At 48.4% G+C, this 57671-nt stretch carries 47 protein-coding genes and 2 pseudogenes (1 of these 49 running past the window's edge); 25 read left to right on the top strand and 24 right to left on the bottom strand.

Annotation, left to right across the window (positions count from 1 at the left end; all coding sequences use genetic code 11):
- Both ACJHWR_RS16090 and ACJHWR_RS16085 read left to right on the top strand, forming a co-directional pair.
- Positions 1-847, top strand: partial view of a PTS sugar transporter subunit IIB gene (locus ACJHWR_RS16090; protein WP_000952122.1) — the 3' portion only. Its footprint begins 770 nt before the window's first position; only the last 847 of its 1617 coding nucleotides appear in the window; its start codon lies beyond the left edge, outside the window; the stop codon is at positions 845-847.
- Complete coding sequence (locus tag ACJHWR_RS16085) at positions 847-2169, top strand: 6-phospho-alpha-glucosidase (protein ID WP_000160091.1); 1323 nt, start codon at positions 847-849, stop codon at positions 2167-2169. Before ACJHWR_RS16090 ends, ACJHWR_RS16085 begins: the two co-directional genes overlap by 1 nt.
- On the opposite strand, the gene ACJHWR_RS16080 is transcribed toward ACJHWR_RS16085, so the two are convergent.
- Positions 2166-3059 carry a helix-turn-helix transcriptional regulator gene (locus tag ACJHWR_RS16080; protein ID WP_012311585.1) on the bottom strand — a complete coding sequence of 298 codons (894 nt, stop codon included), beginning with the start codon at positions 3057-3059 and terminating at the stop codon, positions 2166-2168. The two genes, ACJHWR_RS16085 and ACJHWR_RS16080, sit on opposite strands and share 4 nt — an antisense overlap.
- Before the next feature lie 166 nt (positions 3060-3225).
- On the opposite strand from ACJHWR_RS16080, the gene ACJHWR_RS16075 reads away from it, so the two are divergent.
- From ACJHWR_RS16075 to ACJHWR_RS16055, 5 genes are read left to right on the top strand one after another with little or no spacing between them, the layout of a single operon-like run.
- Positions 3226-4941 (top strand): solute:sodium symporter family transporter, encoded by a 1716-nt coding sequence (locus ACJHWR_RS16075; protein ID WP_001087115.1) that lies wholly within the window; start codon positions 3226-3228, stop codon positions 4939-4941.
- A complete protein-coding gene (locus tag ACJHWR_RS16070) occupies positions 4938-6431 on the top strand; it encodes a sulfatase-like hydrolase/transferase (protein WP_000828515.1) in 1494 nt (497 codons plus the stop codon). Before ACJHWR_RS16075 ends, ACJHWR_RS16070 begins: the two co-directional genes overlap by 4 nt.
- 59 nt (positions 6432-6490) lie before the next feature.
- Positions 6491-6838: a YidH family protein gene (locus ACJHWR_RS16065; protein WP_000703959.1), complete on the top strand. Its 348-nt coding sequence runs from the start codon at positions 6491-6493 to the stop codon at positions 6836-6838.
- Positions 6828-7190 carry a DUF202 domain-containing protein gene (locus tag ACJHWR_RS16060; RefSeq protein WP_001113432.1) on the top strand — a complete coding sequence of 121 codons (363 nt, stop codon included), beginning with the start codon at positions 6828-6830 and terminating at the stop codon, positions 7188-7190. The genes ACJHWR_RS16065 and ACJHWR_RS16060 overlap by 11 nt, the downstream gene beginning before the upstream one ends.
- Positions 7187-7684, top strand: a complete 498-nt coding sequence (locus ACJHWR_RS16055; RefSeq protein WP_000148045.1) for a radical SAM protein — start codon at positions 7187-7189, stop codon at positions 7682-7684. Before ACJHWR_RS16060 ends, ACJHWR_RS16055 begins: the two co-directional genes overlap by 4 nt.
- Before the next feature lie 7 nt (positions 7685-7691).
- On the opposite strand, the gene emrD is transcribed toward ACJHWR_RS16055, so the two are convergent.
- Positions 7692-8876, bottom strand: coding sequence for a multidrug efflux MFS transporter EmrD (emrD, locus tag ACJHWR_RS16050; protein ID WP_001306726.1), 1185 nt, complete (start codon positions 8874-8876; stop codon positions 7692-7694).
- 81 nt (positions 8877-8957) lie between these two features.
- Between emrD and ysdE the strand changes: the two genes are divergently transcribed.
- Positions 8958-9032, top strand: coding sequence for a protein YsdE (ysdE, locus tag ACJHWR_RS16045; protein WP_211180519.1), 75 nt, complete (start codon positions 8958-8960; stop codon positions 9030-9032).
- A 123-nt stretch (positions 9033-9155) separates the two neighbouring features.
- Here the strand turns inward: ysdE and tisB are convergent, their stop codons facing one another.
- Complete coding sequence (gene tisB, locus ACJHWR_RS16040) at positions 9156-9245, bottom strand: type I toxin-antitoxin system toxin TisB (protein WP_000060506.1); 90 nt, start codon at positions 9243-9245, stop codon at positions 9156-9158.
- A gap of 564 nt (positions 9246-9809) precedes the next feature.
- Here tisB and ivbL point away from each other — a divergent pair.
- The 9 genes from ivbL (at position 9810) to uhpT (ending at position 20384) form a co-directional block, all read left to right on the top strand.
- Positions 9810-9908 carry an ilvB operon leader peptide IvbL gene (ivbL, locus tag ACJHWR_RS16035; protein WP_001312198.1) on the top strand — a complete coding sequence of 33 codons (99 nt, stop codon included), beginning with the start codon at positions 9810-9812 and terminating at the stop codon, positions 9906-9908.
- Positions 9909-10013: 105 nt separating this feature from the next.
- The gene (gene ilvB / locus ACJHWR_RS16030) at positions 10014-11702 is read left to right on the top strand and encodes an acetolactate synthase large subunit (RefSeq protein ID WP_023142146.1); all 1689 of its coding nucleotides are present in this window, start codon (positions 10014-10016) and stop codon (positions 11700-11702) included.
- A gap of 3 nt (positions 11703-11705) precedes the next feature.
- Positions 11706-11996, top strand: coding sequence for an acetolactate synthase small subunit (gene ilvN / locus ACJHWR_RS16025; RefSeq protein ID WP_001181706.1), 291 nt, complete (start codon positions 11706-11708; stop codon positions 11994-11996).
- Between the two features lie 1075 nt (positions 11997-13071).
- A complete protein-coding gene (locus ACJHWR_RS16020; RefSeq protein WP_094326095.1) occupies positions 13072-13554 on the top strand; it encodes a hypothetical protein in 483 nt (160 codons plus the stop codon).
- A gap of 278 nt (positions 13555-13832) precedes the next feature.
- Positions 13833-15272, top strand: coding sequence for a hypothetical protein (locus ACJHWR_RS16015; RefSeq protein WP_001361939.1), 1440 nt, complete (start codon positions 13833-13835; stop codon positions 15270-15272).
- Between the two features lie 161 nt (positions 15273-15433).
- The gene (gene uhpA / locus ACJHWR_RS16010; protein ID WP_000633668.1) at positions 15434-16024 is read left to right on the top strand and encodes a transcriptional regulator UhpA; all 591 of its coding nucleotides are present in this window, start codon (positions 15434-15436) and stop codon (positions 16022-16024) included.
- Positions 16024-17526, top strand: coding sequence for a signal transduction histidine-protein kinase/phosphatase UhpB (uhpB, locus tag ACJHWR_RS16005; RefSeq protein WP_012311591.1), 1503 nt, complete (start codon positions 16024-16026; stop codon positions 17524-17526). Before uhpA ends, uhpB begins: the two co-directional genes overlap by 1 nt.
- Positions 17527-17535: 9 nt before the next feature.
- On the top strand, positions 17536-18855 hold the full coding sequence (gene uhpC / locus ACJHWR_RS16000; RefSeq protein ID WP_001361973.1) for an MFS transporter family glucose-6-phosphate receptor UhpC: 1320 nt from the start codon (positions 17536-17538) through the stop codon (positions 18853-18855).
- 137 nt (positions 18856-18992) lie between these two features.
- On the top strand, positions 18993-20384 hold the full coding sequence (uhpT, locus tag ACJHWR_RS15995; RefSeq protein WP_000879199.1) for a hexose-6-phosphate:phosphate antiporter: 1392 nt from the start codon (positions 18993-18995) through the stop codon (positions 20382-20384).
- A 46-nt stretch (positions 20385-20430) separates the two neighbouring features.
- On the opposite strand, the gene adeD is transcribed toward uhpT, so the two are convergent.
- The gene (gene adeD, locus ACJHWR_RS15990) at positions 20431-22197 is read right to left on the bottom strand and encodes an adenine deaminase (protein ID WP_001065717.1); all 1767 of its coding nucleotides are present in this window, start codon (positions 22195-22197) and stop codon (positions 20431-20433) included.
- Positions 22198-22371: 174 nt separating this feature from the next.
- Here adeD and adeQ point away from each other — a divergent pair, with 174 nt between their 5' ends.
- A complete protein-coding gene (gene adeQ, locus ACJHWR_RS15985) occupies positions 22372-23706 on the top strand; it encodes an adenine permease AdeQ (RefSeq protein ID WP_001349999.1) in 1335 nt (444 codons plus the stop codon).
- A 52-nt stretch (positions 23707-23758) separates the two neighbouring features.
- Positions 23759-24211, top strand: a complete 453-nt coding sequence (locus ACJHWR_RS15980) for a DUF1198 domain-containing protein (RefSeq protein ID WP_001306732.1) — start codon at positions 23759-23761, stop codon at positions 24209-24211.
- 115 nt (positions 24212-24326) lie between these two features.
- Here ACJHWR_RS15980 and ACJHWR_RS15975 read toward each other — a convergent pair whose 3' ends face one another.
- On the bottom strand, positions 24327-24650 hold the full coding sequence (locus ACJHWR_RS15975; protein WP_000125643.1) for a helix-turn-helix domain-containing protein: 324 nt from the start codon (positions 24648-24650) through the stop codon (positions 24327-24329).
- Positions 24634-24987: a type II toxin-antitoxin system RelE/ParE family toxin gene (locus ACJHWR_RS15970; protein ID WP_012311743.1), complete on the bottom strand. Its 354-nt coding sequence runs from the start codon at positions 24985-24987 to the stop codon at positions 24634-24636. Before ACJHWR_RS15970 ends, ACJHWR_RS15975 begins: the two co-directional genes overlap by 17 nt.
- Before the next feature lie 233 nt (positions 24988-25220).
- On the opposite strand from ACJHWR_RS15970, the gene nepI reads away from it, so the two are divergent.
- Together nepI and ACJHWR_RS15960 are read left to right on the top strand one after the other, a co-directional pair.
- The gene (gene nepI, locus ACJHWR_RS15965; RefSeq protein WP_001288558.1) at positions 25221-26405 is read left to right on the top strand and encodes a purine ribonucleoside efflux pump NepI; all 1185 of its coding nucleotides are present in this window, start codon (positions 25221-25223) and stop codon (positions 26403-26405) included.
- Between the two features lie 202 nt (positions 26406-26607).
- Positions 26608-35409 carry an inverse autotransporter adhesin EaeX/Air gene (locus ACJHWR_RS15960; RefSeq protein ID WP_000907453.1) on the top strand — a complete coding sequence of 2934 codons (8802 nt, stop codon included), beginning with the start codon at positions 26608-26610 and terminating at the stop codon, positions 35407-35409.
- 51 nt (positions 35410-35460) lie between these two features.
- Here the strand turns inward: ACJHWR_RS15960 and eilA are convergent, their stop codons facing one another.
- The 7 genes from eilA to yicS all read right to left on the bottom strand — a co-directional run bounded on the left by eilA (position 35461) and on the right by yicS (position 43039).
- A complete protein-coding gene (gene eilA / locus ACJHWR_RS15955) occupies positions 35461-37158 on the bottom strand; it encodes a HilA family transcriptional regulator EilA (RefSeq protein WP_001176830.1) in 1698 nt (565 codons plus the stop codon).
- A gap of 202 nt (positions 37159-37360) precedes the next feature.
- A complete protein-coding gene (locus tag ACJHWR_RS15950; protein ID WP_000608459.1) occupies positions 37361-38710 on the bottom strand; it encodes an IpaD/SipD/SspD family type III secretion system needle tip protein in 1350 nt (449 codons plus the stop codon).
- Between the two features lie 43 nt (positions 38711-38753).
- Positions 38754-39905: a hypothetical protein gene (locus ACJHWR_RS15945; RefSeq protein WP_000257047.1), complete on the bottom strand. Its 1152-nt coding sequence runs from the start codon at positions 39903-39905 to the stop codon at positions 38754-38756.
- A 12-nt stretch (positions 39906-39917) separates the two neighbouring features.
- Positions 39918-41699 carry a YopB/SseC family type III secretion system translocon subunit gene (locus ACJHWR_RS15940; RefSeq protein ID WP_001275758.1) on the bottom strand — a complete coding sequence of 594 codons (1782 nt, stop codon included), beginning with the start codon at positions 41697-41699 and terminating at the stop codon, positions 39918-39920.
- 55 nt (positions 41700-41754) lie between these two features.
- The gene (locus tag ACJHWR_RS15935; RefSeq protein ID WP_001024523.1) at positions 41755-41937 is read right to left on the bottom strand and encodes a hypothetical protein; all 183 of its coding nucleotides are present in this window, start codon (positions 41935-41937) and stop codon (positions 41755-41757) included.
- Positions 41938-41946: 9 nt separating this feature from the next.
- Positions 41947-42444, bottom strand: coding sequence for a SycD/LcrH family type III secretion system chaperone (locus ACJHWR_RS15930; RefSeq protein ID WP_000443166.1), 498 nt, complete (start codon positions 42442-42444; stop codon positions 41947-41949).
- Positions 42445-42745: 301 nt separating this feature from the next.
- A complete protein-coding gene (yicS, locus tag ACJHWR_RS15925) occupies positions 42746-43039 on the bottom strand; it encodes a protein YicS (protein ID WP_001306625.1) in 294 nt (97 codons plus the stop codon).
- A 208-nt stretch (positions 43040-43247) separates the two neighbouring features.
- On the opposite strand from yicS, the gene nlpA reads away from it, so the two are divergent.
- Positions 43248-44066 carry a lipoprotein NlpA gene (gene nlpA / locus ACJHWR_RS15920; protein ID WP_000779399.1) on the top strand — a complete coding sequence of 273 codons (819 nt, stop codon included), beginning with the start codon at positions 43248-43250 and terminating at the stop codon, positions 44064-44066.
- A gap of 3 nt (positions 44067-44069) precedes the next feature.
- Here nlpA and ACJHWR_RS15915 read toward each other — a convergent pair whose 3' ends face one another.
- The 9 genes and pseudogenes from ACJHWR_RS15915 to ACJHWR_RS15875 form a co-directional block, all read right to left on the bottom strand.
- The gene (locus tag ACJHWR_RS15915; protein ID WP_000535950.1) at positions 44070-44993 is read right to left on the bottom strand and encodes a carboxylate/amino acid/amine transporter; all 924 of its coding nucleotides are present in this window, start codon (positions 44991-44993) and stop codon (positions 44070-44072) included.
- Positions 44994-45103: 110 nt separating this feature from the next.
- Positions 45104-46288 (bottom strand): sugar efflux transporter, encoded by a 1185-nt coding sequence (locus tag ACJHWR_RS15910; RefSeq protein WP_001172866.1) that lies wholly within the window; start codon positions 46286-46288, stop codon positions 45104-45106.
- Between the two features lie 396 nt (positions 46289-46684).
- A pseudogene (gene rhuM, locus ACJHWR_RS15905) lies at positions 46685-46846 on the bottom strand (RhuM family protein); the annotation flags it as partial.
- 556 nt (positions 46847-47402) lie between these two features.
- Entirely contained in the window at positions 47403-49736 is a 2334-nt protein-coding gene (locus ACJHWR_RS15900) for a primase-helicase zinc-binding domain-containing protein (RefSeq protein WP_000783687.1), read from the bottom strand.
- Positions 49737-49750: 14 nt separating this feature from the next.
- The gene (locus tag ACJHWR_RS15895; protein WP_000856729.1) at positions 49751-50071 is read right to left on the bottom strand and encodes a DUF5375 domain-containing protein; all 321 of its coding nucleotides are present in this window, start codon (positions 50069-50071) and stop codon (positions 49751-49753) included.
- 135 nt (positions 50072-50206) lie between these two features.
- On the bottom strand, positions 50207-50662 hold the full coding sequence (locus ACJHWR_RS15890) for a hypothetical protein (RefSeq protein WP_000459327.1): 456 nt from the start codon (positions 50660-50662) through the stop codon (positions 50207-50209).
- Entirely contained in the window at positions 50655-50942 is a 288-nt protein-coding gene (locus tag ACJHWR_RS15885) for a hypothetical protein (RefSeq protein ID WP_001244665.1), read from the bottom strand. Before ACJHWR_RS15885 ends, ACJHWR_RS15890 begins: the two co-directional genes overlap by 8 nt.
- Entirely contained in the window at positions 50935-51525 is a 591-nt protein-coding gene (locus ACJHWR_RS15880; RefSeq protein WP_000980222.1) for a host cell division inhibitor Icd-like protein, read from the bottom strand. The genes ACJHWR_RS15885 and ACJHWR_RS15880 overlap by 8 nt, the downstream gene beginning before the upstream one ends.
- Complete coding sequence (locus tag ACJHWR_RS15875; protein ID WP_001149160.1) at positions 51522-51788, bottom strand: helix-turn-helix transcriptional regulator; 267 nt, start codon at positions 51786-51788, stop codon at positions 51522-51524. The genes ACJHWR_RS15880 and ACJHWR_RS15875 overlap by 4 nt, the downstream gene beginning before the upstream one ends.
- Positions 51789-52340: 552 nt before the next feature.
- Here ACJHWR_RS15875 and ACJHWR_RS15870 point away from each other — a divergent pair.
- Genes ACJHWR_RS15870 through ACJHWR_RS15860 form a run of 3 tightly spaced genes read left to right on the top strand, consistent with a single transcriptional unit; the run spans position 52341 to position 53904 of the window.
- Positions 52341-53075: a glycoprotein 3 gene (locus ACJHWR_RS15870; protein WP_410226706.1), complete on the top strand. Its 735-nt coding sequence runs from the start codon at positions 52341-52343 to the stop codon at positions 53073-53075.
- Positions 53072-53317: an ogr/Delta-like zinc finger family protein gene (locus ACJHWR_RS15865; protein ID WP_000984201.1), complete on the top strand. Its 246-nt coding sequence runs from the start codon at positions 53072-53074 to the stop codon at positions 53315-53317. Before ACJHWR_RS15870 ends, ACJHWR_RS15865 begins: the two co-directional genes overlap by 4 nt.
- 23 nt (positions 53318-53340) lie before the next feature.
- Positions 53341-53904: a phage polarity suppression protein gene (locus ACJHWR_RS15860; protein ID WP_000058233.1), complete on the top strand. Its 564-nt coding sequence runs from the start codon at positions 53341-53343 to the stop codon at positions 53902-53904.
- 201 nt (positions 53905-54105) lie between these two features.
- On the opposite strand, the gene ACJHWR_RS15855 is transcribed toward ACJHWR_RS15860, so the two are convergent.
- On the bottom strand, positions 54106-56826 hold the full coding sequence (locus tag ACJHWR_RS15855; protein ID WP_000365012.1) for an SIR2 family protein: 2721 nt from the start codon (positions 56824-56826) through the stop codon (positions 54106-54108).
- Positions 56827-56838: 12 nt separating this feature from the next.
- Positions 56839-57561, bottom strand: a pseudogene (locus tag ACJHWR_RS15850) (tyrosine-type recombinase/integrase); the annotation flags it as partial.
- Positions 57562-57671 lie beyond the last annotated feature (110 nt).

Genomic DNA, 57671 nt, shown 5'->3' with positions numbered 1-57671 from the left:
TCTGCAAGAGTTCAGTTTGAGCGCCGAGCCGCTGAAATCGTTGTTCCCGGAAGGCGGTTTTGCCCTGCACGGTAACTCAAAAATCTTTGGTGCCGTGGGCATTTCTTTAGCGATGTACTTCACTGCCGCACCGGAAAATCGGGTAAAAGTGGCGGGCTTGCTGATCCCCGCAACCTTAACCGCCATGCTGGTGGGAATTACCGAACCGCTGGAATTTACCTTCCTGTTCATTTCACCGTTGCTGTTTGCGGTACACGCTGTGCTTGCGGCCTCAATGTCGACCGTGATGTACCTCTTTGGTGTGGTGGGCAACATGGGCGGAGGTCTGATTGACCAGGTTTTACCGCAAAACTGGATCCCGATGTTCAGCAACCACGCGGATATGATTTTGACCCAAATCGCCATTGGGTTGTGCTTTAGCCTGCTGTACTTCGTGGTTTTCCGCACCCTGATTCTGCAATTCAACATGTGCACGCCGGGACGTGAAGATGCGGAAGTGAAACTCTACTCAAAAGCCGAATACAAAGCCTCGCGAGGCCAAACCACCGCGGCAGAGCCAAAAAAAGAGCTGGATCAGGCTGCCGGTATCCTGCAAGCCCTGGGCGGGGTCGGCAATATCTCCAGCATCAACAATTGCGCGACGCGTTTACGTATTGCACTGCATGACATGTCACAAACGCTGGATGACGAAGTCTTTAAAAAGCTGGGAGCGCACGGCGTCTTCCGTAGTGGCGATGCCATTCAGGTGATCATTGGTTTGCATGTATCCCAGCTGCGTGAACAGCTCGATAGCTTAATTAATTCTCATCAATCAGCAGAAAATGTTGCCATTACGGAGGCAGTATAATGACCAAATTCTCAGTGGTTGTCGCAGGCGGTGGAAGCACCTTTACGCCAGGCATCGTGTTGATGCTCCTGGCGAATCAGGACCGTTTCCCGCTTCGTGCACTGAAATTTTATGATAACGATGGTGCGCGGCAGGAAGTGATTGCCGAAGCCTGTAAAGTCATCCTTAAAGAAAAAGCGCCGGACATTGCGTTTAGTTACACCAACGATCCTGAAGTGGCATTCAGCGACGTTGATTTTGTCATGGCGCACATCCGCGTCGGCAAATACCCGATGCGCGAACTGGATGAAAAAATCCCGCTGCGCCACGGCGTTGTTGGTCAGGAAACATGCGGACCCGGCGGAATAGCGTACGGCATGCGTTCCATTGGCGGCGTCCTGGAACTGGTGGATTATATGGAAAAATATTCACCAAATGCCTGGATGCTCAACTACTCCAACCCGGCAGCCATTGTCGCAGAAGCCACGCGTCGTCTGCGCCCGAATGCGAAAATCCTCAACATCTGTGACATGCCAATCGGTATTGAAAGCCGGATGGCGCAAATTGTTGGGCTGCAAGATCGCAAACAGATGCGCGTGCGCTACTACGGCCTGAACCACTTTGGCTGGTGGACATCAATTGAAGATTTGCAGGGCAACGACCTGATGCCCCAGCTGCGGCAATATGTCTCTAAGCACGGTTATGTTCCACCGCAGCAAGATACACATACTGAAGCGAGCTGGAACGACACCTATGCAAAAGCGCGGGATGTCCAGGCACTGGACCCGGATACATTGCCGAACACCTATCTGAAATATTATCTCTTCCCGGATTATGTCGTTCAGCATTCCAACCCTGAACATACCCGCGCGAATGAGGTGATGGAGCATCGCGAGAAACAGGTTTTCGATGCTTGCCGCGCCATTACGGCGGCAGGAAATTCAGCAGCGGGCAAGCTGGAAATTGACGAACATGCGTCATACATCGTCGATCTGGCGGCGGCAATTGCCTTCAACACTCAGGAGCGGATGTTGCTGATTGTGCCTAACAACGGGGCAATTCATAACTTTGATGATGAAGCGATGGTCGAGATCCCGTGTCTGGTCGGGCACAACGGACCAGAACCACTGGTGGTCGGCGAGATCCCGCAGTTTCAGAAAGGGTTAATGAGTCAGCAAGTGGCGGTGGAAAAACTGGTCGTGGACGCCTGGGAGCAGCGTTCATATCAGCACCTGTGGCAGGCGATTACGTTGTCGAAAACGGTACCGAGCGCCGCGGTCGCCAAAGCTATTCTGGATGAGTTGCTGGAGGCCAACAAAGCGTACTGGCCAGAGTTACGTTAATTGTGTGGACTGGCATCCGTTGGGTGCTGGTCCGTATTCTTCAGCACAGCTGACGGCGCATAACCAAATTTATTTTTAAAGGCTTTGCTGAAATGAAAGGAGTCGAAGAAGTTGAGCGTATCAGCGACTTCGCCAACCGAGTTTCCTTGTTGTTTTAATAGCGATAGCGCCAGATCCAGACGCGCATCGAGGTAATATTCTTTCGGCGTCTTGCCGGTATAGCGTAAAAACAGACGACGCAACCAGGCTTCGCTACAGGGGATCGTGGCAGCCATATCAGCTACGCTCCAGCGTTGTTGCAGACTGGCATGTAAAGTGGCAATTAAATTTTCAATTTGCCGCCGTTGTGGATCTTTTTTACCGTCTGCGTACATAAGACAAATCCACTGATAAATAATTTTCGTCAGAAAAGCGACTGCCAGATTATTTTTTATTGCTTCTGGTGAAGTTATTAACTCAGCAACTTCGGTGAGTTCCTGATTATAAATTTCGCCATTATAAATAACGCTTTGCTGACCAACGGGAATATCCATCATACTGGTTGGGGTAAATTCCATCCAGTACTGTTCCCATACTAAACCTTCACAGTGATAAGAGTGAATATCCATTGGCTTTAAAAATATAATACAGTTGCCATGCAGTGTTATTTGTTCACCATTCTTTAAAATAATTTTCCCACATCCTTGTACGGTATACACCGCAACCCATGAGTTGGCGATAAGCGGTTTCTTCTTGTCCCGCGGCCAGATCACCCGGTAATGCTCGTCGGCGTAGGTATGCCAGAGCGAGATCAGAGAAATTCCGCTGGAGATCACATTTTCGTTAATCAATAAGGGAATATTGTACGGAGTTTCGTTTTTTACATCCGAACTTTGCAATTTTCCATTCATTTTAATATCCCTCCGGCGAATTATGCTCACAACCTGAACTTAACAGAAAACAATCCGTTCAGGGATACGACGTTTGTATTTTAAGAATCTGACTGCCTGACCCGACGCATTTTACCTCTCCCTATATTCATGCGTCCGGGACATAAACATAAATAAGGGCTATGAGATGAATTCGTTACAAATCTTGAGTTTTGTCGGTTTTACGCTGCTGGTGGCGATCATCACCTGGTGGAAGGTTCGCAAAACAGATACCGGATCGCAACAAGGCTATTTTCTTGCCGGACGTTCACTAAAAGCGCCGGTTATTGCCGCTTCGTTAATGCTAACCAACCTTTCCACGGAACAACTGGTTGGACTTTCCGGGCAGGCCTACAAAAGCGGCATGTCGGTGATGGGCTGGGAAGTCACTTCTGCGGTGACGCTGATCTTCCTCGCGCTAATCTTTTTACCGCGCTATCTGAAGCGTGGCATTGCCACCATCCCCGATTTCCTGGAGGAACGTTATGATAAAACGACGCGTATTATCATCGACTTCTGCTTCCTCATTGCCACCGGTGTCTGCTTTCTGCCGATTGTTCTCTACTCCGGCGCGTTGGCGCTCAACAGCCTGTTTCACGTCGGGGAATCGTTACAAATTTCCCACGGTGCGGCTATCTGGCTATTGGTAATTTTGCTTGGTCTGGCGGGAATTTTGTATGCGGTGATCGGCGGACTGCGCGCAATGGCAGTGGCGGACTCCATCAACGGTATTGGGCTGGTTATTGGCGGGTTGATGGTGCCGATATTTGGCCTGATCGCGATGGGCAAGGGCAGCTTTATGCAGGGCATTGAGCAACTCACCACCGTTCACGCCGAGAAATTAAACTCAGTCGGTGGCCCGACCGATCCCTTGCCGATTGGCGCGGCATTTACCGGTTTGATTCTGGTGAACACCTTTTACTGGTGTACAAATCAGGGCATCGTGCAACGCACGCTGGCGTCAAAAAGCCTGGCGGAAGGGCAAAAGGGGGCGCTGTTAACGGCGGTGCTGAAAATGCTCGACCCGCTGGTACTGGTGCTGCCAGGGTTGATTGCGTTTCATCTGTATCAGGATTTACCTAAAGCCGACATGGCCTACCCGACGCTGGTCAATAACGTTCTGCCAGTGCCACTGGTGGGTTTCTTCGGCGCGGTGTTATTTGGTGCGGTGATCAGTACCTTCAACGGCTTTCTGAATAGCGCCAGTACGTTATTCAGTATGGGTATTTACCGGCGCATCATTAACCAGAATGCCGAGCCGCAGCAGCTGGTCACCGTTGGGCGCAAATTTGGTTTCTTTATCGCCATCGTTTCGGTGCTGGTCGCGCCGTGGATCGCCAACGCGCCGCAGGGGCTGTATAGCTGGATGAAACAGCTCAACGGTATTTACAACGTGCCGCTGGTTACCATCATCATTATGGGCTTTTTCTTCCCGCGCATCCCGGCGCTGGCGGCAAAAGTGGCGATGGGGATTGGCATAATCAGCTACATCACCATCAACTATCTGGTGAAGTTCGACTTCCATTTCCTCTATGTGCTGGCCTGTACGTTCTGCATCAACGTGGTCGTGATGCTGGTGATCGGTTTTATCAAACCGCGCGCCACGCCGTTCACCTTCAAAGATGCGTTTGCGGTGGACATGAAACCGTGGAAAAACGTCAAGATCGCGTCAATTGGCATCCTGTTCGCTATGATTGGCGTCTATGCCGGGCTGGCTGAATTCGGCGGCTACGGTACGCGCTGGTTAGCGATGATCAGTTATTTCATCGCTGCCGTAGTGATTGTCTACCTGATTTTTGACAGCTGGCGGCATCGTCACGACCCAGCCGTAACCTTTACTCCCGACGCGAAGGATAGCCTATGAAACGCCCCAATTTTCTGTTCATCATGACCGATACCCAGGCCACCAATATGGTCGGTTGCTATAGCGGTAAGCCGCTGAATACGCAAAATATTGATAGTCTGGCGGCGGAAAGTATTCGCTTTAATTCCGCCTATACCTGTTCACCGGTTTGTACACCAGCGCGCGCCGGGCTGTTTACCGGTATCTACGCTAACCAGTCCGGCCCGTGGACCAACAACGTCGCGCCGGGCAAAAACATCTCCACTATGGGACGCTACTTTAAGGATGCGGGCTATCACACCTGTTACATCGGCAAATGGCATCTCGACGGTCATGACTATTTCGGCACTGGCGAGTGTCCGCCGGAGTGGGACGCTGATTACTGGTTCGATGGGGCGAACTACCTTAGCGAACTGACGGAAAAAGAGATCAGCCTGTGGCGCAATGGCCTAAACAGCGTTGAGGATTTACAGGCGAACCATATCGACGAAACCTTCACCTGGGCGCATCGCATCAGCAATCGGGCGGTAGATTTTCTGCAACAGCCCGCGCGCGCCGAGGAACCCTTCCTGATGGTGGTTTCGTATGATGAGCCGCATCACCCGTTCACCTGTCCGGTGGAGTATTTAGAGAAATACGCTGATTTTTACTACGAACTTGGCGAGAAATCACAGGATGACCTGGCGAACAAACCGGAACATCACCGCTTATGGGCGCAGGCGATGCCATCGCCAGTCGGTGATGACGGGCTTTATCACCATCCGCTCTATTTTGCCTGCAATGACTTTGTTGATGACCAAATCGGACGGGTCATCAATGCCTTAACGCCAGAGCAACGTGAAAATACGTGGGTCATTTATACCTCCGATCACGGTGAAATGATGGGCGCACATAAGTTGATCAGTAAAGGAGCGGCGATGTATGACGACATCACCCGTATTCCGCTGATCATCCGTTCGCCGCAAGGGGAGCGGCGGCAGGTCGATACGCCAGTCAGTCATATCGATTTACTGCCGACAATGATGGCGCTGGCAGATATTGAAAAACCAGAGATTCTGCCGGGGGAAAATATCCTTGCCGTGAAAGAGCCACGCGGCGTAATGGTGGAATTTAACCGCTACGAGATTGAGCATGACAGCTTTGGCGGTTTTATTCCGGTGCGTTGCTGGGTGACGGATGACTTTAAACTGGTACTCAACCTCTTCACCAGTGATGAACTTTACGATCGCCGTAATGACCTAAATGAAATGCATAATCTGATCGATGATATCCGTTTTGCCGACGTTCGCCGCAAAATGCATGACGCCTTATTGGATTACATGGATAAAATTCGCGATCCGTTCCGCAGTTACCAATGGAGTCTGCGTCCGTGGCGTAAAGATGCACGACCGCGCTGGATGGGGGCGTTTCGTCCACGCCCACAAGATGGCTATTCGCCAGTGGTACGCGACTATGACACCGGCCTACCGACACAAGGGGTGAAGGTGGAAGAGAAAAAACAGAAGTTCTGATGCATTATTGCTGTTCCTGGCCTACTTTTTCGGCGAGGAACAGTTTACAAGGAGCAACAATGAAAATTTCCCGCCTCGGAGAAGCGCCCGATTACCGCTTCTCGCTGGCTAATGAGCGTACTTTTCTGGCGTGGATCCGTACCGCACTAGGATTTCTGGCGGCGGGGGTTGGGCTTGATCAACTTGCGCCAGATTTCGCCACGCCCGTCATTCGCGAACTGCTGGCGTTGTTGTTGTGTCTGTTTTCCGGCGGGTTAGCGATGTATGGCTACCTGCGCTGGTTACGCAATGAAAAAGCGATGCGTCTGAAAGAGGACCTGCCCTACACCAACAGCTTATTAATCATCAGCTTAATATTGATGGTCGTAGCGGTGATCGTTATGGGACTGGTGTTGTATGCCGGATAGCCGCAAAGCCAGACGCATTGCCGACCCAGGGCTGCAGCCGGAGCGTACATCACTGGCGTGGTTTCGTACCATGCTGGGCTACGGCGCGTTGATGGCGTTGGCTATCAAACACAACTGGCACCAGGCGGGCATGTTATTCTGGATTTCGATTGGCATTCTCGCCATTGTGGCGCTGATCCTCTGGCACTACACCCGTAATCGCAATTTAATGGATGTCACGAATAGCGATTTTTCCCAATTTCACGTAGTCCGTGACAAATTTTTGATCTCCCTCGCGGTGTTATCTCTCGCAATACTGTTTGCTGTAACGCATATACATCAACTTATCGTATTTATTGAGAGAGTCGCATGACAGGAAGTCAGGTCATTGATGCTGAAGAGGACAGGCATAAACTGGTTGTAGAGTACAAGGATGCTCTGCAACCTGCCGATTTTTATCACAATTTCAAACAACGGGGTATCCGCTCCGTACAGCTTATTCCCCATCTTGAATTTGATGACCGGGGCGATCTGACGGCCGCTTCGGTGACAGCAGAGCTGTGGGGGAAATTTTTAATTGCCCTGTTCGAGTGTTGGGTACGGGCAGATATCAGTCGTATTTCGATTGAGCTTTTTGACGCCACCCTACAAAAATGGTGTGGCAGCGAAAACCCGCAACCGCGCCGTGGCTGCCAGGCGTGCGACTGGCATCGCCTGTGCCCGCACGCTCGGGAGGAGACGCCAGACAACGTGCTTTGTGCGGGCTATCAGGCGTTTTATTCTTACTCCGCGCCGCATATGCGGGTGATGCGTGATCTGATAAAGCAGCATCGTTCTCCCATGGAGCTGATGACGATGCTGCGGTGACGTGAGCTTAAACGGGCTGCCCCTGATGCGACATCCGCGTCGCCAGCGGTAGCCAGCACAGCACGATCAACAATCCCATTAAGGTCATCAACAACCCCAGGCTGCCCTGACCGGTTTGCGGCAACATCGCAGAGAGCGACGCCAGCACGCCGGAACCAATGTTTTGTAGACCGCCGACCAGCGCGCCAGCCGTGCCCGCCAGGAAAGGGAACGGCTCCATCGCGCCGCTGGTCGCCAGCGGAAACAGCATCCCGGCACCGAAAAAGAACAGCGCGGCGGGAACGAGCAGCGTCCAGACATTCATCACGCCAAACCAGTCGGGGATCCACATTAGCAAGCCAGCCAGCAGGCAGCAGATAACCGACTGCCACATTAACGTGGAGAAGCGTTTATTGGGACGTCCGGCAAACCATGCGCCAAAAAACGCTGCCGGAATCGGCAGAATAAACAAAATACTGACCGTCATACTGCTCAGCCCTAACACCGCGCCCATCAGCACGCCGGAGCAGGCTTCAAAGGCGGCAATCCCGGCCAGACCGCCAATCAGCATCAGCAAATAACAGTTAAAACCGCTGTTACCGAAAAGCGTTTTATAACTGGTAAGCAGGCGCGTGCGCGGTGCGTCGACCGGACGCGTTTCCGGCATCCAGCGGGCCATACTGAAGGTCACACCGGCACAAAGTACCAACAAAAAGAGATAACAGGCGCGCCAGTTCCACATCGTATCCAGCAGACCGCCGATTAGCGGTGCGAGCAACGGACTGACAAGAATTCCCATGTTTAACAGGCTATTAGCATGGCGCAACTGTGTCCGTTCATATAAATCGCGCGGCAAAGTACGCGCCATTACGCCGCCAACGCCGGTGCCCATCCCCTGCATCGCGCTGGCGGCAATCAATACTGTCAAACTGGAGGTCGTGACCGCGACCAGCGTTGCCAGCATAAAAATGGACATTCCGACGAGGATCACCGGTCGGCGACCCACACGGTCGGAAATCGGGCCATAAAACAGCTGTGAGACACCGTAAGTCAGCAGATAAGCGCCCATTACGCTCTGCACCGCCCCTTCACGGACGTTGAGATCGCGCGCCATATCGGCAATAGCTGGAATATAAATGGTTTGCGCCATCTGACCGACGGCCACGAGTAATACCAACATCAATAACAAATTGACGTTTCTATGCCTTTTCATTATCACGGATGCTTTTATAAAAATAATTAGAATAAGTCACTACGCATTCCCATAAATGCGGGAGAGGAATCTATCACATTGATAAATGTTAGCCAGATATACGCCAGGAATGGGGAATTGTTTAGCGGCAGAATATGTAAACAAAAGCGGCAATAAATGTTGCCGGGAGGGATGGTAGGGCGGATAAGATGCATCAGCATTGCATCCGACACCAACCCGCACGCTAAATATGAAAGGGGAGCGGTTACCCGCTCCCCTTTGGTGCGACTTGAATCTGAATTACTTCAGGTATTTCAGAACAGCATCAAGCAGTTGCAGTGCTGCAACAATGAGTTTGAGGATAAGAATGGCGATATCCACCAGGCTCATACGCGTCTCCTGTGGTTCAGGAGCACTGCCAGCTGACGTACCTTTCCGCTGCCTGTTGCCAGCTGTTGTGCACGCGGTATCTCAAGGAGAAACGTTGTGCTTGTTGACATAACACAGTGTGCTCACGCGGGGTTAAGGCGCTGACGGCACCACCCGTTTCAGCCAGGACTTAGTGCGCCGGGTAACGATGCGGCCCCCGCATAACACATTGCGTACAGTGATATTATAGAAGTTTACTGTATAAATAAACAGTAATATTTGGACAAAACGAAAACTGTGATCGATACTCAACTATGTACTAAATACGTCAAAATTCGTGCCGAAATTGCGCGTTCTGCGCGGAACACGTATACTTTCAGTGTTGACATAATACAGTGTGCTTTGCGGTTACCAGCCGCAGGCGACTGACGAAACCTCGCTCCGGCGGGGTTTTTTGTTACCCGCAATTCAGTACAAAACGTGATCAACCCCTCAATTTTCCCTTGCTGAAAAATTTTCCATTGTCTCCCCTGTAAAGCTGTGCTTGTATAAATATTGTTAAACACAAAACCAACAAGGTCCCCAATGACTACTTCCATGTTCAACGCAAAACTACTACCAACTGCGCCATCCGCCGCAGTGGTCGTCGTGCGTGTGGTGGTGGTCGTCGGCAATGCGCCGTAGGGACTGGAACAACACACGATTCCAAAACCCCGCCGGCGCAAACCGGGCGGGGTTTTTCGTTTAAGCACCTCCCGGAAAGTCGGCCCAGAAGAAAAGGACTGGAGCATGGCAAGTTCGGGCACAACATCGACGCGTAAGCGCTTTACCGGCGCAGAATTTATCGTTCATTTCCTGGAACAGCAGGGCATTAAGATTGTGACGGGCATTCCGGGCGGTTCTATCCTGCCTGTTTACGATGCCTTAAGCCAAAGCACGCAAATCCGCCATATTCTGGCTCGCCATGAACAGGGAGCGGGGTTTATCGCTCAGGGAATGGCGCGCACCGACGGTAAACCGGCGGTCTGTATGGCCTGTAGCGGACCGGGTGCGACTAACCTGGTGACCGCCATTGCCGATGCGCGGCTGGATTCCATCCCGCTGATTTGCATCACCGGTCAGGTTCCTGCCTCGATGATCGGCACCGACGCCTTCCAGGAAGTGGACACCTACGGCATCTCTATCCCCATCACCAAACACAACTATCTGGTCAGACATATCGAAGAGCTCCCACAGGTCATGAGCGACGCCTTTCGTATTGCGCAATCAGGCCGCCCTGGCCCGGTGTGGATAGACATTCCTAAGGATGTGCAAACGGCGGTTTTTGAGATTGAAGCACAGGCCGCTATGGCAGAAAAAGCTGCCGCGCCTGCGTTTAGTGAAGAGAGTATTCGTGACGCAGCTGCAATGATTAACGCCGCCAAACGCCCGGTGCTTTATCTGGGCGGCGGTGTGATCAATGCGCCCGCACGGGTGCGTGAACTGGCAGAGAAAGCGCAATTGCCAACTACCATGACCTTAATGGCGCTGGGCATGCTGCCAAAAGCGCATCCGCTGTCGCTGGGTATGCTGGGGATGCACGGCGTGCGCAGCACCAACTATATACTGCAGGAGGCGGATCTGCTGATTGTTCTCGGTGCGCGTTTTGATGACCGGGCGATTGGCAAAACCGAGCAGTTCTGCCCGAATGCGAAAATCATTCATGTCGATATCGACCGTGCAGAGCTGGGCAAAATCAAGCAACCGCACGTAGCGATTCAGGCGGATGTTGATGACGTGCTGGCGCAATTGATCCCGCAGGTGGAAGCGCAACCGCGTGCAGAGTGGCACCAGTTGGTGGCGGATTTGCAGCGCGAATTCCCGTGTCCAATCCCGAAAGCGTGCGATCCGTTAACGCATTACGGCCTGATCAACGCTGTTGCCGCCTGTGTCGATGACAATGCGATTATCACCACCGACGTGGGTCAGCATCAGATGTGGACCGCGCAAGCCTATCCGCTCAATCGCCCGCGCCAGTGGCTGACCTCCGGCGGGCTGGGCACGATGGGCTTTGGCCTGCCTGCGGCGATTGGCGCGGCGCTGGCGAACCCGGATCGCAAAGTGTTGTGTTTCTCCGGCGACGGCAGCCTGATGATGAATATTCAGGAGATGGCGACCGCCAGTGAAAATCAGCTGGATGTCAAAATCATTCTGATGAACAACGAAGCGCTGGGGCTGGTACATCAGCAACAGAGTCTGTTCTACAAGCAGGGCGTTTTTGCCGCTACCTATCCGGGAAAAATCAACTTTATGCAGATTGCCGCCGGATTCGGCCTCGAAACCTGTGATTTGAATAACGAAACCGATCCGCAGGCTGCATTACAGGAAATCATCAATCGCCCTGGTCCGGCGCTGATCCATGTGCGTATTGATGCCGAAGAAAAAGTGTACCCGATGGTGCCGCCAGGTGCGGCGAATACTGAAATGGTGGGGGAATAAGCCATGCAAAACACAACTCATGACAACGTGATTCTGGAACTCACCGTTCGCAACCATCCGGGCGTAATGACCCACGTTTGTGGCCTTTTTGCCCGTCGCGCTTTTAACGTTGAAGGCATTCTCTGCCTGCCGATTCAGGACAGCGACAAAAGCCACATCTGGCTACTGGTCAATGACGACCAGCGTCTGGAGCAGATGATAAGCCAAATCGATAAGCTGGAAGATGTGGTGAAAGTGCAGCGTAATCAGTCTGATCCGACAATGTTTAACAAGATCGCGGTGTTTTTTCAGTAAGGAGCGACATTAAACCGCCCGGGGGGGTACTGATGAGCGATTTTTGATAGATCCGTTCAGATATATAGGGTGAAATTGTGCCAGAGACCATCTCAGGCACAATTTATTAGCCCTGAATGTTAATTTAAGTCGCTGCACCGGTAATTTGGGGGTTAACAGTTAGGGCTAAAATTTCCAGCGATGGTGTTAAATTCTGATTGCTGTCTATACCAATAGTCATGACCAGCATTCTATTAATTAATGGTTCATCGTGAGGTATATTATGGCAAGCCCTATAATCAGCGGAACAATGATGTCAAATCCCTGCCCTTCCACTTTTTTGGATAAAAATATAAATATCGCTGCTGAGCTTGATATTACAAAAAACGAGAAAAAATATTCACCTGGCAGTAATTTCGCAAAATGGATGTTACAGGAAATAAAGCGCTTAATACTAAATATCATGTCCGGTTCTCGCAGTGTTAATACCGAAATTCTTGACTATTTCCACCCTATGCCAGGCACGGAAAATAATGGTAATCGTACCTGGATGGCGGCAACTGGAGAGAACGAATATACCGTGATTGAACAAACAGGTGACAAATCCTTTAATGTTATACAGTTTGGCGCAGGTGAAAAAAATAAAAAAATAATACTCGAAGAAACATCATATTCTGGAGTGGCTGTAGCGACTATTATCAAATCGCTATCTGAAAAAACGGCTGTGTTAGAAACACATTCTGCTGACACGGTTTTGAGGAAAAAATTAGTTAATAGTATTGTTATGATGAATACGGATTGTAATTACGAAATGCCTGCGGAAATTTTGAGTAATACATATGATTTATTAAACCTGCGAATTCAAAAAGATGAGGGGCATTTACCTGTTCATGAAAAAATTGATATTACTGAGGATTATTTACACTCTATGACTATGGATGCTCATAGATGTATAAAAGAACAAACTAAACCAAGTGGTGCTGCAAAAATAACTTGCTGTGGTGTTGAGTTAAGTAAAGATATTCTTAAAATATTTGCAGGCAAAATTGAAATAATTGAAAAAGACACAAACTATAGTCAAAATACACCTGAACAATTGGTTGCACAGGTTTGCTTTAATGATGATGATTGTGCTCGGGTAAGAGAATTATTAAAACAATCAAACGGTAATATTACGGATGATAAGATTGATGAAATAATCGCTTGCTTAGCCAGTCCTCAGGGGATTACATGTTTTTATTATTCTTCCGCACAAGGCTATCAGAGTCGCTTACAACACACATCTCAAGATGTTCGCGAGTTACTCTCAAAGAGTTTTGATAGTTTCATTTCATTTACAACGGATTTAAAAAAATCAGGAAATTCTTTTTTTGGGTCTGGAAAGTATCTTAATGAAATGGATTTTACTATAAATGGGTTTAGTCAGAAGATGTATTTGATGGCGGTTAATAATGTTGGAAATGAAGTTAAGCTTCAGTGTTCTCGTTATTTTACTACCGGTAGGGTCGACGAACAAAACTCCAAAAACGATAAAGTCGCTTTTACATTTTTCGGTGCCGCAACAACTGCTGATTTATGATTTTTGTCTGATAAATCGCGTTTATCATTAAGGTGAACGCTTATTCTTAACCGTCTGTGTGTAAACACTCTTTTTGAAAAAAATGAGCGATTTTTGATAGTGAATAAGTAGAATTAGTGATGCAATTGCATTGGGGAAATCGATAAAAATTAACGGCACTATAGTCTTATTATTGAAATAAATGAAAAATAGCGGTTAGCAATGAAATATTTATCATGCTAGCCATTGATACTTCTAACAATGTCAAAATATGCAAAGTGTCATATTGCGAGGTTACTATGGTTAGTGTGACGAGTTATACATATCCAACGGAAACAGAGAATGATAATAGTCATTTTCAGAGTCAAACTCAGAGCCAGGGCCTGAGCCAGAGTCTAAGAGATAGTATCGAGGGTAATATTGAAGCATTTGATGCGATGGAACAAAGTGGCCTGCTCGATAATTGTAGAACATTATCTAAAAATGCCACTTTTCGTGAGGTTTTCCGAAGTTTATTATTATACATTTTAGATTCTTTACATATCTATCGGCATGATATCAGTGGTAAATTGGTTTCTTATTTTCATGTTACGCCTGAATCAGCGAATGCGAATTATAAAACATGGATCGCTACCACAGGGATGGATAGCTATATAAAAATTGAGCAGACCGGCAGTGATAAGTTTAAAGTCACTGATGTGTATCGTGAGTTAAAAGGCAACAGTTTGAAAAAACAGAGTAGAGACAGGGATTTTAGTGGTCGTAATGTGAAAGAGTTTATAGGGTTATTATCAGAGCACGATGTATTGGAAAAGTATCAACTCTCAAAAGTAACAGTTGCTGCAAATGCTCTTAAGCTAGAAGTTGTTAATAATAATTCTGAAAATAAACGCAGTTTTGGAGTTACTGATGCTGAGCGCCAATTAAAAAAAGCGTTAAATGAACAAACTCAATTAACTCCAGATAAATTAATTCCAGATGATTGTAGTTATAAATCAGACATAAAAAAACTAGATGTTCTGGAGGGAGAGTTTAGTTCACTTCTTGCTGATGCAGCAAGACACGTTGGAGAGGGCAGCTCAATTATTTCATGTTGTGGAGTTAAAATAAATAGCACAATCCATGAATTTCTGAGGAATAAAACCATGGCTTTGTCTGGCCATGGAGGTGTTAGAAAATATAAAGCTTTCGAAAAGCTTTTTAGTGAAATTGTATTTACGCCAGATGAATGTAATATTGTGAGAAACTCTCTACAGAAAGATGGTGTTGAGAAAAAAATCAGAGAAAATATTATTTCTTGCCTCTCCAGTATTTCAGGAATAGGTAACCTGTATTATGCTTGTTCACAGGCATTTCCTGTCGCGCTTGATAGGGGGGATATTAATGTAATACAGGCAAACGATTCTGTTTCTGCCGGGCTTGATGATAACCCAGGGTTTTGTGCTTTGCTGGGAAAAACAAATTTGCTTGTTGCTGACTTTTCACAGCATACATTCACACAAACCCATTATATTGTAAAAGCCGAAATAAATGAAGCTGGTAACGATTTTAATATTGCTAATTTCATTTATCGAACATACGGTGAGGATTATATTCATAACGACTCAGTGGATGACTCTCTTAATGAGCGTTCCGCTGAAGATTATAGGTTTCTGGATGACTCTTTGTTACCTGAAAACGATTTCCGCAACAGGAGGAGAAATTTTTCAGGCAATATTGCAATCGCAACCTACAAATAATTCGCTTTTTCGCAATAACACGTACCAAACGCTTACCTTTCAGGTAAGCGTTTTGACGATAAGACCAACATCATTAAGCCAATACATACCCCATATCCAACTTGAACAACATCGCGCTTATCGTTAAGGTATGCGCGTTTTTTATCCGCCAGGACCCAATCATGATCACCGTTGCACTTATAGACGATCACCTCATCGTCCGCTCCGGCTTTGCGCAGCTGCTGGGGCTGGAACCTGATTTGCAGGTAGTTGCCGAGTTTGGTTCGGGGCGCGAGGCGTTGGCGGGGCTGCCGGGGCGCGGTGTGCAGGTGTGTATTTGCGATATCTCCATGCCCGATATCTCCGGTCTGGAGCTGCTAAGCCAGCTGCCGAAAGGTATGGCGACGATTATGCTCTCTGTTCATGACAGTCCGGCGCTGGTTGAGCAGGCGCTTAACGCGGGGGCGCGCGGCTTTCTCTCCAAGCGTTGTAGCCCTGACGAACTGATTGCTGCGGTGCATACGGTTGCCACGGGCGGCTGTTATCTGACGCCGGATATTGCTATTAAACTGGCATCTGGTCGCCAGGACCCGCTGACCAAACGTGAACGGCAGGTGGCAGAAAAACTGGCGCAAGGAATGGCGGTGAAAGAGATTGCTGCCGAACTGGGCTTGTCACCGAAAACGGTACACGTCCATCGCGCTAACCTGATGGAAAAACTGGGCGTCAGTAACGACGTTGAACTGGCGCGCCGCATGTTTGATGGCTGGTGATGAAGACGTTTTTCTCTCGCTTAATTACCGTTATTGCCTGCTTTTTTATCTTCTCTGCCGCGTGGTTTTGCTTGTGGAGTATCAGCCTGCACCTGGTTGAGCGCCCTGATATGGCGGTGCTGTTATTTCCGTTTGGTCTGCGTCTGGGGCTAATGCTGCAATGCCCGCGCGGCTACTGGCCGGTGCTGCTGGGAGCGGAGTGGCTGCTGATTTACTGGCTAACGCAGGCGGTCGGTTTAACCCATTTCTCCTTATTGATGATCGGTAGTTTACTGACGTTATTGCCCGTGGCGCTTATCTCGCGCTATCGCCATCAACGTGACTGGCGCACCCTGCTGTTACAGGGGGCAGCACTGACGGCGGCGGCGTTGTTGCAGTCGCTGCCCTGGCTTTGGCACGGGAAAGAGTCGTGGAATGCGCTGTTGCTGACTTTAACTGGCGGCCTGACGCTGGCCCCGATATGTCTGGTGTTCTGGCACTATCTCGCCAATAACATCTGGCTGCCGCTCGGGCCGTCGTTAGTTTCTCAACCGATCAACTGGCGCGGGCGGCATCTGGTCTGGTACTTGCTGCTGTTTGTTATCAGTCTCTGGCTCCAGTTGGGATTGCCGGACGAACTGTCGCGCTTTACGCCATTCTGCCTGGCGCTGCCGATTATCGCGCTGGCCTGGCACTACGGCTGGCAAGGGGCGCTGATTGCGACGTTGATGAACGCCATCGCGCTGATCGCCAGTCAAACCTGGCGCGATCATTCGGTGGATTTATTGCTCTCGCTGCTGGTGCAAAGTCTGACAGGGTTGTTACTGGGCGCAGGCATCCAGCGGTTGCGTGAACTTAACCAGTCGCTGCAAAAGGAACTAGCGCGCAATCAGCATCTGGCTGAACGTTTGTTAGAAACTGAAGAGAGCGTGCGCCGTGATGTGGCGCGTGAGCTGCACGACGATATCGGTCAGACCATCACTGCTATTCGTACTCAAGCAGGTATTGTTCAGCGGCTGGCGGCAGATAACGCCAGCGTGAAGCAGAGCGGGCAGCTCATCGAACACCTGTCGCTGGGTGTTTACGATGCGGTGCGCCGTTTGTTAGGGCGGTTACGTCCGCGCCAGCTGGATGATCTCACCCTGGAGCAGGCCATCCGCTCACTGATGCGGGAAATGGAGCTGGAAGGGCGCGGCATTGTCAGTCATCTCGAATGGCGAATCGATGAATCAGCGTTAAGCGAAAACCAGCGCGTGACGCTATTTCGCGTCTGCCAGGAAGGGTTGAACAACATTGTGAAACATGCCGATGCCAGCGCGGTCACGCTGCAAGGCTGGCAGCAGGATGAGCGGTTAATGCTGGTGATTGAAGACGATGGCAGCGGTTTACCGCCAGATTCCGGGCAACACGGTTTTGGCCTTACCGGAATGCGCGAGCGCGTAACGGCGCTGGGCGGCACATTGACCATTTCCTGTCTGCACGGCACGCGTGTCAGCGTTTCTCTACCTCAACGTTATGTCTAAGGTTCGATGATGTTGCCGTTTCTGAAAGCGCCAGCTGACGCGCCGTTGATTAGCGATAAACAAGAAATTGATGCCCGTTACCGTTACTGGCGTCGGCATATTCTGCTGACCATCTGGCTGGGTTACGCGCTGTTTTACTTCACGCGTAAAAGTTTTAACGCCGCCGTACCAGAAATCCTTGCTAACGGCGTGCTCAGCCGTAGCGATATTGGCCTGTTAGCGACCCTGTTTTACATTACCTACGGTGTGTCGAAGTTTGTCTCCGGCATTGTCAGCGATCGCTCAAATGCCCGTTATTTTATGGGGATAGGGCTTATTGCCACGGGCATTATCAACATTCTGTTTGGCTTCTCGACGTCGCTATGGGCGTTTGCCGTGCTCTGGGTGTTGAACGCCTTTTTCCAGGGCTGGGGTTCACCGGTGTGTGCGCGTCTGTTAACCGCCTGGTATTCTCGTACCGAGCGCGGCGGTTGGTGGGCATTATGGAACACGGCGCATAACGTCGGCGGCGCACTCATTCCCATTGTGATGGCAGCGAGCGCGCTGCATTACGGCTGGCGTGCCGGGATGATGATTGCCGGTTGTATGGCGATCGTCGTGGGGATTTTTCTCTGCTGGCGGCTGCGCGATCGCCCGCAGGCGTTAGGTTTACCAGCGGTTGGTGAATGGCGGCACGACGCGCTGGAGATTGCTCAACAACAAGAAGGGGCAGGGCTGACGCGTAAAGAGATCCTCACCAAGTATGTGTTGCTGAATCCGTATATCTGGCTGCTTTCGTTTTGCTATGTGCTGGTCTATGTGGTCCGGGCGGCGATCAACGACTGGGGCAATTTGTATATGTCCGAGACGCTGGGCGTCGATCTGGTCACGGCGAATACGGCAGTGACGATGTTTGAACTGGGCGGATTTATCGGTGCGCTGGTAGCGGGTTGGGGCTCGGACAAACTCTTTAACGGCAACCGCGGGCCGATGAATTTGATTTTCGCTGCCGGAATTTTGCTTTCAGTCGGCTCGCTGTGGCTGATGCCATTTGCCAGCTACGTGATGCAGGCAACCTGCTTCTTCACCATTGGTTTTTTTGTCTTTGGCCCGCAGATGTTAATCGGCATGGCGGCGGCAGAATGTTCCCACAAAGAGGCGGCAGGGGCGGCGACGGGGTTTGTCGGCTTGTTTGCTTATCTGGGGGCGTCGCTTGCTGGTTGGCCGCTGGCGAAAGTGCTCGATACCTGGCACTGGAGCGGATTTTTTGTGGTTATCTCTATCGCCGCCGGGATTTCCGCACTGCTGTTACTGCCCTTTTTGAACGCCCAGACACCGCGCGAAGCGTGATGCATCTCACCTTTTCACTTCATATCCGGCAAAACTAAGAAATTTTCCAGGTTTTGCCTGGACGCTATCTCAGGCCTGATTTGCTACTGATTTTTACAATGCATGCCTCACGCAGGTATTCATTTCAGGAGTAACCCATGCTGGCTTTCTTAAACCAGGTTCGCAAGCCGACCCTGGACCTTCCGCTCGAAGTGCGGCGCAAAATGTGGTTCAAACCGTTCATGCAATCCTACCTGGTGGTCTTTATCGGCTACCTGACGATGTACCTGATTCGCAAGAACTTTAACATCGCGCAGAACGATATGATTTCGACCTACGGGTTGAGCATGACGCAGCTGGGGATGATCGGCCTGGGTTTCTCCATCACTTATGGCGTGGGTAAAACGCTGGTTTCCTACTACGCCGACGGCAAAAACACCAAACAATTCCTGCCGTTCATGCTGATCCTGTCTGCCATTTGTATGCTGGGCTTCAGCGCCAGTATGGGCAGCGGCTCGGTTAGCCTGTTCCTGATGATTGCCTTCTACGCCTTAAGCGGCTTTTTCCAGAGCACCGGCGGTTCGTGCAGTTACTCCACCATCACCAAATGGACGCCGCGTCGTAAGCGCGGGACCTTCCTCGGTTTCTGGAACATTTCTCACAACCTTGGCGGTGCAGGCGCAGCAGGTGTGGCGCTGTTCGGCGCAAATTACCTGTTCGATGGTCATGTTATCGGCATGTTTATCTTCCCGTCGATTATCGCGCTGATTGTTGGTTTTATCGGCCTGCGTTACGGCAGCGACTCCCCGGAATCTTATGGCCTCGGCAAAGCTGAAGAGCTGTTCGGCGAGGAGATCAGTGAAGAGGATAAAGAGACAGAATCTACCGATATGACCAAGTGGCAGATCTTTGTTGAGTATGTGCTGAAAAACAAAGTGATCTGGCTGCTGTGCTTTGCCAACATTTTCCTCTATGTGGTGCGTATTGGTATCGACCAGTGGTCAACCGTGTATGCGTTCCAGGAACTGAAACTCTCTAAAGCGGTGGCGATTCAGGGCTTTACGCTGTTTGAAGCTGGTGCGCTGGTCGGTACGCTGCTGTGGGGCTGGCTCTCTGACCTGGCGAACGGTCGCCGTGGCCTGGTGGCCTGTATCGCGCTGGCGCTGATTATCGCCACGCTCGGTGTGTATCAACACGCCAGCAACCAATATATCTACCTGGCTTCTCTCTTTGCGTTGGGTTTCCTGGTCTTTGGCCCGCAATTGTTGATTGGTGTAGCTGCTGTTGGCTTTGTACCTAAAAAAGCGATTGGCGCTGCCGATGGTATTAAAGGCACCTTCGCTTACCTGATTGGTGACAGCTTTGCCAAGTTAGGTCTGGGAATGATTGCTGATGGGACGCCGGTATTTGGCCTTACCGGCTGGGCAGGCACCTTCGCCGCGCTGGATATCGCCGCGATTGGTTGTATCTGCCTGATGGCGATAGTGGCGGTGATGGAAGAACGCAAAATCCGCCGCGAGAAAAAAATTCAGCAGTTGACAGTGGCATAAACGTAACTGGTGACTTTTGCCCGGCATGACGCCGGGCTTTTTTTTATTATTCCGTGACTTCCAGCGTAGTGAAGGCAAACTTCTCGCCATCAAACAGCCCCTGACTGGTTAGTTTCAGCGCGGGGATCACTGGTAGAGAAAGAAACGCCATCTGAATAAACGGCTCATCGGGTAACGGACCGCATTCACGGGCGGCGGCTTTCAAGGCGTCAATTTGCTCCGCCAGTGACTGCGCCGTGTCGGTGCTCATTAGCCCGGCAATGGGCAACGGTAGATGACTTTGTACCTGACCGTTACGGACCACGCACAGCCCGCCGCCATCCTGAATCACCTGATTGACCGCCAGCGCCATCTCTTCTGCGCTACGACCGATCACCACAATATTATGGCTGTCATGGCTGACCGTCGCCGCCAGCGCACCTTCATTCAGGCCAAAGCCGCCGAGCAAACCACAGGCCGGAGCCAGCCGTTGCCCGTAACGCTCAAGTACGGCAATAAAGCACACATCATCGCGATCAAAACCATTTTCGCTGTAGACGCTGGAGCGGGAGTGGGTAATCAATTCGTTATGGATGGCCTCAATAACGCGATAGCGTTTTCCGGGGGTAAATTGCAGGGCAAAGTCACTGGCGGAAACTGGCTGGCGATCAATGGTATTGCCATATGGCGGGGCGGATTGTGCCAGTCTCGCCGACTCTTCCGCCTGTAAGGTTTGTGCATCGATCGGCTCGCCTTTCACCAGTACCTGCTGCACCGTGACCTTACGCGCATCGCTCAACAGGACGATATCGGCCTGCTTACCGGGTGCCAGTAAGCCGAGGTGATTCAGACCAAAGTGGCGCGCCGTCGACCAGCTGGCGACGCGATATGCCACATGCAGCGGCACATTGTGTTGTTCGATCAGGCGGCGAATTAAGGCATCGATGTGTCCTTCATGGGCGATCTCCCACGGGTTACGGTCATCAGTACAGAGCATGCATTGCGGGCTGTTAAATTCGTTGATCAACGTTGCCAGTGCGTTGAGATTGCGGGCAGCGGACCCTTCGCGGATCATCAACGACATGCCGAGTTGTAATTTCCGGCGTCCTTCTTCCAGCTGATAACTTTCGTGGCAGTTTTCAATACCCGCAGCAATATAGGCGTTAAGTTCTTTACCACCCAAACCCGGGCAGTGACCGTCCAGCGTCAGGTGGCGAAATGCATCCAGTTTATCGAGCAGCGCATTCTGCCCGCTAATTACGCCAGGGTAGTCCATCATTTCTGCAAGGCCGGTAACCTGCGGATGGTCCCGCCAGGCGAGCATCTGTTCAAGGGTAAAACTGGCACCGTTAACATCGCAGCCTTCCAGGGCGGGTACGCAAGAGCTGACCTGTAAGTACTGGTTTTGTCTTGCCTGTTCGGCACAGCGGGCAAACCAGGCGAATCCGGCTTCGCCCATCACGTTGACGATTTCATGAGGGTCGCAAATAACGGTCGTCAGGCCACGCGGCAGGGTAGCGGTTTCAAAGGTGACCGGCGTCATCATGCTGGATTCAATATGCAGGTGAGCATCAATAAACCCTGGCACCGCCGTTGCGCCGCGGGCATCAATCCGCTGCAAAGCCGGAGCATCAGTGTATTCTGCGCCAACACCAGCAATGTAACGTCCTTTAATCACAATTGGGCCGGAAATTTCTCCGCCATTGATCAGGTCGAGAATAGAGACATTATCAATAATATAATCGGCAACAGCGTCGCCACGGGAAACGGCTAACAATTCCTGGTATTCAGCCCGGCTAATGTGATGAAATTTATGGTTAATAGAATTATTCATATTTTTCTCATTTTGATTTTATCAATTTGATTATTATTTATCATAAAGAAACGTCGCGAGATTATTAAAGAATATCCATTAATGTGCAATTGAAATGTGATAATTATCACTGAACCGTTGTTGTCATTTGTTTTACAAAAGCAAGGGATTAAATCTCCTCCAATGGACAAAAAAATGAATAATGACAATACCGATTACGTGAGTAATGAATCAGGGACGCTTTCGCGATTATTTAAACTACCTCAGCATGGGACCACCGTCCGCACAGAATTGATTGCGGGGATGACCACTTTTTTAACCATGGTGTACATCGTTTTTGTGAACCCGCAAATCCTCGGCGCGGCACAAATGGACCCGAAAGTGGTGTTTGTTACCACCTGTTTGATTGCCGGTATCGGCAGTATTGCGATGGGGATATTTGCTAACTTACCCGTGGCGCTGGCTCCGGCAATGGGGCTGAACGCCTTCTTTGCGTTCGTGGTCGTGGGGGCGATGGGCATCTCCTGGCAGACCGGGATGGGCGCGATATTCTGGGGCGCAGTTGGGCTATTTCTGCTCACGCTGTTTCGTATCCGGTACTGGATGATCTCCAACATTCCATTAAGTTTACGTATTGGTATCACCAGCGGAATCGGATTATTTATCGCCTTAATGGGATTAAAAAATACTGGCGTTATTGTCGCCAATAAAGACACCCTGGTGATGATTGGCGATTTAAGTTCTCACGGCGTGTTGTTAGGTATTTTAGGGTTTTTTATTATAACCGTGTTGTCATCACGTCATTTTCATGCCGCGGTGCTTGTTTCTATTGTGGTGACGTCTTGCTGTGGATTATTTTTCGGTGATGTTCATTTTAGCGGCGTCTATTCCATTCCGCCTGATATTAGCGGCGTCATTGGTGAAGTAGATTTGAGCGGCGCGTTAACACTTGAACTCGCCGGTATCATTTTCTCCTTCATGCTGATCAACCTATTTGATTCATCAGGAACATTAATTGGTGTAACTGATAAAGCTGGCTTAATAGATAGTAACGGTAAATTCCCCAATATGAATAAGGCGCTATATGTTGATAGCGTCAGTTCGGTGGCGGGCGCGTTTATCGGCACCTCGTCTGTTACCGCCTATATTGAAAGTACTTCTGGTGTGGCAGTCGGTGGTCGCACGGGGCTGACTGCGGTTGTGGTCGGCGTTATGTTCCTGTTGGTTATGTTCTTCTCACCGCTGGTGGCGATGGTTCCTCCTTACGCAACCGCCGGAGCGTTAATCTTTGTTGGCGTGCTGATGACTTCGAGCCTGGCGCGCGTTAACTGGGATGATTTTACCGAATCGGTGCCTGCGTTTATTACCACGGTGATGATGCCCTTTACTTTCTCGATCACCGAAGGGATTGCACTCGGCTTTATGTCGTACTGCATCATGAAAGTATGCACCGGGCGCTGGCGCGATCTGAACCTGTGTGTGGTGGTGGTCGCAGCTCTGTTTGCACTGAAGATTATTCTGGTGGATTAGTAACTGGTGAGGGTTTCCAGATATCATGAGTTCTGATTACGCAGGAGAACTCATGATCTGGATAATGCTCGCCACGCTGGCGGTAGTGTTTGTGATTGGTTTTCGGGTGCTGACATCCGGGGCCAGAAAAGCGATTCGCCGTCTCAGCGATCGGCTGAATATCGATGTCGTACCCGTGGAGTCGATGGTCGATCAAATGGGAAAGTCAGCCGGTGACGAATTTTTACGTTATTTGCATCGCCCGGATGAGTCGCACCTGCAAAACGCCGCGCAGGTGTTGCTCATCTGGCAAATTGTCATTGTCGATGGTAGCGAACAGAACCTGCTGCAATGGCATCGGATTTTACAAAAAGCCCGTCTTGCCGCGCCGATTACCGATGCTCAGGTCAGGCTGGCGCTGGGTTTTCTGCGCGAAACCGAACCTGAAATGCAGGATATTAATGCTTTTCAGATGCGCTATAACGCGTTCTTTCAGCCTGCCGAAGGCGTTCACTGGCTGCATTAAAATCGTTTCGTCTTATCAGCCTACAGACCGCGCCTGACCTGTCGGGTGGATAAGGCGTTCATGCCGCATCCGGTATCGGAACTGACAGTAGGTGAACGCATTATCTACGTTCTATTTACAGCAGCACCTCCAGCCCGTGTTTTTGCACAATGCTGAGCAGTTTTAATGAAATGCCATTGGGGCGTTTAGCGCCACTTTCCCATTTTTGTACAGTTGAAACGCTGGTATTGAGATAGTGAGCGAAGACGGGCTGACTCACTTTTAATTTTTCCCGCAGTGCTTTTATCTCAACAGGTTGTAAGTCTTGCACGCTGGTCAGGCAGGCTTTGTCAAAAGTACGCATTGTTTCGGCAGAAATAGCATCGACGCTGGACAATCCAGCCGCTGCGCTGTGAATAGCCTCAAATGCAGGACTTTTAAATTTAGTTTTTGCAGTCATAGCAGATCTCTGTCAGTTCTTTAGTGTTAATCATTGCTGTTAGTTGGGCTTTCGTCAGGAAGGCATAATGCTTTGCAAGTTCACGAAACCCAGCCAGTTCCTGACTATTGATGTTCGACATATCCTGTTTTGCATATAAAAACGTGTAAAACCAATTGCTTCCCCCTTTTGCCAGAATAATTGCACGCTCACGATTTTGGTGAAGGCGCTTTTTAAAAACGCCACCACCAAGTACATCAGCTTTACCTTGTTCCGTTTCTAAAATGGCCCGGCACAACTCTTCATCTGTCATTGCATGAGACCTGGCTTCCCTTGCAAACCATTTGGTTTTAAACACGCGTATATCGTTGAGATCCTGTTATTAAAGTATATCACCAAGTGCAATACTTTATCCCTTGTTCCCAACACAATCGCGAAAATACATATCACCTTGCCCTATGATTTTTATTTCTTCGAGCAGCCTCGAACTTTTCCCACAACACCGTAAAAGTTGCAAAAACGTTAAATGCGTCACACATTTCAATGTTAAAGTGGTCGGCTTTTCCCCTGAAACATGCCACGGGTAACACCATGAGTGAATTTATTGCCGAAAACCGCGGCGCGGATGTCATCACCCGACCGAACTGGTCAGCCGTATTCTCGGTGGCGTTTTGCGTCGCCTGTCTGATTATCGTTGAGTTTTTGCCCGTCAGTTTGTTGACGCCAATGGCCCAGGATTTAGGCATTTCGGAAGGGGTTGCCGGGCAATCGGTGACCGTGACCGCCTTTGTGGCAATGTTTGCCAGTTTGTTTATTACCCAGACCATTCAGGCCACTGACCGCCGCTATGTTGTTATTTTGTTTGCCGTTTTGCTGACGCTCTCCTGCTTGCTGGTTTCCTTTGCTAACTCATTCAGTTTGCTTTTAATCGGTCGTGCCTGTCTGGGGCTGGCGCTGGGTGGGTTCTGGGCGATGTCGGCGTCGCTGACCATGCGTCTGGTACCGCCGCGTACGGTGCCGAAGGCGCTGTCGGTGATCTTCGGCGCGGTTTCTATTGCGCTGGTGATTGCCGCACCGTTGGGCAGTTTTTTAGGCGAGCTTATCGGTTGGCGCAATGTCTTTAATGCGGCGGCGGTGATGGGCGTGCTGTGTATTTTCTGGATTATCAAATCATTGCCTTCGCTGCCAGGCGAACCCTCGCATCAGAAACAAAATACTTTCCGCTTATTACAACGTCCGGGTGTGATGGCAGGGATGATCGCCATATTCATGTCTTTCGCCGGGCAGTTTGCTTTCTTCACGTATATTCGCCCGGTGTATATGAACCTGGCGGGATTCGGCGTGGATGGCTTAACGCTGGTGCTGTTGAGTTTTGGTATCGCCAGCTTTATTGGTACGTCGCTTTCGTCGTTCATTCTTAAACGTTCGGTAAAACTGGCCTTAGCAGGCGCGCCGTTAATACTGGCTGTGAGTGCGTTGGTGCTGACGTTGTGGGGAAGCGATAAAATCGTTGCTACCGGCGTGGCGATTATCTGGGGGCTAACTTTTGCATTGGTTCCTGTCGGCTGGTCAACGTGGATCACCCGCTCACTGGCCGATCAGGCAGAAAAAGCCGGGTCTATTCAGGTGGCGGTTATTCAGCTTGCTAATACCTGTGGCGCGGCAATCGGCGGTTATGCGCTGGATAATATTGGTCTGACTTCGCCGTTGATGTTGTCCGGCACATTGATGTTGCTGACGGCGTTATTGGTCACCGCAAAGGTGAAAATGAAGTAACGTATTTACAGGAGGGGTTACTGCTCTGGCGGGAAAGCTCTCCTGTTCTTCCCCCTGATAACCCTTGATCAGGTATTGTTCTTATCTTGTTGTTATTTCCATTATTCCGCCTGTATTCATCATTTGCTAATCATGAATCATCATTTTCCCTCATGTTAAAGAAAGGTCATTTAATCTGAACGCATAGCGACAGGGATGACAAATGGCAGGGAAAGCGCATGGGAATGGCGATCGTCGGGGCGATAACACCATATGTGGATTGGGGGATCGTTTACGTCGTCTGACCGCCGGTATTTGCCTGATAACACAAACTATTTTCCCTGTTATGGCTGCTGCCCCTACGCATATTAATTCTGCGCACTCGGATACTGCCGCGTCACTGATCCTGCCGAACGTTAAAACTATTCCATATACCCTGGGTGCGTTGGAATCGCCACCAACGGTCGCGGCACGCTTTGGTATCACCGTTGATGAATTACGTCGCCTGAATCAGTTCCGTACCTTTGCGCGGGGCTTTGACAATGTGCGTCAGGGCGATGAAATAGATGTGCCCCTCATTAACAGTAATAGCCCTGAAGCGCGCAACCTGAAAGCAATGCAGATGGAGCGCGACGGCAAAGATCCGCAAATGCAGGTCGCGGAAATGGCGCAGCAAAGCGGAACACTTTTAGCACGCGATATGGACAGTGAACAGGCGGCGAGTATGGCGCGTGGCTGGGTGGCTTCTTCTGCCTCTGCGCAGGCAACGGACTGGCTCAGTCGTTGGGGAACTGCCCGGGTATCTCTTGGTGTGGATGAAGATTTCAGCCTTAAAAGCTCGTCATTTGAATTTCTCCATCCCTGGTACGAAACGCCGGATAACCTGGTCTTCAGCCAGCACACACTTCACCGTACGGATGATCGCACTCAAACCAACCACGGTATCGGCTGGCGTTATTTCACATCGAGCTGGATGTCTGGCGTCAATATGTTTATCGATCATGACCTGACCCGCTATCACACCCGAACCGGGATGGGCGTTGAATACTGGCGCGATTACCTGAAACTGAGCGGCAACGGTTATCTGCGCCTCAGTAACTGGCGTAGTGCACCGGAACTCGACAATGACTATGAAGCACGTCCGGCGAACGGGTGGGATCTTCGCGCCGAAGGCTGGTTACCGGCCTGGCCGCAGCTGGGCGGCAAGCTGGTCTATGAACAATATTATGGCGATGAAGTGGCGCTGTTTGGTAAAGACGAGCGACAAAATGATCCTCACGCGATTACCGCAGGTTTGAGTTACACCCCCGTTCCCCTGATCTCCTTTAGTGCCGAGCAACGGCAGGGCAAACAGGGAGAAAACGACACCCGAATTGGTATGGAGTTGACGTTGCAACCCGGCCATTCACTGCAAAAACAGCTCGATCCGGCTGAAGTTGCAGCACGACGCAGCCTTGTGGGCAGTCGCTATGACCTGGTCGATCGTAATAACAATATTGTCCTCGAATATCGCAAGAAAGAGCTGGTGCGGCTGACGCTGACCGATCCGTTGAAAGGCAAGCCGGGTGAGGTTAAATCGCTGGTTTCTTCCTTGCAAACCAAATATGCGCTGAAAGGTTATGACATTGAAGCCGCCTCCCTGCAATCAGCGGGCGGAAAAGTAGCTGTTTCCGGCAAGGATATTCAGGTCACTATTCCTCCCTACCGATTCACGGCAATGCCTGAAACCGACAACACTTACCCGATAGCGGTTACAGCGGAAGATTCGAAAGGAAATTTCTCCCGGCGTGAAGAAAGTATGGTGGTCGTGGAAAAACCCACACTAAGCCTCACCGATTCAACGCTTTCTGTCGATCAGCAAATCCTGCTTGCTGATGGAAAATCAACCTCAACGCTGACCTATACCGCGCGAGATTCCAGCGGCAAGCCAATCCCAGGTATGACGTTAAAAACACAGGTGAAAGGTTTGCAGGATTTCGCCTTAAGCGAATGGAAAGACAACGGTAACGGAACCTATACCCAAATAGTTACCGCCGGGAAGACGTCTGGCGCGTTATCGCTGATGCCGCAATTTAACGGCGACGATATCGCTAAGACGCCAGCGCTGATTGCTATCGTGGCGAATACGGCATCCCGCGCTGACTCCACGATTGAGACAGACCAGGATAATTACGTCGCGGGTAAGCCGATAGTCGTTAAAGTGACCCTGAGAGATGATAACGGCAACGGGGTTACCGGACGAAAAGAACTTCTCAAACAAACCGTTAAAGTTGACAACACGAAGGCTGATGACGTTAGTGCCTGGACGGAAGAAAGTGAGGGAATTTACAAAGCAAGCTATACGGCCCATCTCATTGGCGACAAATTAACGGCCCAGCTGACGATGCCCGGCTGGCAAACCAAACATTCGGATGCGTTCAGTATTGCGGGTGATAAAGATACCGCCAAAATCGCTGCGATGCAGATCACCGCGAATAACGCAGTTGCCAGACGCGATCACAATACCGTCGCTGTGACGGTCAGGGATGTGCATCAAAATTTACTGCAGGGACAAAATGTTACCTTCACGGTCGTGAATGGTGCGGCGGTTTTTGCCGATCCAAATGGCGGTATTGTGACGACAGATAAAGACGGGATTGCCAGCGTTAACCTTGCCAGTGACCAGGCGGTAAACAGTCTTATCAAGGCCGAGATCAATGGCAGTAGTCAGTCTGTGGAAGTGAGCTTTATCACTGGCGATATCTCGCAGCTGACCTCCACCATCAAGACGGACGATGTGTCATACACCGCGGGTGGCAAGATAAAAGTGTCAGTTACCCTTATGGATGAGCAGAAAAACCTGGTGAAAGGGATGGCTTCGCTGCTGGCGGGTAGCAGTGTGGTCGAGGTGAGCGGTACAGATAAAAATGAAACGGGTAACTGGAGCGAAGAGTCTGATGGCGTTTACACCACCACCCGAACCGCGAAGATTGCTGGCGATCGCCATTACGCCACGCTGAAACTATCGACATGGAGTAGCGCGCAGCAATCCGATGCGTATGCCATCCGCGAAAGCGGAGCTGTGTTGGCTTATTCCTCCATCGTTACCGACAAAACGGCCTACACCGCGGGCGGCGCGATAAAAGTTACGGTAACACTCAAGGATAGCTATGAAAACCTGGTCGGGGGGCAACGAGACGCTATCAACCTGGCTATCCAGCTGCCAAATACAAAAGCGGAAAGCATTGCCTGGAATGAAGATCAAAAAGGAATTTATACCGCAACGTATACCGCCTTACTCCCTGGCACCGGTTTAAAAGCACAGCTACAGATGTCCGGCTGGGCGAACGCTCTGACTTCAAATGATTACAGTATTAGTGGCGATGCCGCCAGCGCACAAATTGTTGCGATGCAAGTGACAACGGGTAACCCGGATGTGCTGGCGAATGGCAGCGATCGACATACGGTGAATGTCCGGGTGGAAGATCAGTTTGGCAATGTGCTGTCGGAGCAGACCGTCACCTTTACGGTGACGAAGGGGGCGGCTGTATTTGCCAATGCAGGGCAGAGCGCAGATATCAGGACGGATGCGCATGGCATGGCAGAGGTTGATCTGAGCAGTACCGTAGCGGATGCCAGCACTGTTGAGGCTAAGATCAATCAAAGCAGCGATAGTAAAACGGTGAACTTTGTTGCTGATGTTAGCACGGCGCAAGTAGCGGAGCTGGTGGTGACGCAGGACGGCTCAGTGGCTGATGGTTCGACGGCGAACACGCTGCGGGCGAGGGTCACCGATGTGTTCGGGAATGCACTTGCCGGGCAGACGGTTAGCGTGTTGGCAGGCAACGGCGCAACGACTGCTCCGACGGTCACCACGCAGCCGGATGGCACGGTGGAGATCAGTGTCACCAGCCAGACCGCCGGAACCAGTGTGATCACCGCCAGCGTCAACAACAGCAGCCAGAGCCGGGATGTGACGTTTATCGCCGATGTCAGGACGGCGCAGATCGCTGATCTGGTGGTCATTAAGGACGGTTCAGAGGCAGACGGTGCGACGGCGAACACGCTGCGGGCGAGGGTAACCGATGCATTCGGTAATGCGCTTGCCGGGCAGACGGTCAGCGTGTTGGCGGACAACGGCGCAACGGTCGCTCCGGTGGTCACCACGCAGCCGGACGGCACGGTGGAAATCAGTGTCACCAGCCAGACGGCGGGCAGCAGTGCGGTCACCGTCAGTATCAACAGCAGCAGTCAGAGCCGGGACGTGACATTTATCGCGGATGTCAGAACGGCGCAGATCGCGGACCTGGTGGTCATTAAGGACGACTCAGTGGCAGACGGTGCAATGGCGAATATGCTGCGGGCGAGGGTCTCCGATGTGTTCGGTAATGCGCTTGCCGGGCAGACGGTCAGCGTGATGGCGGACAACGGTGCAGCGGTCGCTTCGACGATGACCACAAAGCCGGACGGCACGGTGGAGATCAGTGTCACCAGCCAGACGGCAGGAATCAGTGTGGTCACCGCCAGCATCAACAACAGCAGCCAGAGTCAGAACGTGACGTTTGTCGCGGATGTCAGGACGGCGAAGATAGCGGATCTGGTCGTTAGCCAGGATAACGCGGTGGCAGACGGTTCGACGGCGAACACGCTGCGGGCGAGGGTGACCGATGCGTTCGGTAATACGCTTGCCGGGCAGACGGTCAGCGTGATGGCAGGCAACGGCGCAACGGTTGCCCCAACGGTGATTACAGAGCCGGACGGCACGGCGGAGATCAGTGTCACCAGCCAGACGGCGGGAGTCAGTGCAGTCACCGCCAGCATCAACAACAGCAGCCAGAGCCGGGATGTGACGTTTATCGCCGATATCAGGACGGCGCAGATCGCGAGTCTGGAGGTGACGCAGGATAACGCCGTGGCTGACGGCGCAATGGCGAATACGCTGCAGGTGAGGGTCACCGATGCTAACGGTAATACGCTTGCCGGGCAGGCGGTCAGCGTGATGGCAGGTAACGGCGCAACGGTCGCTCCGGCGGTCACCACTCAGCCGGATGGCACGGTGGAGATCCCTGTCACCAGTCAGACGGCGGGAGCCAGTGCGGTCACCGCCAGTATCAACAACAGCAGCCTGAGCCGGGATGTGACGTTTATTGCGGATGTCAGGACGGCGCAGATCGCGGAGCTGGTGGTCATTAAGGACGGCTCAGCGGCAGACGGTGCGACGGCGAATACGCTGCAGGCGAGGGTCACCGACGCGTTCGGGAATGCGCTTGCCGGACAGACGGTCAGCGTGTTGGCAGACAACAGCGCAACGGTTGCTCCGGCGGTCATCACTGAGCCGGACGGTACGGTGGATATCTCAGTCACCAGCCAGACGGCAGGGATCAGTACAGTCACAGCAACCATCAACAACCATAGCCTGAGCCAGAGCGTGATGTTTATCGCCGATGTCAGGACGGCGCAGATCGCTGATCTGGTGGTCATTAAGGATGGTTCAGAGGCGGACGGTGCGACGGCGAACACGCTGCGGGCGAGGGTGACCGATGCGTTCGGCAATGCACTTGCCGGGCAGACGGTCAGCGTGTTGGCGGATAACGGCGCAACGGTCGCTCCGACGGTCATCACAGGGCAGGACGGCACGGTGGAAATCAGTGTCACCAGCCAGACGGCGGGGATCAGTACAGTCACTGCAACCATCAACAGCAGTAGTCAGAGTCAGAACGTGACATTTATCGCCGATGTCAGGACGGCGCAGATCGCGGAGCTGGTGGTCATTAAGGACGGCTCAGCGGCAGACGGTGTAATGGCGAATATGTTGCGGGCGAGGGTCACCGATGCGTTCGGTAATGCGCTTGCCGGACAGACGGTCAGCGTGTTGGCAGGCAACGGTGCCACGACTGCTCCGACGGTCACCACGCAGCCGGACGGGACGGTGGAGATCTCTGTCACCAGCCAGACCGCCGGAATCAGTGCGGTCACCGCCAGCATCAACAACAGCAGCCAGAGCCGAAACGTGACGTTTATCGCCGATGTCAGGACGGCGCAGATCGCGGATCTGGTGGTCATTAAGGACGGTTCAGAGGCGGACGGTGCGACGGCGAACACGCTACGGGCGAGGGTGACCGATGCATTCGGTAATGCGCTTGCCGGGCAGACGGTCAGCGTGACGGCAGGCAATGGCGCAACGGTCGCTCCGACGGTCACCACGCAACCGGACGGCACGGCGGAGATCAGTGTCACCAGCCAGACGGCGGGAGTCAGTGCAGTCACCGCCAGCATCAACAACAGCAGCCAGAGCCGGGATGTGACGTTTATCGCCGATATCAGCACGGCGCAGATCGCGGATCTGGTGGTCATTAAGGACGGTTCAGAGGCAGACGGTGCGACGGCGAACACGCTGCGGGCGAGGGTAACCGATGCATTCGGTAATGCGCTTGCCGGGCAGACGGTCAGCGTGATGGCAGGTAACGGCGCAACGGTCGCTCCGGCGGTCACCACTCAGCCGGATGGCACGGTGGAGATCAGTGTCACCAGCCAGACGGCGGGAATCAGTGCAGTCACTGCCAGCATCAACAGCAGCAGTCAGAGCCGGGACGTGACATTTATCGCCGATGTCAGGACAGCGAAGATCGCTGAACTGGAGGTCATCCGGGATAACGCGGTGGCAGACGGTTCGACGGCGAATACGCTGCAGGTGAAGGTCACCGATGCTAACGGTAATACGCTTGCCGGACAGACGGTCAGCGTGTTGGCGGGCAACAGCGCAACGGTTGCTTCGACGGTGACCACAAAGCCGGACGGCACGGTGGAGATCAGTGTCACCAGCCAGACGGCGGGCACCAGTACAGTCTCCGCCAGCATCAACAACAGCAGCCAGAGCCAGAACGTCACCTTTGTACCTGGTGATGCATCGCAGCTCACTTCAACCGTTGAAACAAATAAGTCGAACTATACGGTTGGAGAGACAATCACCATCACGGTAACGCTCCGGGATGCGTTCGATAATCTGGTAACCGGTGCAGCTTCACAGTTAGCCGCTGATGGTGTGCTGACGGTGGCTGGCACTGACCCGTCAGAAACGGGAAGCTGGGTTGAATCAGGTGGCGTGTATACCACAACCCGAATGGCGACGATTGCCAGCACCAATCAGCACGCCAACCTGCAATTGCAGACGTGGAGTGATGGCGTAACGTCAGACCGCTATGACATACAGTCCGGTTCTCCGGCGCAAGCCACATCAACTATCGCTACGGATAAAAACGCCTACACCGCTGGTGACACTATAACCGTCGCTGTGACGCTGAAAGACGCGCACGGTAACCTGGTTGAAGGGGGCGAGTCCTTATTGTCTGGTGATAACGTAACAGTAGAAGGAGCCGTACGTTCAGGAGGATGGTCTGAAACCGCCGGTGTTTATACTGCTACATGGTCGGCGCAAATGGCGGGAGACTCTCACCACGCGACGCTGAAGTTGTCTGAATGGGGCAGCAGTAAACAATCAGAGAGTTATTCCATCCACAGCGGTGCTCCGGTGCAGGCAAATTCTGCTATCAGGACAGATAAATCGGCATATATCGCCGGGGAGCCATTAACCGTCACAATAACGTTGCGGGATGAGTTTGGTAACCCTGCTTTAGGGCTGACATCAGAAGTCATCGAGTCTTATATTGATAGTTTCGCGGTAGGCGGCGCAACTCCCGATTCTATGCGGTGGGTCGAGCAGAATAATGGTGAATATACCATTGTCTGGACAGCATGGATTGCCGAGGAAAATCTGGTTGCCAGTCTGAAATTAAAAACATGGGCAGAGGAGATTAAGTCCTCGCTATACGGGATACAACCAGGTGCAGCGGCAAAAACTCAATCAACGATTGTCGCGGACAAAACGATATATATCGCTGGGGATAGCATAACGGTGACCGTTGTTCTTAAAGACGCCCAGGGTAACTTTATTACTGATGGTGTCGTTCAGCTTAATGAGGAAAACGTACAAGTCAGGAATGCGGATCCTATCCAGGGCAATAATTGGGTTTACAACGGCAATGGGCAATATCAAAGGCAGTATATGGCGCATTTTGCGGAAGCGAATTTGAATGCGCAACTGAAGATGGCTGGTTGGAGCGATGCCAATTATTCAAACAATTACACTATCAAACCAGGTGAAGTGAGTCCGCTTGGTTCACAGCTTCGTATACGAGAAGTTTTAGTAGTGGAAGGGGCGGATTTACCTGTCAGTGTTTTATTAGTTGATGATTTTGGAAATCCGGTGGATAACGGTCTGGATTTGCTGGATGATACAGTGTACTTACAAAATGTAGAAAAAAAAGAAGGGGAAAAATGGAGATATGTGGGTGATGGCATATATGAACGTACATATATGGCCTACCAAGAAGGAGAAAATTTAACTTCATTTATGGAGATTAAAGGTTGGCGTATATACGGACAACCATCCTATACCATCCTTCCTTTTGTGGAAGTCGAGTTGCTGAGTGTTAATGGTGTAAAATTCAGGGCGACAGATGGTTTTCCAGAAACAGGGTTTGATGGTGCAAAATTCACGCTGTTACTAACCCATAATATGAAAAATACGGATTATAATTGGACGGCTGGGATTTATGGAATTAATGTTGACAGTAATGGAGAAGTAACATTATCTGTGCTGATAAGAAGTGAAGTTACTATTACCGGGAAACCCAAGAATGGTAAAGGGAATGATGTTGTATTTAAATTCAAGATTAAAAAATGGTTTACTAGTTTAGGTGCTACCAGTAGTAATACCTGGGATATCATAAATACTTCATGTAGTTATGGTCAAATGCCGTCATCTTTAGAATTAGCGCAGCGGCCAAGCGGTGGGGTAGTACCGCGAAAAGTAGGTACGTTGTGGGGCGAATATGGTAATTTAAAAACTTATGGGAACGCTTTTAGCGGTACGGATTATTGGACAAGCACTCAGCTCATGGGAGTACACGAGAAATTTAATCCTGAAACTGGTATATCAGAGCTTGGAACAGGAAAGTCCTCTGGCTTGTGCGTAGAGTATTATTAACGAAGTAATCACTAAATTGCCCTGCATCAGCAGGGCAATTTATATTCGTTATTACGCAGAAGTACGCATCACACCAATAGTATTAAATTCATTTTTTACACTGAGCAAACGGGGGTCATGAAGCAAAACATTTGACCATAAATCATTCTCTTTAATTAATTGTTGCCAGCGCTTTTCATATTCTTTCTTACCATAAACAGTGTAAATTAACGGCAAAATCACACCATTGATTTTGTTAGTGTTAATATTTGCCAGTAACTTCATAATGTCATTTTTTATAGATGCGCCATAGATCAGAAACTTCGTATAAAGCGAGTTAACGCAGGTGTAATCAAGACCATGTTCAGGCTCAAGTTTAAGCAATAAACTTTTGGCTTTGTCATTATGTCCTTTCAGTGCCATGAACATAGCCAGAATAGAGGTAATAATTGGATTATTACAGGTGTTTTGACTGTTAAGATTTAATGCAAAAGATATCGCGTTATCGAGGGGGGATGTGTAATAAAGTATAATTAATTTAAGAATGCTTATGCCCATTTTATTGGGTTCAAGAGCAATGCTTTTTTCTATTAAATTAAATGCTCTTGCAAGGTCGCCGTTCAAAAAATATAGCAGCGACTGATAATAATAAACGTCTGGCGAATTAGGTTTGAGTAAATGTGCTTGCTTAAATAGCACATTAGACACTGAATGTTCATCTTTTAGCCCACTGATTAAACCCAGTAAACCCAATGCCTGAGAATTTGAAGGGTTAATTTCCAGAGCCTTTTCAATGGAGGTTACTGCCGTAGTTATTGCTTGTTTTTGTTCACTGATTCCAAGGAGTGCTAATGATATATGGCATTCCGCCAGGCAACAGTAGGGCAAGGTATTTTGCGGTTGCGTACTCACACAATCTCTAAATATTACTAATGCTCGTTTCAAACTTTCTGGTGTATAACGGTACATTTCCATCCTGCCATTCATATACATAACAGCAGAATCCAGAGATGGCATTTGTTGTGTATTAATAGATTTAAAATTAATGTTGGGTATTTTTTCAATAAGAATATTAATTACTTGTGATAATAATACGGAAAGAGGATTATCGGGGTTGAAATCAATACTTTGATGATCAATCAATTTATGCGTTCTGGCATGGATTAACTCAATAAATAAACGCCAGTTTTTACCATAGTGAACGACCTGACCCATAATATAATATTCTGGACCTGTTTTATTGATAAACTGATGGATGGTGGAGAAATCACTGGCCTCATTTGTTACCGAAGCGGGTAAAATATCTAAACCACAAAAAGCATATTTTGAAAGGCCCTGGACAAGTTCGTAATGGAGTTTTAGAACATTGATCGAACCTTCAGTACGAAAGGGAAAAACGGCAAGAGTGGTGGTCGACTTTACCGGTTCATTATCGGTCACAATCACAATAGGTACAGTAAAACGGTATCCACGACCATAGACCGTTTCGATATACTTACACTGTTTATTCTCATGCAAAAGTTTGCGCAATGCATAAATACATCGTGTTAGAGATTCATCACTGGCAACACTTGCGCTCCAGACCTTATCGATAATCTCTTCTTTGCTAACAATTTCACCGTCAGCATTAAGTAATAGAATGATAACGCCAAGTTCTTTCGGGGGAATATGATATTCTTTGTTTTTGAATAATAATATTCCATTGTTTTTTAATACAAAGTCGCCAAATATATATTGTTGTGTATTATTTTTTCCATGTTGCAGTTGCATAGAACGCTCCTTCCGTTTTCTCTATTCATAGTATTAATTTGATTAATATAAAATAAAGTATTGGCAGAATTGCTCTATCAAAAAACGCTCATTTTGTAAGATTGTGATGAAGAAATGAATGAAAGCAGATGCTTAATAATATGAAACGCTGGTCCCATTTTTCGGGACCAGATAGTAGGCGATAATTGTGGGTGTTACTTAATCAGAAACGTAAATAATCTTTCGCTGAATCAAACAACGCAGTAATGGTTGAAGATAATAATTTGATAATTGTATCGTAGGTGGAGTTGGCTGTACTGTATTTAGTCGTGATAACCTGCACGTCGGTTTTCATGTTTTCTGCCTGGCCGTTATAACCCGCCAGCCATGCCTGGTATTCAGCTGTGCTTATTTCATAACCGGTGAATTCTTTAGATATATTTTTTTCCTTCCCTTTATCGTCCCTATGCACCATTGAGTCTGAAGACTGACTCATACTGTCAATAATCTGAGGGTTGGGAATAATAACATACAGACCGCTACCTTGCGGTTCAACTTCGACAATCGGAGAAGGTGTGCGGTGTTTGGGATCGGGTGGAATTACCGGAAGTCCTAAAGCGGCGTACCATTTTTCTGCTTCTTCTAGTGGTACACCAATTTTGTCAGCAGGTGCCGGAGGGTATAAAACATAGTCTGGATTGTAATGATAGTGGAAATCACCATTAGGATATTTATCGATATAATAAAAATGCATCAAGGCTTTTTGGAATGCATTGACGTCAAAAACTATCGCATCGCCTTTTTTATTAGAGTGAGTCCATTTTCCCATATTGCTTTGGATATGTTCACTGAAGTCCTGCCAGTATGCGCTCATTATCTCAACGCTATTTGCATAGATTTCGAGGTAGTCGCTACCGAGCACACTCATCAAATCAGCAATATCACTGCATATATATTTATCACTTTTAAATTCGTTTGAACTACTGGCCGTTAAAGTACTGCTGGTTGCTGAACTTCTCATTTCAGGCGCAGAACTCTCTAAAGAAGCGATAGCGTGATTTAAGGTACCTTTGGTCGATGCCATTGCACTTGACCCGGTTGTGTTGTGAGCAACGTTAGCCAGGGTTTTTCTCACAGAGTTATGCAAGGTCAATATTTTAGCGGGATCCTTTAATTTTCCGTCAATAGTATTAACATTTTCTGTAAGCTGCAGAACGTTTTTTATCAGCGAATAACTTTCGTGTAAGAGCGCAGATCCTTTCTCTGACAGGTTCTCAGTTGGGAAATTTCTGAGCATGTTTTTAACGAAGTTAAGCTGTATGTCATGCTGGCATTTCCAGTCTTCATTTCGCGGGCTACGTTCACTGACTAAAGTTGATAGTTTTTCAACATCTTTCTTGAGCATAGCGCCAATATTATTATCCTTACTGGCGCTGTTATGCAAATTACCCTCGCTTTTGCTGTTTTCCAGTTGATGAGGCTCCTCACTTTGCGAGGATGCCTCTTGAAGAGGAATGTTTGCATTCTGCTGACGTAGAATATCTATATTTAAATTATTATCTTTATTAATCATGTGTCATTCCTCCTTAAATATAAGAAACTATTATTGCAATAATTTATGAGCGAATTCCTTGAACAATAGCACTATCAGTATCAATAATGGTTTGTATTATTTGCTGTAATAAATTGAGTGCCTGATCTCTTCCTTGAACATCACGATTAATTTGATCCAGATAGCTACTCATAACTGAATGCATGACATTTTTAGCCTGTTCAACAATGTCTTTTTCTGCATGAGTAGTACTTTCTAGAATTCTAAGTGATGCTTGAGTTGATTGATTAACAAGCTGTGAAAGTACATCTGCTTTACCTATAGTAAAATATTTATTATATTTCCTGTTATGTTTTATACTAATACGCTCGTTTTTATCTCTAATTTTTTCTTCCGTAGTTTCTTTTTCTTTATCGTAATATTTCAGGGTCTCTTCTTTTTGTTCTTCATCAAGTGTTGTATCTTTCGTTGTTGTTTTTATTTCTTCATCTATTTGCTTGAGATAAGCTTGTTGATCTTGAACTTCCCTTTTTAATCCTCGCTGTGTTTTATCATCAGTTCCACTGATAGTGTGCTTCTGATCAGGTGTAAGGGTTTGCATCTTTTCGGGATGGCTTCTGAAATTTGCTACAACAGATGCTGCAGCTCCAGCTGCGCCAACTGTTGACCCGGCAAGAACACCTGCCGAACTTGCCATTGTGGCGTGTACGGTTTCTGTTTTCTGATACTGGACAAGTTGTTCAAAAACGTTGCTCATAATAGCCTCAGACATAGCAGAGGCTTTATACATTGATGTGAATACCCTTAAAAATTCCTCCATAACAGCCTGTTGTCGCATGGTCAAATTATCTAGCATATCAAGGATATTATATTTAGATATTTTAATAGAACTCTGTTCTGCAGAACTGCTTGATTGACTGAATGAAATTGTAGCTTGGTCAAGGTCACCCCTCAAATTATCTAGCGTATTCCTTGAGTAATTAAGATTATCCAAAAGTTTTACTCTTAGTTCCGGACAGACTTCTCTGTCTGTATTTTTTAATATTATAAACTGAGAGCTTATGTCATGCTTAATATCTTTAAGGTTATAGTATTGCACAATTTTATTATCATTTGGTATGTTGTTTTCTTTACCATAATCTCTATCAAAGATTGTTTTATCGAGATTGTTAATATTATGTATGCTGGTCGCATTTTTAATTTCATAGGTGGCCATGTTAAAACCCTCTTATACGATAGAATGGGAAGCAAATTTTAAGGCTTCAGTTCGGTGTTGTAATACTCTTACCATCTGGCTTACCTCTTGTTCGACGGTTTTATCCACCCTTTGCAATACTGAAAGCATTTGTTCACGCGTTTTTGATAGATTACTCATGTCCTGTTGTAAAATTGCCATGTCGGCAGAGTTTCCAGCAACAAAACAATTCATCGTCGATGTTGCTATTGCACAGATGAGTAAGCCTATTTTCTCCAGGCCATTACTTATTTTGGCAATCAACTTCAACACTACGGCTGATGTTTGTAGCACGCTGCATACGCTGTCTAATACCTTTATAATATTTTTTGAAACGGAATTAATAATGGATTCAATGGTTGATTTTATAGTGCTTGTTATTTCTTTGGTGACTTCTTCGGCGGCTGTTTTTGATAATGCAGAAACAACGGCCCCTATTGCTACAGAACATATTACAGCTGCACCAATCATTACTGTCGCCATGACAATAGAAGCGGCTGCACTTGCGTAAATACTTTTAACCAGTTCAATCGTATCTTGATCGACACCAATAACGTCCAGAAGCGCGGTGATTGCGAGCAGAGTGGGATCAACTGTTTTAATCGCAGCCGAAAGACCTTCTACAACTTTCCCTAAAATCCAGCCGGTAGCCGTGGTGCCCAGAGCGATTTGACAAGTGATATCTACACCTAATACTACTGCGCCCGCTATTCCTCCAATAAGTGCCAATGCACCCGCAATACTTGAACCACCACTTGGAACTGCAGCAAGAAGACCAACAACAATTAAGACTGCGCTTACGGCAAAGGTAACTACAGTTACACACTCATTAACGATTTTTAAAACTTTAGTCGTGGTAGTATATTTACGTGCTGTTTCATTGAGTTTATTTTCCCTGACATGGTTAATCTCTTTCATTACCTCAGATTGATTTTTAATAGAGTCGCAATTGGTATCACCAATAACTTCCATTACTGAAGTAATCAAAAGGATAAATGTGGCTGTCGCGTTTCTATTTTTCTGGTTTTCCTGTGTCAGGCAAATATTGGTGGTGAAGTTATTAATCTGTTCTTGCTGTTGAATTTCGTCAAAAATTTCCATACTTTGGCCGATCGCAGCATCAGCATCCATAATGGCTGTATTTAACGATTTCTCAGCTAACGATTTTTTTTGTAATGACAGCGTGAGTGTTTTTTCAGCCGCATTTTTTTGCGTCAGTACTTTATTATATTGCGGATCGCCAGGTTGCAGTTGCGACAGCTCTTGATTCAATGTGTTGACTTTTTTCTCCAGCGATTGCACCTTTTTATCGACCGCATTGTAATTATTATTGGCCTGATGCATGATATCGTCGGCTTTTTGCGCATCATCTAATGACGAGGAGTAAGCGTCACTTAATTCACGAAACTTATTATGTGCCATTTCGTGTCGAAGCAGGGTGCTGTCAAGGTTATTATGCAAACGTGTTGTAATATCCTGATCGGCAATGCCTGTTAAATTACCCAAAATCATTGTCAGGCGGGCATCATTCGTCTTTGCTGTAGTGGCGTTGTCTGAATCTGAAACCTGTATTGTAGGCGGAGCAAGCATCGGTTTGTTTTCAAGACGAGCGCGAATATCGTTATCAAGGGATTTCGGGTTTTTATTAAGCCGCATGGGATCAACTTGCGTTTTGCTGCTGTCCTGCAGTCTTTTTTCCGCATCGCTATACTGTGTACGCAATGTTTCACTGATTTGTTCAAACGTGATCGTTTGTCCCGTAATCGGTGCCGACATAATTCACCTCCTTTTTAAGCTATCATCGGGTGTAATTAATTCTTTTTTATTTAACTCATGGCAGATGTTTATTCCCATCTAAAATGGCATCAACGGGAAAGTAAGTAATGTGTTTATTGTTATTCTTCTCATTTATTTTATCGCCATGGTTATTTTTTAAATCAACTGTGCCTTCCTCATGATATTTCCTGGCTAACTCTTCAGACGTAAAAGAAGCGTTTTTTCCGTTTATGTTCATTTTGCCGACTCACTCTGTTTGAACTTCCTCTTCGGAATTGGCTGTCAAAAGTTCAAGATAAGTTGTAGCCATCTCTTTAATTTTTTCATTTTGACTATAGGTTACGACTGTATTAAATAACTCCGTGGCCATTTTAATGTTTTTTAAGCCCATCTGGCATTGACCCATATAATAAACCAAAGAGAAATCGTTATCGGGAGATAGCATTAAACAGATATGATACATGTCGAATGCCTTTTGATAATCTTTCTTCAATTGACAGACGGCGGCATATCCTTTTAAGTAGTTATAATTTTGGAAATCATAAATACAGAGAAATTTAAAAAAAAGTTCAGCTTCGTCAAGTCTTCCTTTTTCATAAAAGTTATAAGCGTAAGCATAAACGCCTTCAAGGGTATCCGGGGTTATGCCATGCAGCTCTGCAAGCGTTGCTCCCATACCTAATGCACGTTCGAACTTACTGGCAATTTCTTTATTTTCTTCTAAATCCAGATTTGCGCTTTCCATCTCTACTCTCTCCTTTCGAACATTCTTTGTTCAGACTTCACCATTTTTTAGAGGGTGGTGATATCAAAATTCGCTCATTTTTATGCCCATCCGTTGGGCTTCGTTTTCTGCATTAAAAACAAGTATTGTTTCAATGAGATAAGATTTTCTATGTGATGAAATGAAAATAATGTAGAGGGAAATTTATCCACAATCCTGATGAACGGGTTCAATTTTGATTGGAATTTGAAAAAGCAGGTGATTTACTGATGTGCGAGCTTAAGTCAGCGGCTGCTGGCCTGAGCGCGGAGGTGTGCGAAATTCACATATCCGGGCATTCCACCTTACCCAGCGCTTCCCAGTAGTTATTCTGATTATTACGCTCCATCGCCACAATAGCTTCGCGGATATGTTGTTTGTTACTCTCATCAGACAACATTAATTTTTCCCACGCTTCGTCTGATAATGACGCCTGTGGCGTGCAAATTTTACGTAAATCTTGCAATACCGTGGTTTTCTCTTTTGCCGACTGTAGCGAGCTGAATGGCGACTCGGCCTGAGAAATGGCTGGAAAAGTCAGGAATACGGTAATCATGAGTAGCATCGTTGGCTTCATAGCGGCAACCTTCTGCAAATGTGCATCGAATGAAGCATAAGTGTAGTTTGCTTTTACCGCTCTCATCATGCTGTACGAAAGGTGTTTGCGTGGTCAGTAAGAAGTGCCAGTTTTTTATACCTTTTTCTTCTATTCGATAGCTTTTCGTTTTTTAAATCGTAGTGATCTTGCCATTATAGTCAGTTAATGATTAAAAAAAGGATAAAAAATGAAACTGACAACACATCATCTACGGGCGGGGGCCGCATTATTGCTGGCAGGAATTCTGCTGGCAGGTTGCGACCAGAGTAGCAGCGATGCAAAACACATTAAAGTTGGCGTTATAAATGGCGCAGAACAAGATGTCGCGGAAGTCGCTAAAAAGGTGGCAAAAGAGAAATATGGCCTCGATGTTGAACTGGTAGGATTTAGCGGTTCGTTGCTACCGAACGATGCGACAAATCATGGCGAGCTTGATGCGAACGTCTTCCAGCATCGGCCCTTTCTTGAACAAGATAATCAGGCGCATGGTTATAAACTGGTAGCGGTGGGAAATACGTTTGTCTTCCCTATGGCGGGTTATTCCAAAAAAATCAAAACCGTGGCGCAAATAAAAGAAGGCGCGACAGTGGCGATCCCCAACGACCCGACCAACCTTGGTCGCGCGCTTTTACTGTTGCAAAAAGAGAAGCTAATTACTCTGAAAGAGGGAAAAGGGTTATTACCTACCGCACTGGATATAACCGATAATCCTCGTCATTTGCAGATTATGGAACTCGAGGGGGCGCAGCTCCCGCGCGTACTGGATGATCCCAAAGTTGATGTGGCGATTATCAGCACCACTTACATTCAGCAGACCGGGCTTTCTCCGGTGCACGACAGCGTATTTATTGAAGATAAGAATTCGCCGTATGTGAATATTCTGGTGGCACGGGAAGATAATAAGAATGCAGAAAACGTGAAGGAATTTCTGCAATCTTATCAATCGCCCGAAGTCGCTAAAGCGGCAGAAACCATCTTTAACGGTGGCGCGGTGCCTGGCTGGTAATTCTCACTCATGCCGCGCCGGACGATTTATTTTTCTGGCGCGGCGACGGGAATCCATTGAAATCAAAATCACTGATGACAGAATCAGAAGCGTTCCCAGCCAGTCCGGTAATGTGAATGTGATCCCCAGCAACAGCAAAGAGAGCAGCGCGCTACTTAATGGTTCTGCACAGCTCAAAATGCTGGCTTTTGGACCGCCAATTAATTGTGCTCCTTTCAGGTACAGACTAAATGTCAGGGACGTACCAATGACCACCAAATAAAAAAACGCCAGAATCAAACTGCCATTAACCACAAAATTTGTCCCTTGTCTGGCATAAAATGGCAGCAGGATCAGACCACCAATGAGCATACTCCAGCCGACGACCGGTAACGTGCCATAGCGGGCAATCAGCGTTGAGGGATAGGTGGTATAGAATGCAGCAGCAAATGCCGAGGCAATGCCCCAGAATAACGCGGCAGGAGAGATCGATAATGACGTCGGATTACCGTGTGTCACCAATAAAAAAGTCCCGATCAGCGATGTCAAAATAGCGCAAAAAACCAGAATGCCCGGGCGCGATTTACGTACCAGTGAGAACCAGGCGACGATAATCGTCGGTGAGAGGAATTGCAGCACCGTTGCCGTGGCTGCGTTCGATTTTTCGATGGTTAGCAAAAAAGTGAGCTGTACGGTTAGCGCGCCAACCACGGAAAAAATCAGCAGACTAATGGCATCTTTGTGATTGTTAATAATAGAAAAGATTTTATCGCCATGAACAAATGACAGCGTCAGCAGAATCAAACCGGCGAATATCAAACGCGTCATAGTCAAAAACTGCGACGACATCTGGCTTTGCTCCATGATGTATTGCGCGCAGACCCCTGAACTTCCCCACAACACGGCGGCAATCAGAACGTTCAGCATCCCCTTTCTGGTGGAACCCATTTTTCCCTCTGCATACTGTTTTGTCGTTTATGTATGCAGGCATGATAGCAAAAATGGCGAGGATGGCTCTGTTTGCGCCACGCCGATTTTTCTTAGCCCAGACTGGTGAGCTAAATATCTTTAATAAACAGCAGGCAAATCATCGCAATACCCAACATCCCTATCGCCAGCCAGAACAACGCGTGGTAGCTCCAGATTTCAACCATAATTCCGTCAACAGAGCCGGCGATAATCCAGCCGACGCGTGAGGTATTTGCATATAACGTTGTCGCAGAGCCTATTTTTTCAGGCATCAGATCCTGAAAATAAAGCATGCCGATACCACAGAGAATACCAAGGAAAATGGCATTTAGAATTTGCAATTCCAGCTCAATTGCCGGAGTCGTCGCCATGAGTACGCTGGCGTAAAAACACATACCACTCACGATAGCAATGAGCATTAATAGCCGCTTGCCAATACGTTTCATGTAATAGCCTGCGATTAACATCATCGGAATTTCCAGACCGGCAGCGATACCAATCATTTCTCCAGCCAGTTTATCGGTTAGATGCAGTTCATCAATAATAAATAGCGGCATATTTATCATGTAGAGATTATTCGCCGCCCACATCATTGAACAGACTACAAAAAGTAGCCGTGTATCCCGCTTTCTATGGATGGAGGGTAAAATTTCTACGGGTTGGGTAACGACAGGAATATTTCTTTGTATTGATGGCAAAAACAACCAGACTATCAGTCCGCAAACAACAAATGCGATGGCAGCGGTGAGATACATCACTTTAAAACTAAATCCCATTGCCAGTTCATAAGCGAGCGGTGGCCCGATAACCCAGGCAAGCGAGATCTGAGCACGTAAAAATGTACTGAACATGACCGTCTCACGGCCTGTTCTGTCGGCGTGTTCACGGGCGAGGGCGAACATTTGCGGGTTTGCAGTGGAAGCAAAACTACTCAGAAGTACGCCCGTAGAGAGGAGAATGAAGTAGTTGCGATTCCACGCAAAAAGCGTGCAGGCCAACACTCCAAATAAGCAACATAGCAGGATCAGTAATTTACGGTCGCCTTGTTTATCGGAGTGCCTTGCCAGAAATTGACTGACCAGAATCCCCATAATAGCGCTACCGGTGAAGAAAAAACCTACCATTATAGGACGGGCTTTCAGTTCATCTGCGAGGAATATACTTAGGGTGGGAGTCTGGAGAGCGCCCGCAATACCCGTCAGAAAGGCGACAAGTAAAAATGCCGCGGCAGTGAGATCAAGTATTTTTGATGGAGTAGTAGCCGTTTTTTGCATTCTTCTGAATCACCGGGCGACAAAATATAACTGAGTTACAAATAAGTACCAGTCGAATGAGTATTGTATTAAGAATTTTTGAGTATCGCTGATACAACCAGAAAGCAATGCTAGCGCAATATTATAGGGCCAGCAATTGAGATTATTAGCAAAAGCATGTTAAGAGTTAATCACCGAATTTATATATTAATTATAGTAAGGCAATGAGCTATTTTTGATAGTAAAAATAAAACAAGTTGATTTGATATATTACATGAATAAATTAATCTTGATGGCAGTCTGATTATTGGTGAAGTTTATAGGTCAGTTTTTTCGTCAGCGGTTAAAGAAATAGAATAGTCGTATAAAAAAGGGTGTGCAGAAGCGTGTAAAACAACATCTTCACCTTAATGGCGATACCGTTGGCTGAGAGTCAGCAGGGGGGCAAATCACCTGCAAATAAACACGGCGCATGCTGGCGCGAATATCGCGGATGCGTTCGAGGACAGAAGAACCGACAGGCGGATTCTTCAGTCGCTCATCGTCCATCACAAAACTTTTGATCAGGTATTCCTGAAGCCAGTAGAAAATATCTGGATTGACAGTATTACGAGGGGTTGGAGAACGTATGAAGAGGCAAATTGGCGATCACAGGAGTCAAAATTGCCATATAACCATTTGATTCAAATCGTTTATATTTTTCTATTATAATTCATTTATACACATCCTTATACATATAATATCTATCGATTAATTTTTACACGTATCTTCACGCATGTTAACTCAGGAAAAAAATTTTTTTTCGAAAGAACTGTTCACACTGTTCACCTTTCTGTTTTCTCCTTTTATTTCAGAGTGATAGGTGGTGAATAATGGGTGAAGGGTGAACATTCGATTCTTCACCTCCGGCATTCTGCCGGTGTGACTCATACCGGTGATTAATCCCCCGAACTGAAATCACACAGGGAGAAAAAAGTTTTTTTTTGATTTGATTGTTCACACTGTTCACCTTTCATTTTTCTCTTTAAATTTCAGTGTGATAACGGGTGAATATACGGTGAAGGGTGAACAGTGGATTGTTCACCTTCGGGGAATTCAGGGATAAAAAAAGACCGGCAGATGCCGGTCAGGTGGGTCAGGCTGTCGCAGGGTCGTCACATTTTGGCAGCCAGTCGCCGTAGCTTTCCTCTTTCAGCGTCAGGTTGGTCTGTATCCCCTGTTTGGTATGGCGCTTCTCGTAATTCAGTCCGTATTCCTTCAGCATCACCGGCAGCCCCAGCCCGAACATTTTCAGACTGAGTACATTCCGGTAGCCGTTTGCCTCCATGTAGGCCAGATAGGCGTGATAGAGGTATTTACGGTAATTACGCGGGATGATACTGGCGTTCCCCATATACATGCCGCTGGTCTGCGGCAGGGTTTCCAGATAGCCGATAAAATCAAACGTCGGGTCGGCATCCCGTTTGATGTTCAGTGCCTCGTCTGAGTTCTGCTGGGACTGAAGCAGTGACCGGGCGAGCATCGGGTCGCTGAACTTCTGCATCAGGTGACGCACGATGACCGCCAGCTCGCGGGTGATTTTGTCCTTAAGCTGCGGGTCGCGCTCCTGCGGGGCTATCTGTTCCGGGAAGTGAATAATCACCCGCCGGCGTGACACGCCGCCGCTGCGGTCGGTGAAGCGCATCGGGTTATTGTTCACGGCCAGAATCACCGCCGGGATATGCGTGGAGTACGCATCCCGGTATTTCGGGTCCACGGACACCGCATCGCCGCCGGTGATGGCCTTGAGTCCGGCACCGTCGCCGCTCCATTTTTCCTGGTCCGGCAGGCGTATCAGTGAGAAGCCAGTTAACGCGGCACGTTCACGCGGGGATTCCAGCGTCTCAATGGTGGCCGACGTGGCGTTATCCTCCCCGGCCAGCAGGGTGGCTATTTCGGCCATGATACTTTTGCCGCTGCCGCCGGGACCGGTCACCTCCAGAAAGAGCTGCCAGTCGTAGCGGTTTGCCAGCACCATAAACAGTGCGGCCAGAATTACGTCGCGTTTTTCCGCACGACCACCGGCAGCACGGTCAAGCCAGCGCCAGAACGCGGGAGCGTGGGTTTCCAGCGTTTCACCGTCCACCGGCGGGGTGAAATCCACATCGCACAGGGTGCGCATCCAGTGTGACGGACTGTGCGGGTGGAACGTGCCGTTCTGCGTGTCGAGCACGCCGTTACGAAAGCCAATCAGGCGGCGGGAGGGGGCTTCCTGCTGTGGAATAATCAGCTTCAGGGTGTCCACCACGGAGGCCACCTTCCCGGAGGAGAACGGCGCGCGCAGACGCTGAAACAGCCCGGCCACATCCCGGGCAAAGTCCTGTGGCGGCAGCACCTTCCAGACACCATTTTCATAGCGGGACAGAAGCTGGCCGTTGGCATCGACCGCGAGCGCCTCACCGTAATGCTCATAGATACGCATGGCCTTTTCGCTGGTACTCATGGCGGAAAACTCTGCTTCGCTCATGGTGTCGAACGGGCTTTCAGCCGGTGGCCGGATGGCATCGTAAATGGCCTTACGGGTGGCTTCCCCGCCGTACTGCGTGAAGGCATCATTCCAGTCACCGAAGACCGGCGGCAGGGCAACAACGCCCTCACACGCATCTGCGGCTGCGGCGGCTTTTTTCTGGCCGTCACCGCTGAGGTCACGGTCTGCGGCAAGGACAATCTGACAGGCCGGATGCTTCTGCCGGGCAAGGCTGGCCAGAGAAAGGAGGTTCACGGAAGAAAGCGCCACCATCACCGTTTCACCGGTCAGGTGATGCACGGTAAGTGCGGTCGCGTATCCCTCCGCTATCCACAGACGTTTTCCGGCCTGATTCTGTCCTTCAAGGGTGTGACAGGTGCCCCTGACCTGTCCGCCTTTCAGGGTGCGCTTACGGCCGTCAGCACTGATTAACTGAAGGTTAACCAGTTCGCCGCTGTCGTCATACAGTGGCACCACAAGGTCACCGGCACGCCAGCTCACGCCACCGGCTCTGTGTGTGCCGGTCAGCATCCGGCATTCCCGGCCGGGAAAGCCCTTGCGGGTCAGGTAGGCGTTACCGGTTCCGGTACGGGTTTTCGCCATCAGGGTTTGTGCCAGTGCGGCGGCGTTCTTCCGGGCAGCGTCTGTTTCAGCACCGGCGGCGGCCGTCACTGCCGGGTCAGCCGGGGGCAGGCTGCCGGTCACGGCAGCCACCTTTGTGGCCGCGTCGGACGGGGAGACACCAAACACCTTTTCAACCAGTTTCAGGCCGTCACCGGCACCACACTGATTGCAGTACCAGGTGCCGCGCCCCTCCCTGTCATCAAAACGGAAGCGGTCACTCCCGCCACAGACCGGACAGGGCTGATGACGGTTTTTCAGCACCTGAATCCCCAGCGCCGGGAGGATACGCGGCCAGTGGCCGAGCGCATGGCTGACGGTGGCGGTTACGTTCATTTTCATGGTGTTGTTCTCCTTCAGTGCAGTACCGGCGCTTTTATGTGACGGGCACAGAGTTCATCCATCACAACCAGCCCGAGAAAGGACAGCGACGGCGCGGCCTTCAGGGGGCCGGATTCCATTAAATCTTCCAGCAGGGCACAGGCTATCTGACGCCCTTTTTCCTCACCGTGCTGGCGCAGATAAAAGCCTTCCAGCTCAGCGGCGATGGCCGCCTCCAGTGACTCAAGGGTGAGATGCGGGTAGCGGTGCTGACGTTCGCACACGGTCAGCCAGGCACAGGCGACAGCGCGACGGTAAAGGGCAGCGCGTAAGACGGGCGGTAAGGGTGTTTTCATTTGCTTTCCTCCCTGTGACAGATGACTGCATTCCGTGCCGGTTGCATTAACTGATAAGGCATATCTGCGTCTCCTGAAGACATGCGTATCCCTGCGCGAATACGCACATTTAATTTTTCGGGTGTCGTTTTTTAATTACAGATAATTGCGGTAACTGTTATCCGGGGTGGTTTCCGGGTCAGGCTCCGTGCGGGGAATTTCCCGCCATTCCCGCGCCACCGGTGCCGCCCGGCTGACCGGAACAGGATCCTGCGGGTAAATATCCAGATATTTCTCCCGCCATTTCTGTAATTCCGGGTCTCCGGCCATTTCTTTCAGTACCGCATGCCGGTTTACGGGGCTGCGTTTAAACAGGTCAGGACGGTCACAGGTAAATTCCCGCAGAAAACGCCCCAGCGGGATGTCTGTGGTGCGCCCGTCGGCGAGGATACGCACAAGGATACTGAATTTACGGCGGTACGGATTCCAGACAATGTCCGGGCAGCGGTACGGCATTTCCCACGGAATACCGTCTTCCAGAATGCCGACCACGGCCACATCGGAAAAACCGGCAGAACGGTAAATCTCACCGGGCTGGGGAAAATCAAACATGCGTCCTGTCTCCCCGGTCTTTCTGCTGGGCGAGAAAATCGCGGCACAGGCCTTTGGCTTTCAGCTCATTCAGCACAAAATCAATATCTTCATTCAGGTAGCTGAAAATATGCGGAATGTAGAGCTGATGCAGGCCGGAGAGTTCACGGTGAATCAAATCACCCCCAACAAACTGGGATACGGCGCTGGCGCGGTTGAGCTTATGGTAAGCCTCAATGCTGAGGTGTTCACGGGCGTCATGACGCGCTGAGACGGTCTGAGGGGCTTTTTTATTACGCACGGGACACCTCCACCACCGGCAGACGGGCAGCAAGGGAGAGCACATAGTCACGGACAAGGGAACGGCGGGCGCTGCGTTCATCACCGGCGACGGTGCGAAGCATACAGATACGGGGATGACGGTCTGCGCGACGGACAGCCGCAAACACAAAGACAAATTCAGGGTGTGAGGGGGTAAGGGTCGTAGCCATAAGGCAACCTCCGATAACAGCGTAAATGACGCTATCGCCGGAGTTCTCACGCTCGATGGCGATAGCCCAGACGGGGGTGAGAATACCGGCGTTATCGGAAACCGGCCAGCCCGGAGGCTGCCCCGCCTGAGCTACCATTGACTCAGTGGCATAACATGCGATTGCGAACAGGATCATACCTGCACGGCAAACCACACGCCACACCATAATCTGGTGCTCTGTGGCGTTGATTGCGACACAAAAAAAGACGCATGGCGCGTCATATGTCGCCGATAACATACTCGGGTTCTCACGCCCGGCTGCCGATTTTGCGGCAGCGGAAAAACTATATCCGCAAATGCCGGAAAAAGGCAAGCCAGAAAAAGGGAGTTTTTGCAGAGCGGGCATCATCATGCGTCGTACCCCCGTTTGCGTCCGGCAATGCGTCCGGCCATCCATGCGGTGACTTCAGAGTGCAGCCAGGCCACATTTTTACCGCCAAGACTCACCTGCGGCGGAAATTCCCCCTTACGGATGAGTTCATAGATGGTCGAGCGTGACAGGCCGCACAGGTGCATCACTTCCGGCAGACGTAAAAAACGCTCCTGCGTGATGTCCGGCAGCGGCATCAGTGGCGTCACAGGGGCGGGAGACGGGGAAGAAAAAACAGCTTGCATCGGGCTACCTCGTTAATGTCCATACAGCACCGGATAAGTCCGTCCGGCTTCGGGTAGCGCTTTATTTTGTGAATATTTTTGGCAGACGCAACAGGGGGGATTTGTTCCGGCAGCCTTACAATGCTTGTGTGTTTTTTGTTCATTCCCACTTAAAGTCATTTAAAGCCACTTAAAGCAATTCGTAATTTTTATAGTGAAATACAAATCGTTTCTTCTTATTCATTCACAGCGAATTAATAAAAACAAACAGTAGTAAACAGCACAAAAAGTCCATGAGCGGGTGAACAGTGGTGAACAGACGGTGAACAGTCATTACTGCGATTGTTCACCCTTTAACTTACTGTATTACTTATCTTTTTTCTTATGGTGAACAGAGGTGAACAGTAAAATATAAAAAAACAAACAGTAAGCCGGTTTTTCCTGCGACCTTTTCCTGGCTTGCCGGTCTGAGGATGAGTCTCCTGTGTCAGGACTGGCACATCTGCAATGCGTCGTGTTGTTGTCCGGTGTACGTCACAATTTTCTTAACCTGAAGTGACGAGGAGCCGGAAAATGTCTGACAACACCATCCCTGAATATCTGCAACCCGCACTGGCACAACTGGAAAAGGCCAGAGCCGCCCACCTTGAGAACGCCCGCCTGATGGATGAGACCGTCACGGCCATTGAACGGGCAGAGCAGGAAAAAAATGCGCTGGCGCAGGCCGACGGAAACGACGCTGACGACTGGCGCACGGCCTTTCGTGCAGCCGGTGGTGTCCTGAGCGATGAGCTGAAACAGCGCCACATTGAGCGCGTGGCACGCCGGGAGCTGGTACAGGAATATGACAATCTGGCCGTGGTGCTGAATTTTGAACGTGAACGCCTGAAAGGGGCGTGTGACAGCACGGCCACCGCCTACCGGAAGGCACATCATCACCTTCTGAGTCTGTATGCAGAGAATGAGCTGGAACACGCCCTGAATGAAACCTGTGAGGCGCTTGTCCGGGCAATGCATCTGAGTATCCTGGTACAGGAAAATCCGCTCGCCAACACCACCGGCCATCAGGGCTACGTCGCACCCGATAAAGCTGTCATGCAGCAGGTGAAATCATCGCTGGAACAGAAAATTAAACAGATGCAAATCAGCCTCAGCGGTGAGCCGGTTCTCCGGCTGGCAGGACTGTCAGCGGCAACACTCCCGCACATGGATTATGAGGTGGCAGGCACACCGGCACAGCGCAAGGTGTGGCAGAACAAAATAGACCAGCAGGGAGCAGAGCTTAAGGCCAGAGGGCTGCTGTCATGATGCGCTGCCCTTTCTGTCGTCATTCAGCGCATACCCGCACCAGCCGGTATGTGAGTGACAATGTCAAAGAAAGTTATCTGCAGTGCCAGAATATTTACTGTTCGGCGACATTTAAAACGCATGAGTCAATTTGTGCCGTGATTCGTTCTCCGGTCACGGAGGAAAAACCAGCACCGGCAAGCACAGCACCGGCTGTTGTCCGAAAAGTTAAAGGCTGTTACAGCTCACCATTCAACCATTAATCAGGAGACGGGGTGTGACCACAATGTCATTACAGCAGGCTTTTGAGGTCTGCCAGAATAACAAAGCGGCATGGCTGCAACGCAAAAATGAGCTGGCTGCAGCCGAACAGGAATATCTGCGGCTTCTGTCCGGGGAAGGCAGAAACGTCAGCCGCCTGGACGAATTACGCAATATTATCGAAGTCAGAAAATGGCAGGTGAATCAGGCCGCCGGTCGTTATATTCGTTCGCATGAAGCCGTTCAGCACATCAGCATCCGCGAGCGGCTGAATGATTTTATGCAGCAGCACGGCACAGCACTGGCGGCCGCACTGGCACCGGAGCTGATGGGCTACAGTGAGCTGACGGCCATTGCCCGAAACTGTGCCATACAGCGTGCCACAGATGCCCTGCGTGAAGCCCTTCTGTCCTGGCTTGCGAAGGGGGAAAAAATTAATTATTCCGCGCAGGATAGCGACATTTTAACGACCATCGGATTCAGGCCTGACGCGGCTTCGGTGGATGACAACCGTGAAAAATTCACCCCTGCGCAGAACATGATTTTTTCGCGTAAAAGTGCGCAACTGGCATCACGTCAGTCTGTGTAAAATTCCCCGAAAATCCGCCCGTTTTTACTGAAAAAAGCCATGCATCGATAAGGTGCATGGCTTTGCATGCGTTTTCCTGCCTCATTTTCTGCAGACCGCGCCATTCCCGGCGCGGTCTGAGCGTGTCAGTGCAACTGCATTAAAACCGCCCCGCAAAGCGGGCGGGCGAGGCGGGGAAAGCACTGCGCGCTAGGAACGAAATTATTTGTAATTATTTATTATCTCTTCAATCTTCAAAAGTGCTTGTGAGAAATCACTTAATTTCCGTGTGTTGACTATATAGCGTAATAAACCTCTGATTGTCTCTGCTTCTGAGTTAAATCTAAATCCTTTATAGTTTTCAACAAGCTTGGATACTTTCTCAGGAAGATTGTCATAGCTGTCTGAAATCTCTGATGCTAATAAAAATAATTCAAATTTAATCTTTCTTTCTTCATTGAAATCAGTTGTGGAAATATTTTTGATAAATGATTTTATTTTATCTCTATTCTTTTCTGTTGATATTCTGTACAGATCATATAGTATTGTTTCAGCAGCTCTTGCTTTATCTGTATTCGGATAAGAACTAATTTCATGAAGTAATTTATCGACCTTGCTGTCGTCTTCTATATTAACGCCCAGTTTTTTGGCTACTGAAAAAATATTAGCAAGGCCTCTATTGACTATAGCTATCACCTCATACCTACCAAGGTTTCTACTTATTAACTTATCGAGAATCGTGTATATTAAAGTTTTTATGCTGTCAGTGGATAAAGTTTCACTGTGGGTGTTGTACCTTATAACGACATATTCGGAAATAGCATCATAGAATGCTAGGTTGTGGTATGAGGACTTTAAAGTGTCGTTTAATGTTTTTAATACTACCGCGTCTTGCTCTGTGGTTATTTTCATTAAAGATAGTAGTTTTAATGCGTTGATTAACTTTCCTTCTATAGGGTTGAGAAACGTAGCGAACTTGCTATATGACTTCGCTAGGTTTTGCAGTACAGTATTTATTAACCAATCTAATTCTTTGGGTTGAACAGACAGCGATAATAGTTTTTTATCTTCTTTCCTTAGTATAAGAGATAGGGTTTTATTATCAATGTATTTAATGCATGAATATAATTCTAATCTTGTTAGAGAAATCTCGTCTTTATCAGAATCCTTGATTATTTTTATTTCAATGAATTTGCGAATCACATCCTTGAATTCTTTATAAACATCAATTAAACATCCATTTTTTACAACAAAAATTATAAGGTTTTCGAAAAGAAATTCCGTTTTATGAAGATCCCCGTCAACTAATAACTTTGTATTTCTTTTTCTTATATCGCTATACTTTGTTAATAATGAGCTAACGGTGTAGTGAAGATTTAATAAATAATTAAAGGTTACTAAATCATAGATTACGGAGACGGTTTTTTTTATATTTCTCGGTAAGTTATCATATAATTCATGAATTTTATTCTCCTCAAGAGTTGAGTATCTTTCTCTATTAATTGAAAAATCATACTTCAATCTATTCAAAATAATATTTTGATTGAAAAGCGATATGAGAATATTTGCATAGTCCTTTTGTCTGATCTCTTCTGATAATTCCTCCTCTATAATACTGTAAGCCTCATCGTATTTATTTAACTGGAAGCAATTATATTTCTTAGTCTTGTCTATACTATTTGCAACCTTATGGGGGCGTGTATAGGTAACTATTTCGTTATAGTTGAAATTAATTTCCTTATCTATTTTAATTAATGAATCATTTGGTAGCACTTCAGTAATCAGTAGCACTTCATCATGTTTATCGTTTAAAACAATACCATATATACTTGCTTTTTTTAATATAAAAAATAATTTTTGGAGATGCGGCTTATAGTCTTTAACTTTTTTATCATTACTGAGTATACTCAAAAACTTCTTATAAAATCCTCTTAGCTCTATATTATTATCATTAGAGGTTACTTCGGTGTCATAAAATTGCAATAAAGCTTTTGGTCCATTGTCATCAATATACATTAAACCGCAATTAGTGAAACATCTGGTAACTTGTTCAGCAAGTATTGCATTTAACGATTGAAGAGATCTCACTCTTGAATAAATAGCATTAATTATTTCGATATCATCTAAGTCTGCACATAGTTCTAGGCTATTTAGGCTATGCAGGAAAGTATATAACTTGTTTGAATATGAATTGTTATTGAAAGGTTTGATTGTTTCATCGGTTAAAATAATAGTGGTTATACCATGACTTTCAAGATATTTTCTTTGAGCAGGAATATCTTCGAATACTACTAAATACATAGGGGGTCTAACAGATGAATGATTCTGAGTCCATTTAATTATTTGCTTTAGATCTATATCATTATATGAATACCCCAAAAATAGCACAGTATGGGTGGAAATAACACTTTTAACATAATTTTCAATTAAGGGAAAATTGAAGCTATAATTTAAGTAATCATCTTCTTTAAAGACGATGTTGTGATTTTTAAAATCACCATGCATTTTTATCAATTTTTTGCCAAGGTAAGATTTCATCAAATCTTTGTCACTGCTTATTATATTATAAAAGTAAGATTTGGCATTTATAGCTGCTTCAAGCAAAGTGTCCCAATTCGTTGTGATAACAGAGTGAGGATTCAGTTTAAATATTAGATCGTGAATCTTTGAATGGGGAACATTTTCAGGAAAGAAATCTTTGATTCTTTTGTAGTAAAGATGCTCACCAAATGTGAGGTAATAAAGCTGTGCTATTTTTAAATAATCTGATTCATCTTTGATATTGAGATCTGAAATGAGAGTGTCAATTAAGTCCCCCCATGAAGGCATTTTGATAGTTTTTGTTTCAGAGGATTTTGAAACACCAGCCCCTACAAAAATAGCTAAAGACTCCTCATCTTTTGCTCTTAAAATACTAGCTATATGTTTGTTTAGCAAATCCATTGTATATACCTCTCAATATAATTTATCTGAATACCATTGCATCATTTTTTTTCTATGTTCAAGATATTGAGCATGATTGTAAGTCCCTCGGATTCTGTTTTTATCAACATGTGCCAATTGTATTTCAATCCATGCGCTATCAAACCCTTGTTCGTGCAATATTGTCGACATGGTATGCCGAAAACCGTGACCTGTAGCACGGCCTTTGTAGCCAATTAACTCAATCACTTGTGAAACACTTTCTTTTGAGATTGGCTTGCTGCGGTTGTTCCTGCCAATAAAGATGTAAGGGTAATGGCCGGTAATAGGTTTGAGCTGTTTGAAAAGGTCAACTACCTGAGTAGATAAAGGAACAATGTGAGGTCTACGCATTTTCATACGTTCCGCTGGTATCTCCCATATACCTTTTTCGAGGTCTACTTCTTCCCACGTAGCAAAGCGCATCTCCTGCGTTCTTACACCAGTCAGCATGACTATCTTCGTAGCATTTTTGGTGATGATGCTACCGGTATACGCTTCAAGATCTCGAATAAAATGAGGCAACTCTTCAGCGGATAAAAATGGATGGTGTTTTTGCTTGGGAACGGCCAGAGCGATAGCTAAATCAGGTGCAGGATTGTACTCAGCACGGCCAGTTATGATTGCATAGCGATAAACCTCACCGCATCTTTGACGCACCTTGCGTGTTTTCTCTAGTGCTCCACGTTTTTCGATTCGTCGTAATACTTCAAGCATAGACTGGCCCCCTGAATCTCCAGACAACCAATATCACTTAAATAAGTGATAGTCTTAATACTAGTTTTTAGACTAGTCATTGGAGAGCAGATGATTGATGTCTTAGGACC

This window comes from Escherichia sp. WS568 (assembly GCF_046486085.1).
GTDB classification, from domain to species: Bacteria; Pseudomonadota; Gammaproteobacteria; order Enterobacterales; family Enterobacteriaceae; genus Escherichia; species Escherichia coli.
The sequence above is the reverse complement of the archived record's forward strand: the minus strand, read 5'-3'. Positions and strand labels throughout refer to the sequence as shown.

Bases quoted from the DNA above. Each gene is read 5' to 3' on its own strand.
- ACJHWR_RS16085 (WP_000160091.1), top strand. From the start codon at position 847: ATGACCAAATTCTCAGTGGTTGTCGCAGGCGGTGGAAGCACCTTTACG.
- ACJHWR_RS16080 (WP_012311585.1), bottom strand. From the start codon at position 3,059: ATGAATGGAAAATTGCAAAGTTCGGATGTAAAAAACGAAACTCCGTAC.
- ACJHWR_RS16075 (WP_001087115.1), top strand. From the start codon at position 3,226: ATGAATTCGTTACAAATCTTGAGTTTTGTCGGTTTTACGCTGCTGGTG.
- ACJHWR_RS16070 (WP_000828515.1), top strand. From the start codon at position 4,938: ATGAAACGCCCCAATTTTCTGTTCATCATGACCGATACCCAGGCCACC.
- ACJHWR_RS16065 (WP_000703959.1), top strand. From the start codon at position 6,491: ATGAAAATTTCCCGCCTCGGAGAAGCGCCCGATTACCGCTTCTCGCTG.
- ACJHWR_RS16060 (WP_001113432.1), top strand. From the start codon at position 6,828: ATGCCGGATAGCCGCAAAGCCAGACGCATTGCCGACCCAGGGCTGCAG.
- ACJHWR_RS16055 (WP_000148045.1), top strand. From the start codon at position 7,187: ATGACAGGAAGTCAGGTCATTGATGCTGAAGAGGACAGGCATAAACTG.
- emrD (WP_001306726.1), bottom strand. From the start codon at position 8,876: ATGAAAAGGCATAGAAACGTCAATTTGTTATTGATGTTGGTATTACTC.
- tisB (WP_000060506.1), bottom strand. From the start codon at position 9,245: ATGAGCCTGGTGGATATCGCCATTCTTATCCTCAAACTCATTGTTGCA.
- ivbL (WP_001312198.1), top strand. From the start codon at position 9,810: ATGACTACTTCCATGTTCAACGCAAAACTACTACCAACTGCGCCATCC.
- ilvB (WP_023142146.1), top strand. From the start codon at position 10,014: ATGGCAAGTTCGGGCACAACATCGACGCGTAAGCGCTTTACCGGCGCA.
- ilvN (WP_001181706.1), top strand. From the start codon at position 11,706: ATGCAAAACACAACTCATGACAACGTGATTCTGGAACTCACCGTTCGC.
- ACJHWR_RS16015 (WP_001361939.1), top strand. From the start codon at position 13,833: ATGGTTAGTGTGACGAGTTATACATATCCAACGGAAACAGAGAATGAT.
- uhpA (WP_000633668.1), top strand. From the start codon at position 15,434: ATGATCACCGTTGCACTTATAGACGATCACCTCATCGTCCGCTCCGGC.
- uhpB (WP_012311591.1), top strand. From the start codon at position 16,024: ATGAAGACGTTTTTCTCTCGCTTAATTACCGTTATTGCCTGCTTTTTT.
- uhpC (WP_001361973.1), top strand. From the start codon at position 17,536: ATGTTGCCGTTTCTGAAAGCGCCAGCTGACGCGCCGTTGATTAGCGAT.
- uhpT (WP_000879199.1), top strand. From the start codon at position 18,993: ATGCTGGCTTTCTTAAACCAGGTTCGCAAGCCGACCCTGGACCTTCCG.
- adeD (WP_001065717.1), bottom strand. From the start codon at position 22,197: ATGAATAATTCTATTAACCATAAATTTCATCACATTAGCCGGGCTGAA.
- adeQ (WP_001349999.1), top strand. From the start codon at position 22,372: ATGAATAATGACAATACCGATTACGTGAGTAATGAATCAGGGACGCTT.
- ACJHWR_RS15980 (WP_001306732.1), top strand. From the start codon at position 23,759: ATGATCTGGATAATGCTCGCCACGCTGGCGGTAGTGTTTGTGATTGGT.
- ACJHWR_RS15975 (WP_000125643.1), bottom strand. From the start codon at position 24,650: ATGACTGCAAAAACTAAATTTAAAAGTCCTGCATTTGAGGCTATTCAC.
- nepI (WP_001288558.1), top strand. From the start codon at position 25,221: ATGAGTGAATTTATTGCCGAAAACCGCGGCGCGGATGTCATCACCCGA.
- ACJHWR_RS15960 (WP_000907453.1), top strand. From the start codon at position 26,608: ATGGCAGGGAAAGCGCATGGGAATGGCGATCGTCGGGGCGATAACACC.
- eilA (WP_001176830.1), bottom strand. From the start codon at position 37,158: ATGCAACTGCAACATGGAAAAAATAATACACAACAATATATATTTGGC.
- ACJHWR_RS15950 (WP_000608459.1), bottom strand. From the start codon at position 38,710: ATGATTAATAAAGATAATAATTTAAATATAGATATTCTACGTCAGCAG.
- ACJHWR_RS15945 (WP_000257047.1), bottom strand. From the start codon at position 39,905: ATGGCCACCTATGAAATTAAAAATGCGACCAGCATACATAATATTAAC.
- ACJHWR_RS15940 (WP_001275758.1), bottom strand. From the start codon at position 41,699: ATGTCGGCACCGATTACGGGACAAACGATCACGTTTGAACAAATCAGT.
- ACJHWR_RS15935 (WP_001024523.1), bottom strand. From the start codon at position 41,937: ATGAACATAAACGGAAAAAACGCTTCTTTTACGTCTGAAGAGTTAGCC.
- ACJHWR_RS15930 (WP_000443166.1), bottom strand. From the start codon at position 42,444: ATGGAAAGCGCAAATCTGGATTTAGAAGAAAATAAAGAAATTGCCAGT.
- yicS (WP_001306625.1), bottom strand. From the start codon at position 43,039: ATGAAGCCAACGATGCTACTCATGATTACCGTATTCCTGACTTTTCCA.
- nlpA (WP_000779399.1), top strand. From the start codon at position 43,248: ATGAAACTGACAACACATCATCTACGGGCGGGGGCCGCATTATTGCTG.
- ACJHWR_RS15915 (WP_000535950.1), bottom strand. From the start codon at position 44,993: ATGGGTTCCACCAGAAAGGGGATGCTGAACGTTCTGATTGCCGCCGTG.
- ACJHWR_RS15910 (WP_001172866.1), bottom strand. From the start codon at position 46,288: ATGCAAAAAACGGCTACTACTCCATCAAAAATACTTGATCTCACTGCC.
- ACJHWR_RS15900 (WP_000783687.1), bottom strand. From the start codon at position 49,736: ATGAAAATGAACGTAACCGCCACCGTCAGCCATGCGCTCGGCCACTGG.
- ACJHWR_RS15895 (WP_000856729.1), bottom strand. From the start codon at position 50,071: ATGAAAACACCCTTACCGCCCGTCTTACGCGCTGCCCTTTACCGTCGC.
- ACJHWR_RS15890 (WP_000459327.1), bottom strand. From the start codon at position 50,662: ATGTTTGATTTTCCCCAGCCCGGTGAGATTTACCGTTCTGCCGGTTTT.
- ACJHWR_RS15880 (WP_000980222.1), bottom strand. From the start codon at position 51,525: ATGATGATGCCCGCTCTGCAAAAACTCCCTTTTTCTGGCTTGCCTTTT.
- ACJHWR_RS15875 (WP_001149160.1), bottom strand. From the start codon at position 51,788: ATGCAAGCTGTTTTTTCTTCCCCGTCTCCCGCCCCTGTGACGCCACTG.
- ACJHWR_RS15870 (WP_410226706.1), top strand. From the start codon at position 52,341: ATGTCTGACAACACCATCCCTGAATATCTGCAACCCGCACTGGCACAA.
- ACJHWR_RS15865 (WP_000984201.1), top strand. From the start codon at position 53,072: ATGATGCGCTGCCCTTTCTGTCGTCATTCAGCGCATACCCGCACCAGC.
- ACJHWR_RS15860 (WP_000058233.1), top strand. From the start codon at position 53,341: ATGTCATTACAGCAGGCTTTTGAGGTCTGCCAGAATAACAAAGCGGCA.
- ACJHWR_RS15855 (WP_000365012.1), bottom strand. From the start codon at position 56,826: ATGGATTTGCTAAACAAACATATAGCTAGTATTTTAAGAGCAAAAGAT.